The organism is Paraburkholderia lebeckiae (assembly GCF_050436225.1).
Lineage (GTDB): Bacteria > Pseudomonadota > Gammaproteobacteria > Burkholderiales > Burkholderiaceae > Paraburkholderia > Paraburkholderia tuberum.
In genome coordinates, this window is record NZ_JBNDLU010000003.1 from 460,262 (window position 1) to 516,459 (window position 56,198).

Below are 56,198 nucleotides of genomic sequence, written 5' to 3' on the forward strand. Positions count from 1 at the left end.
CGGCCGACCGCCGCGCTCGATCGCAATCTCGCGTATCTGGGCCTCGTCGAAATCCTGCATGGTTTTCCGCTCGACGGCGTCGTGCTGACCACCGGCTGCGACAAGACCACGCCCGCGTGCCTGATGGCGGCGGCTACCGTCGACATGCCGGCGATCGTGCTGTCCGGCGGTCCCATGCTCGACGGCTGGCACGACGGCAAGCGCGTCGGGTCGGGCACCGTGATCTGGCATGCACGCAATCTGCTGGCGGCCGGCGAGATCGACTACGAAGGCTTCATGGAGCTGACTACCGCGTCGTCGCCGTCGATCGGTCACTGCAACACGATGGGCACCGCGCTGTCGATGAACAGCCTCGCCGAAGCGCTCGGCATGTCGCTGCCCGGCTGCGCGAGCATTCCGGCCGCTTACCGCGAGCGCGGCCAGATGGCCTACGCGACCGGCAAGCGCATCGTCGACCTCGTGCGCGAGGACGTGCGGCCGTCGAAGATCATGACGAAAGAAGCGTTCGAAAACGCGATCGTCGTCGCATCGGCGCTTGGCGCGTCGACCAACTGCCCGCCGCATCTGATCGCGATTGCGCGGCACATGGGCGTCGAGCTGAGTCTCGAAGACTGGCAGCGCGTCGGCGAGCAGGTGCCGCTGATCGTCAACTGCATGCCCGCCGGTGAATATCTCGGCGAGAGCTTCCATCGCGCCGGCGGCGTACCGGCCGTGATGCGCGAGCTCGCGAAAGGCGGTCTCGTGCACGAGGAATGCCTGACCGTCTCGGGCCGCACGATGGGCGAAATCGCGGCCGCCGCGCCCGCGCCGGATCGCGAGGTCATCAAGACGACCGACGATCCGCTGAAGCACGGCGCGGGCTTCATGGTGCTGTCCGGCAACTTCTTCGACAGCGCGATCATGAAGATGTCGGTGGTCGGCGATGCGTTCCGCAAGACCTATCTAAGCGAGCCCGGCGCGGAAAACACCTTTGAAGCACGCGCCATCGTGTTCGACGGCCCCGAGGACTATCACGCGCGGATCAACGACCCGTCGCTTGAAATCGACGAGCGTTGCATCCTGGTGATTCGCGGCACGGGCACGGTCGGCTATCCGGGCAGCGCCGAGGTCGTCAACATGGCGCCGCCGGCGGCGCTCGTGCGCCAGGGCATCACGTCGCTGCCGACGCTCGGCGACGGCCGTCAGAGCGGCACGTCCGCGAGTCCGTCGATTCTGAACATGTCGCCGGAAGCGGCGGTGGGCGGCGGCCTTGCGCTGTTGCGCACGAACGACCGCATCCGCGTCGATCTGAATTCGCGTAGCGTCAAAGTGCTGGTCGACGAAGCGGAACTCGCGCGACGTCGCGAAACCGTGCACTTCGAGATTCCGCCCGCGCAAACGCCGTGGCAGGAGCTGTACCGCAAGACGGTCGGCCAGCTTTCGACCGGCGGCTGCCTCGAACCGGCGACGCTGTATCTGAAGGTGATTGCCGAGCGCGGCAACCCACGGCATTCGCATTGACTGCAGGTGACAAGGCCGGGCTTCGCACGCAACGCGACGCCCGGCCTTGCCCGTTTTCCCACTTATCCGAAAGAGCCCATCCCATGTCCGCAACTTTCCCCTCCAGCTTTCTTCCCGGCGATCTGAACGACGCACTGCTGATCGGCCGCGTGTGGCGCAAGACCGAGCAGCATGAAGGACCGTGCGTGGTCGTCGTGCGCGGCGGCGAGGTGTTCGACATCACCGCGGCCGTGCCGACTACCGCCGACCTGTTCGAGCGCGACGATGCCGCGCAATTTGCGCGCAGCGCGCCGGGCGTGCCGCTCGGGCCGGTCGCGCAGCTGATCGAGGCGAATCTGCCGGGCGCGAGCGCACCGGCCGTGCGCTTGCTCGCGCCGTGCGACGTGCAGGCGATCAAGGCCTGCGGCGTCACGTTCGCGGTGAGTCTGATCGAGCGCGTGATCGAGGAGCAGGCCGGCGGCGATCCGGCGAAGGCGAAGGAAGTGCGCGAGACGATCGCGTCGACGATCGGCACCGATCTGTCGAAGATCAAGCCGGGATCGGAGGCGGCGATGAAGCTGAAGGCCGAGCTCGAGCGTCGCGATGCGTGGTCGCAATACATGGAAGTCGGCATCGGTCCGGATGCCGAAGTATTTTCGAAATCGCAGCCGATGTCGGCAGTCGGCTTCGGCGCGGACGTCGGTCTGCTCGCGGCGTCGGTGTGGAACAACCCGGAGCCGGAGATCGTGCTCGCGGTGAATAGCCGCGGCGGCATCGTCGGCGCGACGCTCGGCAACGACGTGAACCTGCGCGACATCGAAGGCCGCTCGGCGCTGTTGCTCGGCAAGTGCAAGGACAACAACGGCTCGTGCGCGATCGGTCCGTTCGTGCGTCTGTTCGACGACACCTTCTCGCTCGACTCGGTGCGCGCGGCGAGCGTGTCGCTGCGCGTCGAAGGCGCCGACGACGACTTCGTGCTCGACGGCGTGAGCCACATGAGCGAGATCAGCCGCGACCCGGCCGACCTCGTCGCGCAGACCTGCGGCCGTCACCACCAGTACCCGGACGGCTTCATGCTGTTCCTCGGCACGATGTTCTCGCCGATCAAGGACCGCGACGCGCCCGGCGGCGGCTTCACCCACCACCTCGGCGATCGCGTGACGATTTCGACGCCGCAGCTCGGCGCGCTGACCAACACGGTGCGCCTGTCCACCGAAATCGAGCCGTGGACGTTCGGCGTGCGCGCGCTGTATGGCAATCTCGCGGCCCGTGGCCTGCTTGTTGCTGAATAACCGGATTGTCGCTGCAATTTTCGAAAGGAGGATCAGGACATGAGTCAGTTCGCAAACTACATCGACGGACAGTGGGTCGACGGCGCGAGCGTGTCGCGCAACGTCAATCCGTCGAATCTCGACGACGTGATCGGCGAATTCGCGCAAGCCGACGCCGAGCAGACGCATCGCGCGATCAGCGCCGCGCGCAAGGCCTTCGCGCAGTGGTCGTTGTCCACGCCGCAGCAGCGCTTCGACGTGCTCGACCAGGCGGGCAGCGCGATCCTCGCGCGCAAGGCGGAGCTCGGCAAGCTGCTCGCGCGTGAAGAGGGCAAGACGCTGCCCGAGGCGATCGGCGAAGTGGGCCGTGCCGGGCAGATCTTCAAGTTCTTCGCGGGCGAAGCGCTGCGCGTCGGCGGCGAAATAGTGCCGTCGGTGCGGCCGGGCATGACGGTCGAAATGACGCGTGAGCCGGTTGGCGTGGTCGGCCTGATTACGCCGTGGAATTTTCCGATTGCGATTCCGGCGTGGAAGATCGCGCCGGCGCTTGCGTACGGCAACACGGTCGTGATCAAGCCGGCCGATCTGGTGCCGGGCAGCACGTGGGAGCTGGTCAAGATCATCGCCGAGGCGGGCGCGCCGGCGGGGGTGATCAACCTCGTGATGGGACGCGGTTCGGTGGTTGGCGAGGCGCTCGTGTCGTCGCCGGATGTCGATGCGATCAGCTTTACCGGTTCCGTTTCGACGGGCCGCGCGATCGGTGCGAAGTGCTTCGATTCGGGCAAGAAATTCCAGCTGGAAATGGGCGGCAAGAACCCGATGGTCGTGCTCGACGACGCCGATCTCAATGTCGCGATCGAAGCGTGCATCAACGGCGCGTTCTACTCGACGGGCCAGCGTTGCACGGCATCGAGCCGGCTGATCGTGACCGCGGGGATCTATGACCGCTTCATCGACGGCATGAAGGCGCGCATGCGCGCGCTGAAGGTCGGCGATGCGCTCGCGGACGGCACGCACATCGGCCCGGTCGTCGACGACAAGCAGTTGGCACAGGACGAGCGCTATCTGGCGATCGCGCGCGAAGAGGGCGGCGCGGTGTTCGGCGGCGAGCGCGTCGAAGGCTCGGCGCGCGGCTATTTCCTCGCGCCGGCGCTGGTCACGGAGACGACCCCGGCTATGCGCATCAACCGTGAAGAGGTCTTCGGGCCGGTGGCGTCGGTCATCAAGGTCAAGGACTACCAGGAAGCGCTCGCGGTTGCCAACGGCACCGAGTTCGGGTTGTCGGCTGGCATCTGCACGACATCGCTGAAGTACGCGAGTCATTTCCGCCGCCATGTACAGGCTGGCATGGTGATGGTCAACACCGCGACGGCGGGGGTCGATTATCACGTGCCGTTTGGCGGGCGGAAGGGGTCGAGCTACGGTCCGCGCGAGCAGGGTGCCTACGCCCGCGAGTTCTATACGTCGGTGAAGACCGCGTATATCAACCCGGGTGCGGTCTGACGCAGAACTAACGACAGAGCTCCCCAAAACGGAACTGGCCCGCCATTGCATTCAATCGCGATGGCGGGCCAGTAGGGGAAGCTGCTAGAGCGCTAAGCCAGAACGCTCCGGCAGGTACAGCTACATCAACAGCAACTTTCCAACCTGCAACGCCTTACTGCGCTGCGTGACCTTGCTGCGACGAACCGCTGGTCACGCCGCCGACCGCGCTGTTTTGCGCCGCGACGCGGGCTTCGGCAGCCTGAATGTTCGACGGATATTCGTTCGGGTTCGAACGTGCCGGGTTGTAGCCGGCTTTTTCGATTTGAGCCAGCTCTTCACGGACTTGCGCGCGGGTCAGCGGCTGGTTCGATTGAGCGAAAACGGCAACCGGAGCAGCGAGGGTAGCGGCGATAACGACAGCTTGAACGAGCGATTTCATTTTTATACCTCCAGGTTTTGTCTTGTTAGGCTGCGAAACCATTGGTTTGCAGCAGTGATGACAGTCTAGGGGGACCTGAAACTAGGGTAAATACCTAATTTCCGAACTCACTGTTTCCGAAACCAAAACAATAATGAGACAGGAAGGCCGTCAAGCATCGATTTGCGAAGCGATCCGCGACAGCTAGCGCGCATGAGTCAGCCGGCTGAGATGGCCTGGATGAGCAGCAAGCCCGCGCCGGCGATGGCTATGGCGCCGCTCGCCCGGGCGACGAGTGCGCCGTCCGGCGCGAGTCGCTCGGCCGTAATGGCCGCAGTCACGGCGGCCATCAAGCGCAAATCCGTCATGCCGACGACCAGCAGAATTGCCGTGAGACCCCCGCAGCAACCGGCGCACTCGATGCCGATGCGCAGACCGTATCTCCACGCGCTCGGCGCATCGGCGGGAAGGCTGGGCGTCGTGCGGCTGCAGGCAAGGCGGCGGGCTTTCCATGTGCTGAACTGCAACGCGCCCGCGAGCAATACGACCACGCTGACCGCCAGCGGCATCGAACGCGCGAGTGCTGCCCACCGTAACTGGAGCGCCGCGAGCGACGCGCCCAGCGCGAACATGGCCACGCCGAGCGCCGTCCATACGACCGCATACGCGCCACTCACGAGCATCGTCAGCAGGGCCAGTCGCTCCGCACTTGCGCGCGAGCCGATCGCGTCGCGATAGCGCAGCAGCGTCGGCATCAACGACGGCAGCATCATCGCCGCCATCATCACGATCCACATGCCGATGAACGATGCCGCGGCGCGGGCCCACGTGCGCCCGCAGGTCGGCATCCACAGTGTCGACATCGACCAGCCGCCGGGCATCGGCAACGCGCCCATCGCCGACATCGACGCGCCGTGGGCCACTGTCGCCGCGACGCTCGCGGCGAACATCAGCACGCAGACGCCGACGAAAACGCGCTGCGATGAGCGCGCCGCGCGCCGTGTGGCAAGGCGCTGCCCGCTCGTGCGGACAGCGCGCACGAGCGGGCTCATGACGGCTCGTACTCGTCGTGACGGCGCCACCAGATGCCCGTCTCGTTGCGCCCCTTCGGCGCGCGATCGAGCCACTGGTACATGCCCCACAGCGCATCGACACCGCGCGCGTAAGTCGAGTACGTGTGATAGACGTCGCCGTCTTCGAGCACGAACGCGCTCATGCCGGGCCGGTCGCGAGAATAGGTGGCCGCGTCGGTGCCGCAGGTCGCCGCGAATTGCGCGACGGGTTCGGGCGCGGGACTCACGTCCATCGCGTGACTGTTGCGTGCGTAGTTGTACTCGATATCGCCATTGCGCTGCTGTGCCTCGGTGAACGAGACGTTGAAGTCGAAATTGAAATCGCCGCTTGCCGACGAGGCCCATGGAAACGTCCAGCCCATGCGCCGCTTGTACGCCCGCAGCTTCTCCAGCGGCGCGCGCGACACCGCCGTCAGCATCACGTCGTGATGCGCGAGATGCACGGCGAAGCCGGCGAAGCCGTCCGCGATCGACGAGCACGATGGGCAGCCCGCCTTGTAGTCGGGGCCGAACATGAAGTGGTAGACGAGCAGCTGCGAACGTCCTTTGAACAGATCGGCGAGCGACGCGCTGCCTTGGTCGGTATCGAAGCGGTAGGCCTTGTCGACCCTGACCCACGGCAGCGCCTGGCGTTGGCGCGCGAGCTCGTCGCCGTGTCGTGTGTGGGCTTTTTCCGCGTCGAGCAGCGCGCGTCGCGCGGCGAGCCACTGTTCGCGTGTTCCGATCGGATGCGTAGTCATCGTGGGTACCTCCGTGAGTCGTGCCGCGCCGCGCGAGCCCTTGTCCGACGGCGTCGGTGACGGTTGATGGTCGTGCTAGATTAGGGCTGGGCATCGATCAGGTGGGAGTGACAAGTGTGGCGGGATTCGCTTGATGCATTGACGTGCTACGCGCGGACTCGCACGCCGTGGACGCGCTGATTTCGGCGGCCGCGCGCGCGCTCGCGGCCGGCGATCCGCTTGGCGCGCTCGACCGCGTCGCGTTACGCGACGACGCGGCGGCGCTCGCGCTGCGCGGCATCGCGATGGCGCAGCTCGGCGATTTCGGGCGCGCAAAGGCGCTGGTGCGCGACGCCGCGCGCGCGTTCGGCGCGCAGCATGCGGTGGCGCGCGCGAGATGCGTGGTCGCCGAAGCGGAGATCGCGCTGGCGTCGCGCGATCTCGCGTGGCCCGCCAAAACACTCGACGCCGCGACCGCCACGCTCGACGCGTACGGCGATCGCGTCAATGCCGCGCATGCGCGGTATCTCGCGGCGCGGCGTCTGCTGCTGATCGGCCGTCTCGACGAAGCGGAGCGCAAGCTTGCCGCGCTCGATCCTCGGCCGTTTCCGCCCGCGCTGCGTGCCGCGCATGAGCTGGTGGTCGCAGGGGTCGCGCTGCGGCGTTTGCGCAGCGGCGCCGCCCGTGCCGCGCTGGCGCGGGCCGGACGCGCGGCACGCGAGGCCGGCATTCCGGCGTTGATCGCGGAAGTCGAAAGCGCGTCGGTGGCACTGGGCAAACCGGCCGCGCGCATGATCGCGCATGGCGAAGAAGAACCGATTCTGCTCGATGAAGTCGAGAAGCTGTTGACCTCGAATCGCGCTGGCGGCGCGTTGATCGTCGACGCTTGCCGCTACGCGATCCGCGATGCGAACGCGGCGGTTGCGCTCGCGAGCCGACCGGTGCTGTTTGCGCTCGCCCGCATGCTCGGCGAGGCATGGCCCGACGATGTGCCGCGCGACGCGCTCGTCGCACGGGCGTTCCGCGCCAAACGCGCCGACGAATCGCATCGCGCGCGGCTGCGCGTCGAGATCGGCCGGCTGCGCACGGCGCTCGGCACGCTCGCGAGCGTCGGCGCGACGACGCGCGGCTTCGCGCTCGCGCCGCGTCACGCGCGCGAGGTCGTCGTGCTGGCGCCGCCGGTCGAAGGCGAGCATGCGGCGCTGCTCGCGTTTCTGTCGGATGGCGAAGCGTGGTCGAGCTCCGCGCTTGCCCTCGTGCTCGGCGCGAGTCAGCGCACCGTGCAGCGCTCACTCGACTCGCTCGCCGCGGCCGGCAAGGTGCAGCCCGTGGGCGAGGGGCGCGCGCGCCGCTGGATGACGCCGCCCCTGGCCGGATTCGCGACGGCTTTGTTACTCCCTTCCCCGTTCCCTTCATGATTAGGATGGCCACCATGAACCGCTCTGCCGCCAGAATCGTCCGTGAATATGGGCCCTTTACGGGCGTCGATAAAGTGCATGGCGTCACCTACGACGGCCGACGGGTGTGGATCGCGACCGGCGAACGGCTCGACGCGTTCGATCCGGCGAGCGGCGAGACGCTGCGCTCGATCGCGGTGCCCGCCGACGCGGGCACGGCCTTCGACGGCGAACACCTGTTCCAGATCGCGCACGGCTGCATCCAGAAGATCGACCCGAAGAGCGGCCGCGTGCTGTCGACGATCGCGGCGCCCGGCGACGGCGGCCAGTCGGGGCTGACATGGGCCGAAGGTTCGCTGTGGGTCGGTCAGTATCCCGAACGAAAAATCTATCAGGTCGATCCGGACACTGGCGCGGTGCTGCGCACGATCGAATCGAATCGCTTCGTGACCGGGATAACGTGGGTCGACGGCGAGCTATGGCATGGCACGTGGGAAGGTGACGAGAGCGAGCTGCGCCATCTCGATCCGCGCAGCGGCGAGGTGCTCGAGCGCGTCGAGATGCCGGCCGGCGCGGGCATTTCCGGACTCGAATCGAACGGCGCGGATCTGTTCTTCTGTGGAGGCGGCGGCAGCGGGCTCGTTCGCGCCGTGCAGCGTCCCGTGCGAGAGAGCGACTCGCAATTGCCGGTCGATTCGACGAACGAGTGATTCGTCACGCAAGCAGCGCGTCCTCGTTACCGGCGCTGGTGTTTGGCTTACTTGTACTCGGCGATAACGTAAGTCATCGTTGGTAAAAGAAATATTACATTGCGTTACTTTAATCGCGAGACTATTTCCCTTACGCGGGCCGCCTGCAGCGACTTCTAGCAGGCCGTGGCAAAGCACTCAGCCACCGCAGGATAGCGGCCCCGTCATCTCGTTTCTTCGGCCTCGCCCACCAGTGCTCGCATCAGACCCACCGACGCGGCGCATGCGCCACCACCCGGTACTCGAAAGTCCAAACCGCAACACACTCGGATGCTGCACCGCACACGCGAAGCATTCCGACTGTGTATCAATAGTAGCGGGGCATTGAGAGAGCATTTTCGTTGCACCTGCAACAAGTCCGACGATTGGTTCTCAGCTTTATTTCCGTCTTCGTTGCTTGCCCGTGCATCGCGGCTTTTCGAAAAGATGTGATCAGAACCAAGCCAGATTCTCACTCCAATCCTTATCGCGTGCAGACATACCTTTTACACAATCTGTTCATATTATTCGCTGGTTTTACCAAGTCTTGCCCCACACAAGCGGTTGCCGATACAACTAACAAGGGTCCCCAAATGTCATCGCATCACAAAATGCGCCCAGCGCTTTGTCTAACGTCCGTTGCCGCCGCCTGTGTGCTCGCAGCTTGCGGCGGAAATTCGGATAGCCCCTCTGCCAGCAACAACGGTGGCACGACTTACTCGGGCGTGGTCGCCGCAACTGCCTTCGCCCCGGGCAACTCGAGCGGCAACCCGACCTTGAAGGCCGGCTACTACTCTGGCGCCACCGTGTTCGTCGATGCCAATGGCAACGGCGTGCTCGACAGCGGCGAAGCCTCCGCGAAGACCGACGGCAACGGCCATTTCTCGTTGACCACGACCGCGACCGGTCCGCTCGTCGCTGACATCACGACCTCGGCCACCAACACGGCATCGGCCGCCAAGGTCGCCAGCCACCTGATCCTGCGCGCTTCGCCCGACCAGATCGCCGACCAGGGCGCCACCAAAGTCGTGATCAGCCCGATGTCGAGCGAAGTGCAGCGCCTCGTCGAAGCCAACGGCAGCAAGTACGCGACCGAGAAGGCTAATCTGTCGACCCGTCTGTCCGGCCCGGCATTCAACAACGCCTCCGTAACGGTTTCCGCCGGCGACGTCCTGGCCGACGCCAACACCCTGTCCGGCGCCGAGCAGTACGCGGTGCTGTTCGAAGAAAACGCACTGACGAACCGCTACACGTACGCCACCGCGAAGCTCGATCGTGGCGACAAGTACCCCGATGCGCTGGCCGTTGCCGGTGGCGACCCCACCCTGACCGGCGTTTCCGGCATCACCGCTGGCGAAACCATCCCGACGGATACGCGTAAGGCGATCACCTTCGCACAAGCCCAGCAGGCTGCGTTCAACGTCGAAGCGATTCCGCGTTACGACAACGTCTTCGTGATCATGCTGGAGAACAGCAGCACGAACCGCGTCAAGGGTTCGGCGTATATGCCGGCGGTCAACTCGATGATCACCAACGGCAACTACTTCTCGACCTACTTCGCGACCGGCAGCCCGTCCGAGCCGAACTACACCGCCCTGGGCGGCGCCGACGACTTCGGTATCGGCGACGACAACTGGTGGGGTTGCGCCGCGACCGGCGCCAACGCCCCGACGGACAAGGCTTTCGCCGGCGGCACGGCTTCCGACGGCCAGCCCCTGCCGTCCCACGTCGCGCTGACGCCGAACGACCCGATCATCGGTACCACCGCCGGCGGCGCCACCGTGGCCGTTGGATCGCTGCTGTCCAATTACACGGCGGCCAGCAACCAGGCGTGCTCGACGGACGGCACCGGTTCAGTCGCCAACCACAACATCATGACCGCGCCGAACCTGTTCACGCAGATTTCGAGCGCGGGCCTGACGTGGCGTACCTACAGCGAATCCATGAACCCGGGTCAGGATCCGCGCGCCGACAGCCTCGGTGACACGGGTGTATCGCAGGCCTACAACCAGACGGACGGCAGCATCACCGTGACGGGCACGCCGTTCGCCATGCCCGGCTCGCTCTACAAGACCAAGCACCATCCGGGCATGGCCTATCAGAACGTGCGTAACCAGCCGGAGTTCTTCGCGAACAACCGCACGATCTTCGGTACCCAGTACTACACGAACGCGGCTGACCTGACCAACACCACGCTCTACAAGGTTCCGACCGGCTACAACGTCGACCAGTTCAGCACCGACCTGGCCAACGGCGACGTCGGCACCCTGAACTTCATCATGCCTGACCAGTGTGATGACCTGCACGGCACCGGCAGCGACGGCACCTGTAAGGACAGCACGACCGCCTCGGGTTCCGTTCCGGCTCACGCGCTGCTGACCCGCGCCGACTACTACACCAACGCCGTGGTGCAGAAGATCAAGGCCTCGCCGCTGTGGCAGAACAAGCAGCGCAACGTTGCCATCGTGGTCATGTTCGACGAGGGCAATGGCACGTCCAACGGTGCCGGCAGCTCGTGCTGCGGCTGGGACGTGGGTGGCAAGGCTACGCAGATGCAGAACGCGGACGGCAGCTGGACTCCGGTTCAGGCGAAGTACGGCAACGGCAACAAGGGCCATGGCAACTCGATCTTCGTCCTGCTGACCAACCAGCAAGACGTGGGCGCCGCGCCGAAGGGCGTCGCCGACAGCGATACGTACAGCCACTTCTCGTTCGTGCGCACGGTGCAGGACATGTTCCAGCTGGCCGACCCGGCTGTTCCGACCTCGTACGCCAACCGTTCGAAGTACACGGAGTCGTACATTGCGCAGAACATCGCCAACCTGCCTGAGTACGCTGGCAGCGCCGACACGCACTACGACGCGGTTCGTCCGATGAACCACGCCTACGTGATTCCGGCCGGCTACACGCAGAAGTTCCAGACGGGTGACGTGAGCGATCCGGCGCAAGTTGGTCCGGACGCGACCCAGAAGAACCTGTGGGCGACGAAGTAATAAAAAGCACCACACGGTAAGCACGCGCAAGCGTGCCATTCATCAAGCAGTAGCCTGCGCGGGGGAGCGGTTCGGCCGCTCCCCCGCCAGCTGTTTTATCGAACAAAGGCGGGGGAGTAGCGATGCGCAAGGTTTATGCGGGGGCGCTGTATGTCATCTTGTCGACACTGGCCGCTTGCGGGGGCGGGGGCTCGTCACAGTCTGCTTCGACGGACGCAGGCACGGGCTCCACGGGCTCCACGGGGTCGGCGCCCACGAGCAAGCTGAGCGCTGCGGCCCAGATCGGTCAGCAAATGTTCTTCGACAAGAACCTGTCCGGCGGCAAGAACCAGGCATGCGCGACCTGCCACGATCCGGCGTATGCCTACGGCCCGCCCAACAGCCTGGCGGTGCAGCTGGGTTCCGATGGCGTATCGGAAGGCCAGCGCGCGGTTCCCTCGCTGCGCTACAAGGCCGTGACGCCGGCCTACGACGACAACGCCTCGAACCCCGACGGCATCACGGCGAACGCGCCTGGCGGCGGGTTCATGTGGGACGGCCGCGGCAAGACGCTGGCCGACCAGGCGGCGCTGCCCCTGCTCAATCCCATCGAGATGAACAACGCCTCCAGGGACGCGGTGGTGCAGGCGGTGAAGAGCTCCTCGTATGCCGCACAGTTCACGGCGGTGTACGGCCAGGCCGTGTTCGGCGATACGGACACGGCGTTCCAGGACATCGGACTCGCGCTGCAGGCCTACCAGAATGAGGACCCGAGCTTTGCGCCGTATTCCAGCAAGTTCGACCTGTATGCGAACAACAAGATCGGCGGCACGTTGACGCCGGCCGAATTGCGCGGGATGAACCTTTTCAACGATACCGCTCACGGGGCCGCCTGCGTGGCCTGCCATTTCATGGGCGCCAACTTCAACGGCTCGAACGCGCTGGGGACCGACTTCACCTATCAGGCGATCGGTGCCCCGCGCAACGACACGTCGATCCCGGACAATCCGAACCCCATCGCGGCCAACCTGAACGCGAGTTACTACGACATGGGGCTGTGCGGCCCGATCAATAACGGCAGCTATGACAGCCACACGCCGCTTTCGGCCACCAGCGGCGCCGGCCCGGACCCCTTTACGGGCGTGAACAACCCGGATCCGTATTGCGGCCGCTTCAAGGTGCCGACGCTGCGCAACGTCGCCGCGCGCAACGCCTTCTTCCACAACGGCGTGTTCCACTCGCTGGAGCAGGTGGTTCGCTTCTACAACACGCGCGACACCAACCCCGAGTACTGGTATCCGTCCACGGGTGGCGATTCGACCAAGCTGACCAGCAACCCGAGCTATGCGCTGCAACCCACCTATGCAGCGGGCGCGACGGTGAACATGTTCAACGATCTGCCGGCCGCCTACCAGGGCAATATCGACGAGGAACTGCCGCTGGGGCAGGGCCAGACCGACGCGGGCGGCACCACCGCGTTGAACGGTGCGCAGCCGCGCGCCGTCCATTCGGCGCCGCAACTGTCGGATCAGGACGTGCAGGACGTGATCTGCTTCCTGAATACTTTGAGCGACGGCTACCAGCCTCCCGCGACCCAGCCCACGAGCGGTAGCTGCGTGAATTGATCTTTTTCAATACTTGAACTATCCACGATGATGCATTTTTCGAATGCGGTGCGCGGCACTGCGATTGCGGTTTCCCTGACGGCGTCGATCCTGCTGGGCGGTTGCCAGAACAAGGCCGAACCTTCCGCGGAGAACTTCACCAACACCATCACGCACTACCTGGCCGATCGGGGCCACCTGTGCGTGGCGAAATACGATTGGCCCATCCACGTGGCCGATCAGGATATCGTGGTCACGCATTCCCGCGATGCGCTGCAATTGCCGGTGATGGAAAAGCTGGGCCTCGTCAAGAGCACCGTCATGACGGTCGAGCGCACTGGCGAGGACGGGGCCAGGATCGAGGCGCCGGGACGCGAGTATGTGCTGACCGACGAAGGCAAGCAGTTCTACCTGCACAAGCCTGTGGTGGTGGCGACGCCCGGCAAGACGGTCACGCACGACGCCGATTTTTGCGTGGCCACGCTGACCCTGGACAAGGTGGTGGGCTGGGAGCCGCCCCAGACTCACGACGGGGAGACCAGGACCTCGGTGCTCTATACCTATAAGATCGACCCAGCGCCTTTTGCCAGGACTCCCGAGTTCCAGCGAGTGTTTCCCATGGTGGCGCGCGTGATCGAAGGCGCGGGCACCATGCAACTGCGCGAAGGCGTGCGCTTGACCAAGGACGGCTGGGTAGCGGAAGAATATCTCGTTCGATGATCGTTGAGTTCGCCGACGCCTTGCTCCAAGGCGATCGTTCCCGCACGTGGGCCGGTCCATGCCGCTGCGCCAGGACCCCAGGTGCACCTTACGGCGTCCCCGCTGGACTCAGCCCCGTGCTCGCAAAATAGATCGCGAGAAAATACAGCAGCACATAGAGCGCGTAGGTCTGCCCGTTGCCGGTATAGACGCGGCGTATCCGAGCCGCCGCTACGAGCGCGAAGTGCGATATGCCGCGCCAGAACATCTGCGCGACCGGCGGCACCGTGCGGCTCAGGATCGGCCGGTAGAAGTGGTAAAAATCCGGGGCGTTGCGCGCATTGCCGCGACGGCTGCGGTAGTACAGCACACCGAGCCCGAACACGATCGCCGTGACGATCAGCACGACGATCACGACCGGCGTCGGATTCCAGAACCCGTAGATGCTTTCGAGCGACATGCCGCCCCACACCAGTGTCGCCGCGAACTGCGGATCGATCGCGGCCGACACCGGTTCGAGCAACACCTTCGGAAAGAACGACAGGATCACGATACCGACCACGAACAGCAACTGCGGCACCAGCAGCATCACAGGCGCTTCGCGCACCTGCGGCCGCTGCGGCGGGCGCGGTTTGAGGAAGACGCCGTTCAGCAGGCGCAGCATGTACAGAAAGCCGGCGCAGGTCGCGATCAGCCCGCACACGGCGAGCCCGTACCAACCCTTGTCGGTCATTGCGCTCAGCAGCAGCCATTTGCCGCCGAAGCCCATCAGCGGCGGCAGGCCCGACATCGAGACGAGCGCGATCACGACCATCGCGAAGGTGAGCGGCATCTCGCGCGCGAGGCCGCCCACATCGGCGAAGTTGCGCGTGCCGGTGCGCGAGATCACGCCTGCGAGCGCGAGGAACAGGATGCCCTTCACGAACATGTGATTGGCGACCAGATACAGCGCAGTGACCCAGCCGAGATGGCTCATCAGGCCGATCGCGGTGACGATATAGCCGGTCTGGCTCATGCTCGACAGCGCGAGCATCCGTTTGAAGTCGTTCTGCCGCAACGCCATCAGCGCGCCGAACAGGGCCGTCAGCATGCCTATCCAGGTCATCGCGTGCGCGAGTTCGAGGCCGACCTCCGAGCGTATCGTCAGATAGGTGCCGATCAACAGGCCGAACATCGCGACCTTGCTGACCACCGCCGACAGCATCGCGGTCACGTCGTCTTCCGCTTCGGTGTAGGCGCCCGGCAGCCATACGTGCACGCCGATCGCGCCGGCCTTGATCAGGAAGCCGGCCGCGAGCAGCACGAACGCGCGGTTCGCCTCCGGTCCCGAGCGGATCAGCGCCGATAGCGCGATGGTGTCGTCGACCGCCGCGACGTTGGCAAAGCCCGCGAGCAGGAAGAACGCCGCCAGCAGCGAAAACAGCAGGAAGGTCAGCACGTGCGGTCCCGCGCGCCGGCACTTCGCGATCAGGAAGCACGACGACAGCGTGATGATTTCCCAGCTATAGAAGAACTCGAGCGAGGTGGATGAGCGCAGCAGCGCCGGAATCGACAGCGACAGCACGACGAGCATCGGATGGAAGCCGGCGCGCACGTCGTCGCGATAGAGACTCGCCGCTGCGATCACGAGGCTGCCCGCGAGCAGCAGCCAGGCGAACAGTCCGGCGATACCGCGCGAGCCCTCGCAGAGCAGACTGCCGATCAATCCAATCGCGATCACCGCGAGCACGCCTTTCACGCGCCCCGGCAGACGATCGGCCGCATAGAACAGCGCACCCGCCGCGAGCGGCGAGAAGATCCACGCCGACGTGACGCCCGAGAACACGGCTGCCATATAGGCCGCCGCGATCAGCAGCACGGCGACGCCGAACAGCGGCAACAGCGCGGCGATGTTCGGCCGGGCTTTGGCCTCGACGTCGGACGGAGCCAGCGCGCGCACGAACCAGTGGAACATATAACCCGCCTCGAGCAGCGAGCCGGTCAGGATCAACACGATCCAGTACGGCTTGCCGGCGGCCGTCAGGCGCATCACGAGTTCCCACTTCGCCCAGAAGCCCGGGAATGGCGGCAGTCCCGCGATCGCGACCAGGAAGAGGCCGAGCAGGCCGATCAGCAACGGGCTGCGCGACAGGATCGCGCGAGCATCGTCGCCGTGCCGCCGCAGCACGCCGATCAGCCAGAACAGCCCCGCCTTCGCGAACAGATGGTTGATGAAGAGCCCGCCGACGACGAGCGGGATCGATGCATCCGCGCCGATCTGGCGCAACAACGCGAGCGACAGCATCAACAGCGCCATCTGCCCGATCGACGAATAACCGAGCAAACGTTGCGGCTTCGTCTGCTTGATCGCGAGCAGGTTCGAGAACAGGAACGTGACGCCGCCCGAGACGGCGAGCAGCGTCAGCAGGCCGTCGAACAGCGGCAGCAATTTCAGCAGCGCGAAAAACACGCCCGCCGATACGCCGACCGATACCATCGCGCCGACGCCGCTCGGCGCGGTCTCGTAGACGTCGAGTCCCCAGCCGTTGGCCGGAAACGGCTTCAGCTCGATCACGAGACTCGCGAACACGAGCAGAATCGCGGTCGTGCCGATCGGGCCGCCGAGCTGGTCGCGCAGCGACAGCAGCTCGTCGATGTTGAGCGTGCCGCTCACGTAGTAGAGCAGCACCGTGCCGAGCAGAAAGAGCGTCGACGCGATCACGGTCGCAAAGATGTACTTGAACGCGGCGGCGAGCGCGGCGGGCGTGCGCTCGAGCCCGAACAGGCCGTATGTCGCGATCGACACGATCTCGAGAAACACGAACAGGTTGAACAGGTCGCGGGTCATCACCATGCCGTCGATGCCCATCACCAGAATCAGGTACAGCAGCAACGCCGCGTAGTTGCCGCGCAGACGGTCCCACAGATGCAATGCGCCGAGCAGCGCGACCACATTGACGCTGAACGTGAAGAAGCCTTCCCACAAGCCGAAGCGCAGATTGATCGAGACCGGCGGCAGCGCGCCCGCAGTCAGCACCTCGATCGTGTCGCCGCCGTCGAGCAGGCCGTAGAACGACACGCCGGAGACGAGCACGATGCCGCACAGCGCGATGAAAAAGCCGAGCGTGAGCCATGGCTTGCCGAGCCGGTACAGCAGCGGAATGGCGAAGCCGCCGCCGAGCCCGAGAATGAAGATGTGCAGCGGATGAAACAGCGCGGCTACCATTTCGACTCGGTGAAGGCGTCGATGGAAAGCGTCTTTTTGGCGGCATGAAGACGGATCGCGAACGACAGCATGATGGCGGTGACCGATAGCCCGATCACGATCGCCGTGACGACGAGTGCCGATGGAATCGGATCGATCGCGCGGTGCGCGGCCGCGGATTTGCTGAGCGCCGCGTCGATGATCGGCGCGGTGCCGCCCGTGACGTAACCGGTCGCGACCATCACGATGTGCAGGCCCGTGTCCATCACCGCGAAGCCGATGATGATGCGCAGGATGTTGCGGTGGGTCAGCATGCCCCACAGGCCGATCAAGGAAAGGCAGAAGCCCGTGATCAGCAGGATCTTCGAAACCGGGATGCCCGTGCTCATGCGCTCTCCTTCTCGTTCAGCTTCTGAACCGGTCGATGATGACGCTAAGCTCCGCGCCGACCTTGACTCCGAGCAGCGCGGATATTAGCGGGATCGCGCCGGCGCTGAAGAACGCGCCGAACTCGCCGCGCGGCAGAAAGCGGGCGTCGAGAAACCCGCCCGCGAGCACGAGGCCCAGAATGCCGATGCACACGTAGATCACGCCCGCGAGCGATTCGACGACGCTCAGCAGCGCGACGTTCAGCGTCGAGCGGGGCCGCGCGAGTAGCATCAGCATCACGGCGGACGCGACGATCGCGCCGCCCTGGAAACCGCCGCCCGCCGACAGATGCCCGTTGACGATCACGTACCCGCCGAAGGTGAAGATCATCGGCAGCAGCACCTGCTTGCCGGTATGTACGATCTCGCCGGCTGGGCGGCGCGCGGACGCGGATTCGTCTGCCGCAGCGTCGGAGGTCGCGTTGCTTTCCTCTTTCAGCAGCACGCCGACGCTCGCCGCGACCATGAACAGCACCGCGACTTCGCCGAGTGTGTCGAAGCCGCGAAAGGTGATCAGAATGCCGGTCACGATGTTCGGCGCGCCGAGTTCGAGCGGCCCTCTGACGACGTAGTACCAAGCGAGCGGGCGCAGCGCCTGCAACTCCGTGTAGCCGCCGACGAGCCGCCAGAACACGACCGCGAACAGCAGCACCGTCAGCAGCGCAAACGCGCGACGCATCATGATTCGGCCTCCCCCGCGGTGCGCCCGCCTTCGTCGGCGAGTGCGTCGGTGATCGTGGACGAGGTCATCGGCGTGCGGATCAGCCAGGCGGCGCGCGATAGTGCATGCGAGGACACCGGGTTGGTCACGAGCACGAAGTAGATCAGCAGGATCAGCCGGAAGGTCCAGTTCGGATGGTAGAACGCGAGTCCGATCAGCACGAGCATGTTGCCGAGGGTCGACGCCTTGGTGCCGGCCTGAATGCGTGTATACGCATCCGGCATGCGCAACAGCCCGACGCCGGCGGAGAACAGAAAGACGGCGCCCGCGAGGATGAACACGCTGCCGATCAGTTCGAACATGCGCTAGCCCTTCTGATAACCGGTTTTGCGGATCGCGTACAGAAAGATGAAGGTCGCGAGTCCGGAACCGATCGCGGCTTCGGCCATCGCGACGTCGGGCGCGGCGAGCAGCAGGAAGGCTATCGCGGCGAACAGGCTCGCGAGCCCCGAGCTCACCATCGCGGCCAGCAGATTCTTCAGGCAGACGGCCAGTACGCCGCTCACGAGGATGCTCGCGCACATCAGCAGCAGGAGCAGTTCGAGCATGGCTCACAGCCCCCTTTCGAGAAAGCGCGCAATCGCGAGCACCGCGAGAAAGCTCAGCAGTGCATAGACAAGTGCGACGTCGATATAGACGAAACGACCGGAGACTTGCGCGTACAGCGCGATCAGCGACAGCGAGACGACCGTCAGCATGTCGATCGCGACGATGCGGTCGACGAGGGTCTTGCCGATCACGAGACGGATCACGCCGAACAGGATCGCGAAGAAGATCAGCACGGCGGCGATCCGGAGCATGATCTCAGCCAAAGATTTTCTCCAGATGCTTTTCGAACGGTGCGACGAGTGCCTCGGTCGCTTCGTCGATATCGGTCGTCTTCACGTCGAGCAAGTGAATGAATAGTATGTCGTCCCGAATATCCATGACGAGCGAGCCCGGCGTGAGCGCAATCGAATTGGCGAGTGCGAGACGGCCAAGCGGTGTTTGCAGGCGCGTGCGAACCCTGACGATGCCCGGCTTGATGTCGATACGCGGCGAGTACACCAGCGCCATCACGTTCAGATTGGCGTGTACGAGCTCGACGACGAAGGTCGCGCTATACGCGGCGAAGTGATACGGTGCGCCTGGCGTTAGACGTAGTCCCTGCCATGCTTCGCTCGACGATACGAAGACACGCGCGATGACGAAGGTAATGACGAGACCGACGAGAGCGGGTTCGACGGCGAGCGATGCATTGGCGATCATCCAGATGACGAACAGGACGACCCAGAGGCCAGGCATTCCCCGAGGAACGAACGACGACACCGGTTTTCCGTTGTTCGAAGCCATGTCATCGGTTCCTGAGGAGGCCTTGCGGAAAATTCTAAGTGACAACTTATGGCAAAGCAACCGGCGCACGGTTGTCCGCTGGCGGTCGTTTTGTGTGCGTAAATCCGCGCGGCGCTTATCGGCTGCTCATCGAGTGAATTAGTGTCATTGCGATCTTTTCAATAAAATGGCGCGCGAAAAGCCGACGCCGATCGACGCGCATTTATTTTGGAAACAGACTGCGTTGCCGTGATAAGACGCGACGTTGAATCTCTGAGCGGCGCCGTACCGTTTTTAATCACCTGTGACCGATCGGAATCTGGAAGTGTTGTCGCCACTCTATGCGCTCGCTGCATAAATTGATTTTTTTAATGAATTTGCGCCGGCGACCGGATGCCGGTCGAATGTCGAGTTTCGCGCGGTCCGCGTGTGCCGCCGTGCCGCCTGTTTGAAGTTCTTCAAATGACCAATAAGGAGCAACAATGAAAGCCATGCTGGCAACCCTGACGATTGCGCTGCTGGCCGTCTCGTCCGGAAGCGCAATCGCCAAGGATTGGTCGACCGTGCGGTTCGGAGTCGACGCGAGCTACCCACCGTTCGAATCGAAAGCCGCCGATGGCAAGCTCGTCGGTTTCGATATCGATCTCGGCAATGAGATCTGCCGCCGGCTCAACGCGAAATGCGTGTGGATCGAGAATTCGTTCGACGGCATGATTCCCGCGCTGAAAGGCCGCAAATTCGACGGCGTGCTGTCGACGATGTCGATGACGCCCGCGCGCCAGGCCCAGATCGCGTTCTCGTCGAAGGTGTTCCGCATTCCGACGCGTCTGGTCGCGAAGAAGGGCTCGCCGATCGAGCCGACGCCGGAAGCGCTGAAAGGAAAGCGCATCGGCGTCGAGCAGGGCTCGATTCAGGAAACCTATGCGAAGACGTATTGGGAGCCGGCCGGCGCCGCGATCGTGCCATATCAGGATCAGGATCTGGTGTATTCGGATCTGCTTGCCGGCCGTATCGACGCGTCACTGCAAAACGCGGTGCAAGCCGATATCGGCTTTTTGCGCACCGCGCGCGGCAAGGACTTCGGATTTGCCGGCAATCCGCTTTACGACGCGAAAACGCTCGGCAGCGGCACAGCGATTGGTTTGCGTAAAGAAGATACCGATCTGCAGGAAAAGATCGATAAAGCCATTGCCGATATCCGCGCCGATGGCACTTACGACCGCATTGCGAAAAAGTATTTCGATTTCGACGTGTACGGTCAGTGAGCCGGGGCCGCGCCGCACGTGACCAGTTTCGACCTGGCACCCGCGCGGCCCGACACCTAAACTTGTGTCATGACCGTCCCTGAGCCGTGCTGTGGCAAGCCGGGATGCCCGAATCGGTTGCAACCGGCGCCTCACGCGGCGCTGCAGGTTTCCGCTTACAAAAGTAAGCAGGCAGGGGACGGCGCAATGCGGCCGCAGGCTCGCGTGCGGATCGCCTCGCGCACACGGCGCGATCCGCATCGGGGAGGCACCGACATGCACGGCTTTCAGATCACGTTCTTCACCCAGCAGGGGCGCAGCCATCATGGCAAGCCGCTTGCCGACTGGCTCGTGCGTCTCGCGAGCGAACTCGGCCTGCGCGGCGCGACCGTGATCCCGGCATGCGAAGGCATCGGCCATCATCATCGCATTCACTCCGCGCACTTCTTCGAGCTTGCCGATCAGCCGTTGTCCGTCGTGATGGCGGTGACGAGCGACGAAGCCGATCGGCTGTTCGATCGACTGCGCGCGGAGGGTTTGCATCTGTTCTACGTGAAGACGACCGCCGAGTTCGGCGTCGTCGGTGAGGCCGACGGGGCTTGAACGACCGGGCGTCGATGGCAGCCCCGCGCCTCGCTCGTCCAGGCGACGAAGTCGGCCGCCATGTCGGAGTCGGTGCGTGCTTCCAGCTTGCCGCTGCGGCACGCGTGGCGGAACACCTCGTAGTCCTTCTCGACCTGGTCCGCGTACGCGCGCGAGTAGAGGATCAGCGCTTCCGTCATCTGATCGCCGTTGCCGAGACAGGCGGCAACCTCGGTGGCAAGCCCGCCCGCTTTCGCGTGCGCCCGCGCGAGCACCCAGCCGCACATGGCCGCGTACTGGCGGGACGTTTCCTTCGCAAACAGTTCGAGCGTCGCCGAAATCTGCATGTCAGCGGGTGCCGGCGCTGCCGACGCCGTCAACGCATCCGCAACAGCATCGCGAAAGTGTCGCGCCGCACGCACGAGACGATCCTGCCGAAGGTCGCGAGCCAGCGTGAAGGCCTATGGCAAATTCGCGACCTGCCGCCCACCGTGCTTCACGTGCACGGCAAGAACACGCTATTGGGCATGGCGCATGCTTCGCTGCAAGAGGCGAGTCATCCCAGGGAGAGCGAATCATGCGGCAGGTTTCGGCAAACATGCTGATCGCGCTGTCGGCCGTTGCGTTGCTGGCGGGCGCGTCCGGCTGCAAGCGGTCGGCCGGGAACGGCGGTATCTCGACGGGCCAGGTGAGCAGCGGTGTCATGAGCAATTCGGCGAGCCCGCGCGGCACACCGGGTGATAGCGACGCGGCAAATCGTGCGAACGGCGAGGCGGGCGCGGCGGCGAGCGCAGCGCCCGCCGCGAGCGGCGCCGCGTCGGTCCACAGCACGCCGGCGAGCACGGCGTCCGCGACGCAGTAAGCGCCCCTTAGGTGCGGCGGCGCATTGGTCGCCGTTCCATGCGCGCAGGCTTCCTCTCGGTCCCGCGCATGGCGAGGCGATGAGGCGAGATGGGTGTCGTCGGCAACTCCGGCACACCGCCGGTCATCGAATCGGTTTCGCCGCGATAGAACGAGACTCGGAACCGCGCGCAGCAGGCGCCGCCTTCCTGGCAGACATGACTCATGGAAAGACGGAACAGACAGGTAGTTGCGCCGCGGCGAAGCGGTGTTCGCGTGAGCGTGTGATATGGAACGCAGGCCCGCTTCAATGCTATGCCGTGGGCTCCTCGTGCCGCACATTGACCATCCACGGCACGCCGAAGCGGTCGATCAACGTGCCGAAGCCGCTGGTCCAGATGGTCTGCTGGAATGGCATCGTGATCTGTCCGCCGTCCGCCAGCGCGTTGAAGTATTTTTCGCCGGACGTCTGGTCGGCGGCGGTGACCGACAGGCTGAAGCCCGCATGCACGGCATTGCCGCCGCGGCAATCGCCATCCGACATCAGCACGTGCGTGTTACCGATGACGAGCGTCGCGTGCAGGATCTTGTCGGCGTGTTCGGGCGCCACCGGACGAGCGGGATCGGGTGGCGCGTCTTTCGCGCGCAGCTTCAGCAACTCCTGCGCGCCGAGCGCCGAACGATAGAACTCAATGGCTTCCTCACAACGGCCATTGAAGAACAGATAGGGCTGGATTTCCATGCTGATTTCCTGAGACGGGCGAGGGTCGGGCAGACGATTCTATCAACGTGGTTTCGCGGACGGACGGCTGTCGAACCTGCGATGGATCGATCGGCCCCACGATGAAGCCACACACCTGATGTTCTACAGCGTATCCCCGCATCAGGCCTTCCCGGCATGACTCCCGCCATTGGCCGGATAAGCCTCCTGCAACGCGATCGAGCCTGTCTCCAGCAGCGATTTGAGGTTGGACATGATCTTCGGCCAGCCACCCGACACCGCCTCGATGAATTTCGACTGATCGCGCTCGATCATGTGCGTGAGCGTCAACTTGACCGCCGTTCCGCTCGGTTCGAGCTCCATCGTGCAGCGCGAATCGCCTTCGGCCTGCAACTCGGGACGAATTTGGTGCTGCCAGCGGATCACCAGACGCCGCGGCGGATCGGCCTCGACGATCTCTCCCGCGTCGAAGATCTGCCCGCCGCTCGACACGAGTTTCCAAGACGAGCCCGCCGTCCATTCGCTTTCGCAGTGCATGCCGAACCAGTACTGCTTGATGAACTCCGCGTCGGTGAGCGCCGACCACAACTGTTCCGGCGTAGTGCGGATATAGGTCACATAGACGAACGTCGATCTAGTCATTGCCTTTCTCCAGGTGTCGTTTCAGGTTCGAGAGCGCCTTCAGGCGCGGCTTTTCGAACTTGGCAATCCAGCGCTCGTAGATCTGCTGCAACGGCACCGGATTGAGGAAGTGCAACTTTTCGCGCCCGCTGCGTACGGTAACGACGAGGTTAGCCGCTTCCAGCAGGCCCAGATGCTGGGTCACGCCTTGCCGCGTCATGTCGAGGTGGTCGCACAGGTCGTTCAGGGTCTGGCCGTCGTGCGCGTGCAGCACATCCAGCAGCTTGCGCCGGCTCGGATCGGCGAGGGCTTTGAATAGCACGTCGGTGTCGTCGGGGCGCTCGGCCATGAACGGCTACAGGCAAGTAATCTGTTGCATTTACTATAGGCAAGAGATTGCTTGCATGTCAAGCAGGCGTGAGGGACACTCCGCAAGTCCTATGGGGAGACAACAAAGTCTGCAGGTTGAGTAGAGCAGCCGGTTGAATGACCATCTAAGCGCAAGGGCGAACGACCGTAGGTGGCGTGCGCCGTGTAAAGGCGGCGTTTTCCCAGTGGGTGTAAGCCCCGCCCGGCAACCGCTCCAGCCGGAAGCAACCGGAGCAGTCATGGAGATAACGAAATGGCTGAAGCCTTCGGTGTAGCGTGTCACAAATTACGGTGACAGCGCGAGTGTGCAGGCCGTAACACGTGTGAACGCCGAGCAAGCCTCGAAAAGGTCGATGCGCAGGCCGACCCGACTGCCATTACGGGGAAGGCTGATACGGCGGGGTGAATGAGCAGGCAGGACATCCAGTCGCTGCGCCGGGGTAGTGGCGACAGCATGCACACAAGGGAAGCGCACGCAACACGGGAAGCCCCCTGGCGTGGTCAGGGATGACCAACCGGACGCCCGTGAGGGACAGGCCGGGCGTCTTGGGGTGACGGAGAGGCCCGTAGTACCGCTGAAGCCGGGTAATGCCGGTGGAGGGAAGGGGCCTCAGTTCAAGACAAACGCAACACGTAGTGAGGGACCTGGAGATTGGGAAACCTATCAACTCCGATCAGTGTTCAGAAGCTGCAGATGGCGTTACACGCGAAAGCGAAGGCAGAAGCCGGGTACCGCTTCTATGCTCTGTACGACAAGATCTATCGTGAGGATGTGCTCGCGCATGCGTACGCCCAGTGCCGCTCGAACAAGGGCGCCCCGGGTGTCGATCGGCAAGACTTCACGGAGGTCGAAGCGTATGGGGTGCAGAAATGGCTTGGCGAACTGGCGCTTGCGCTCAGGCAGGAGACTTACCGGCCGGACCCTATCAGACGAGTGTTTATCCCGAAGGCCAATGGCAAGCTGAGGCCACTGGGCATCTCGACCTTGCGAGATCGGGTGTGCATGACAGCAGCGATGCTGGTGCTCGAACCGATCTTCGAAGCGGACCTCCCACCAGAGCAGTACGCTTACCGCCCGGGGCGAAATGCCCAGCAAGCGGTGATCGAGGTGGAAGAGCGGCTGCATAGAGGGCAAACGGACGTCGTAGACGCCGACCTCGCGGACTACTTCGGAAGTATTCCCCACGCCGATTTGATGTTGTCGCTCGCGCGACGCATCGTGGATCGGCGCGTGCTGCATCTGATCAGGATGTGGTTGGAGTGCTCCGTTGAAGAAACCGATCACCGGGGCCGGAAGACACGTACGACGGCGGCCAGGGACAGCAGGCGCGGCATTCCGCAAGGCTCACCCATCTCACCACTGCTGGCGAATATCTACATGCGCCGGTTTGTGTTGGCATGGAAGAAGCTCGGGCTTGAGCGAAGTCTTGGCAGTCGAATCGTGACCTACGCGGACGATCTGGTGATCCTGTGCAAGCGAGGCAAAGCTGAAGAAGCGTTGTCTCGACTGCGCGAGATCATGAACAAGCTGAAGCTGACGGTCAACGAGGAGAAGACACAACTTTGTGCGGTTCCGGAAGGGGAATTCGATTTCCTGGGTTACACGTTTGGGCGGATGTACTCAGCGACGACTGGCCAGGCCCGCATGGGCATGCGTCCGTCGAAGAAGAGTATCCGGCGCATGGTTGAGAAGGTTCATGCGCTGACCGCCGCTTCTATGACGTGGCTGGACACCACGGAGCTGGTTGGCAAGTTGAATCGCATGCTACGCGGCTGGGCGAACTACTTTAAGGTCGGGACGTTCAGACGCGCGTACCGGGCGCTCGACAGCTATACCGCTGCGCGGTTGCGCCGGTGGTTACGGAACAAGCATAAGGTCAGGCGTCGCCGGGGCGGGAGCTATCCACTCCAGCACCTCTACGGGCACTTCGGTCTCGTACGCCTGACGGGCCCTTGGCTGTAACTTGCCGTGTACGAAGGCGTGATGTCTTGTCCGAGAGCCGGATGCGGGAAATCTGCATGTCCGGTTCGATGAGCGGGGTGTGAAAACGGAGCAACGGTGAGGTTATTCGGGCACCGCCAGACGAAAGAGGCGGCAACAGACAAACCCAGCCTAAAGCCACCGCGTCACATCTCGACTCTACCGACTGTACGCGTTCACCCGTCAGCACCATAAGCCGACATTCAGAAGCATTCGCTGCGCCTAAGGCAGTTTTGCGGTGTCGCAGCCTCGCCGCCTGAAGTCCCTGCTCATCAAGTTGCCTATACACCAGTCTTGACGCTAGCTCTTGATGAAATCGAAGGTGTCTCTCGACTCGACGAGCTTGCCGGCGATACTGAGATAGTACGGACCGTCAAAAACACTGACGCGTTGAGCTGCTTGAGGTGATGCAGACATGAATGACTCTCTGGTGGGAATATGCCGTTGATTTGCTGCGGTCTGGAACGAGCCGCCCGGAAGATAGGCACGGCAATGCATTACGTGATGCTGCAACGACTGACTGATCCGCCGCGCGACCTTGGCGTCGTAGCCATCCGGTCGCGACTGAGTTCACCAGTCGTCCAACTCATGCGTACCAGTCGCCCCAGTTTTGCAACCAAAGATTGGTCGCTCATCAATGAAGTCCGACGACAGCTGCGATTTCACGCAAATGCCGGCTGGCTCTTGACGCTCGGGCGTTCGCGCATTCTCGCGTACCAGGCGAGAAGGGCTTCGCACTCTGCGGGCACCGGCAGCTTCACGATCGACGCAAAGACCAGGCCGCCAATGACGGCGATGTCGGCCATCGAGAACGCATCCCCGGCGACAAACGGCTGCTTTTTCAGGACGTCATTGAAGTACTGCATGCCCCTGAGGGCTTTGTCGCGCTGACGAAACCCCCATTCGGGGTTCTGATAAAGCTCGACTTCGGGCCCGAGCCCAGGCGTGGCGTGGTGGAAATAGACACTGATGGCGTCGAGCAATTCCAGCTCGGCGCGCTTGCTCATCATGTGGATCACGCCCTTGTCGAGCGGTGTTTTGCCGGTCAGCGTGGGTGCGCCATCGAGCGTATCGAGGTATTCGGTGATGGCGGTGCATTCGGCGATGCAGGTTCCGTCATTGAGTTCGAGGACCGGCAGCGTACCCGAGTAGTTTTTCCCTGAGATGAACTCGGGCCTTTTGTGCTCTCCCCTGTAAAGATCAACCATCACGAACTCGACGCGCGATTGCAGATTCTTTTCGGCCAAGGCGATGCGCACGCGTGTCGGATAAGGTCCCTTGGGGAAATCGTAAATCGTCATGATGGGGAGTTGGGTTACATCGGAATGAATGATGCTAGATGTCATGCTTACCTCTCCAGGTGGCTGTTACACGGGATCGGAGGATATGGGGAAGTATCCATCAACCTACCTAACGGTTGTTAGGGTCACCATAGAGGGTATAATGCGCTGTGTCAACAGTCATCCCAGTTTGCGGAGGCGGTCGTAGTGAAGAACGATTCGGGCTTGAGTTCCAGGGAACGAATCCTGGTGGCTGCTACAGAGATTGCGCAAGCACACGGCTACAGCGGGCTGAATTTTCGTGATCTTGCTGAGGCTGTCGGCATCAAGGCCGCGAGCATCTATCATCACTTCGCAAGCAAGTCCGATCTCGGAGCGGCGGTGGCGAGGCGTTATTGGGAGGACTCGGCAGCCACGCTGGATGCACTTTGGGCCGAATCCGCGAATCCGATCGACTGTCTGCGCCGCTATCCGGATACATTTCGCAAGGCACTGGAGCGTAATAGTCGCATATGCCTCTGCAGCTTCATGGCCGCCGAATCTGATGACTTGCCGGACGCGGTGACGAAAGAGGTCCAAACCTTTGCTGATGTGAATGTTGCATGGCTGAGCAAGGTGCTATCCGCCACGGCCATTGTCCGCGCCGAGGAGCGCGAGGGGCGTGCTCGCGCCATCTTCGCAGCCGTCGCTGGCGCTCAACTCATCGCCAGAAGTCGCGCGGATATCTCTGTCTATGATGGGTTAATTGAAAGCTATCGTATTGCTGGTCTTTTGCCGGCATAGCAGTAAAAAAAAGTCGGTACGACGCCTCCTTGCCTTCGAGGTGCAGGTGCCGGTGGGCCGGATTGGCGAAGCGAGCGATATCGCCACAGCGGCGCTATTTCTGGCGACTGACGTTTCGCGGTACATGTTGGACGCGGAGTCGGTGGTCGACGGCGGCATCTCGCTGCTGTAATGTCTCGGCCCAGGAGCCTCGCATTGGTGATCGCACATGTATTGCTATCCGAAGGTCGAACAGTCCGATTTGCCGCCGGCCTCGCAGCTGAGATGGTCGTACGGCCTAGCTGATTTCGCGGACGCGTTCTCGGTGGACCTGCCAGAAAGAGCCTGCCACGACGCAGAGGCTCTCGCACGACACGTCTTTGCCAGGCAGCCCGCATGGATTGGGATGCTGCTGAGATTCCGGGACATTCTCGTGCGGCCGTTCGGCTTGAAGACAGCAGTTGACCTCAAGCAGAAAGGAGGCGACAGGATAAGCCTATTTCACGTATTCGAACGATACGACGACGAGATCGTTCTCGGCGAAGATGACACGCATCTGGATTTCCGCGTGTCGGTCCTCGTGCAGCCGTCATCTCACGGTCGATCCCGCCTCATAGTGACGACGCTCGTCTTCTACAATCGTCCGCTGGGGCGAGCCTATATTACGCTCATCGCACCTTTTCATCGGGTTGTCGTACGAGCCTCGCTTCATCGGGCGCAGCTGCTAGGATGGCCCAATGCATAACGGCGATCCACTGAGCCGTCTGCGCGGCTCAGCCAGAGACTTCGACCCGCTCGCGATCCGGCAGTCATTCCGTGCCCGGTTGTCATCAACTGCTGACGGTCGATTTCTCGCACAGGGCAAAGGTTTCGCCAACACCCGATGAAGTGTGTGACCGCGCGATGCTAGCCGTGCCGACTAACTGTCAGAATTAGTTTCTCTCGCCGTTGCCATGACTACGCGCCGCGATGGCTGCATTGCGTTTCACGCGAGTGAAGCGACGAAGCGGGCGCGACGGTGGAAGAACTGTCGGTGGCACGCGGCATTGCCATCAACCTGAATGTAGGTGCAGCGCTTGCCCATTCTGTGCGCAACTTAGACGGCTTTAGCAAGATCTTGTCAGAAGCAGACAATTTGCAGCAATGTTTTCGCAGCAGGCGGTGGCACCGCCTGCAGTCGCCGTTGATATCAACCGCTTGAATTCGTAGGTATCGAAGGGCGGCACCAACGGCCGAAACGAGATGCGTAGCCGACGTTCGAACGACTGACTAATACCGTGGGCAACTGACGCCTCTTGGCAGCGCGGTGACATCCGGGTCAGTCCTCGATCTCTCTATCTCAGCCGGGTTGAAGGTGCTGGCACTCCGTTTGGAACCAATAGTCGACCAGGCGCTGTGCCGCTTGTAGATCATCCGGGTAATACGGATCATCAAACCACGGTGACGGGTCGTAGCCCGCTTTCCTCAAGGCAGCGAGTTCACTTTGGTGCTGCGCCATCGTCGGGGGCGCGTTTGTCTTGAGCGCCGCCAGGTCGCGGCACTCTGTCGGAGTGAGGTGCGGCCCGGTATACGGCATGCCACCAGCGACACAGCCGGCGAGCAAAATCACCAGAGCGGCAAGTATTGACCGTGTTCCAGGCCAATTTCTCATAGTATGTCTCCTTCCCTGCGCCGCGCCGTGAACCAACTCGTAGTGCGCACCCTTGCCGCTGCGTGTGGGCGGAAAATGCTCGCCTGCGACGCATGTCACTTCGAAGCCGGGGCCGGCGTCGCCTTCTCTCACCACCTTGTAGATGCCACACGTCTGAAGCTTCTCGCCCGCTTTGTGCCCTTCGGCCCTATCACGCTCCTTCGGTTGATTCGCCGCAGGACCAGCAAGCATCGTTCCTCCCGGCTACCGCGGAGGTTGGTCAGCGAGGCGCGCCGTGAATAGGATCGCGCGAGGTTTGCATCGGCAGAGTCTCGGTCCTCGAGAGTCGCTCTTTTCGACCCAACCGAGCCCTTCAGGAAGGCAAAGCCGCAAACACGAGCAGCGGCCCTGGCAAAAAGATGCCTGCCACGGCCAGTACCGCGCCCCAACCGTGATCCGGCGGGCCATTCATGCCAGTCGACCGGCTGACCAGTGAATTTTTGGGAGCCGGGCGGGAATATTTGAAGTACGGCGTTCGTTTAGCCTGCGGCGATTTCTCGCCAGTCAGACGAGGAGGAAAGTTATGTCTCAGATCTCGTGGGGTCTCAAAGCGGCGGCCAAGATTGTCCTCGCCGCTGGTTTCACAATCGCGCATGCCGCCGCTGACGATGCCTATGTCGTCACACCGCTCGTGTCCAACGTCGCAGGCGCTGCCCCGAAGGTCGACGGGGTACTGCAGAACGCCTGGGGTATTGCCTTTAGTCCGGCAGGAAGTCCATTCTGGATCAACGACAATGCCACAGGCTGCTCCACGCTGTATGACGGCGAGGGGACAAAGCTGACGACGCCGCAGGTGTCCATCCCGCTGCCAGGCAACGTCATACCGACCGGCGCCTGTCATCCCGTCCTTCCCAAGAGTCCACCGAATCCCACGCCCGCGGCGCCAACCGGGATTGTATGGAATCCTTCGTCGGCGTTTCTCGTGCCAGGTACCAAGATCCCGGCCGTATTCATCTTCGCAACGGAAGACGGCACGATTTCCGCTTGGGCCGGCGGGTTGAATCCGGCGAACAACGCCGTGATCGCTGTCGATAACTCGTCCAATCCCTCCGCCGCCAGCGGGGCGGTCTACAAAGGGCTCGTCTTCGGAGTGAATGCGCAAGGAGGATTCCTGTTTGCGACGAACTTCCGCTCGGGTCGGATCGATGTATTTGGGCCGAACGGTTCGGACGGCCTGTTCACGCCTGCGGCGACGGACGGTGGCTTCGCCGACCCGAACATCCCGGCTGGCTACGCCCCGTTTGGCATCGCGAACATCGATGGGGACCTTTTCGTCACCTACGCGAAGCAGGACAAACAGAAGCACGACGACGATGCAGGCCGCGGTCATGGATTCGTCGACGTATTTGACACCGACGGCCACCTGCTGCGTCGCTTTGCGAGCCGAGGGCCGCTCGACTCGCCGTGGGGTATCGCGCGCGCATCGTTTGCGTTCGGCCGCTTCAGCGGCAAGATTCTCATTGGCAACTTCGGCGATGGTCGAATCAATGTCTTCAACAACGACGGCACATTCGTCGATCAGCTGGAAAATGAGTTCGGCAATCCACTGGCTATCGACGGCCTGTGGACTCTGACACTTGGTGGCGGCCGCAATTCGAGCCCGGACACGCTGTACTTCTCGGCAGGTCCTAACAAGGAGACAAATGGACTCTTCGGTATCATCGCCCCGGCAAGCGGCTCGAAGGCACGAGCGTCCGCTCAGAACGGGCAATAGCCGGCAGCGAGCTGCTCCCCGGGCAACTCGAGAAGTGCGACATCGCCGACCATTGACGATTTAGATTGCAGTTCGAGCCGAAGACTCACAAATCAGCCGGTCGCGGAACTCACCGGACGCGACCGGCGCTTCGCTCGACGCTGATGAATCGCCGGCCCTGCTCCGGGAGGCTTCACCTTGCGCACTGTCCTCCGCCGTCTGAGCGAGCAATGCCACGATGATGCAGAGTTCATCTTCGCGGGATGGAACGGCCGGTTATTGGGCGGAGCCGTCCTCTGAGTGGCCGAGCAATGATGGGAGCGAATGGCGCTTCATGGCCGACAGCGTCAGTTCAATGAAGGTACTGTAGAGCAGCTGTTGAAATCTTCGGCGGCTGCTTTCGGGCGGCTTCTGTGAATGAGTACAGTCGGCCAGTAAGAGTCATTCGTCACGGCCGCCCCTTGGACGTTCGTGCGACCGCCACGCTCCGTGAACGGCCGATCGGCAAATGATGTGACGTCGCGTCGTCTTGAGATTTTTCCGATAGCTGGACCATGTCGACACGCGCCGGAAGTGTGCGAATGGAAGAGCGGGCAGGCGTTGATTAAATCTGGAGGGTGAGGCTGCCGCGGCCGACAGGCGAGGCGGCCACAAATAAAGGCCGGCCCAGGGTATTCAGCCGGCAGGAAATCGTTCGCAATAATGTCGCCTCATGCTCCGGATGTACAGATATGGGCAACTGATAACGGACAGTCAATGCGATCGCACTTCATATTTTCAATCCCGTTCTGGTGCAAAAAAATTCCCAGAAAGCCACGTGCATCGCGCGTTCGCCAAGCTCCCACTTTTGCCACAGGCGTAAGTTTACATGCAGCAGGGCTGCGGCTTCGATCAGGTTCAGACCCGCGCGCTCGCGTTTTTCGCGGATCGCTGGAGGTGTCGGAACATATCCGGGCAGAGTATCGACCTGACGGGTCTTCATTCGCGTCTCCCTGCTGGCATCCTGGGAACCAGAGCGGAGTGGAAATCGGGTTACCGGACGCTGTGCCGCGTCGTTCTCACGTGATGCAAGTCTGACACGTCGGTTGACGCGCGCCGTTCGGACCCGTACGTTCCACACGCCGTGCTTTGAGCGCACAACGGCAGGCGTTGACCCGCGAATCGCTTTATGGGAGTTTTCCCGCCGCCGCACTGGATGCGAAGTCCAGTATGCATCCGCGCATGGCGTTGTTCCGTAAGGTTGAACATGGGTCCAATGACTGACGAAGGACAGGGTGGCTGTGACGGCGATTCGAATGCGGACGGTGGTCCGTGTGGCGATGCGCGATGGTTCAAAGCCGATGCTATATTGCGGGGCATATCCATGCCACGGCGAAACCAGCCGACTGCGCGCATGAAAGACACGCCCGACATGACCGAGCGCTCCGACGCCGACGATGCGCGTCGCGTTCACCTGAACAACACCTTGCTTCGCGTGGCCCGAGGCGAGCAGGAGGCTTTCGCGCACTTCTATACGCTCACGGCTTCGCGCGTTTTTGCGGTGATCGTGCGCATCCTGCACAACCGTGATGAGGCCGAGGACATGTTGCAGGAGGTCTACACGAACGCGTGGCGCCGTGCTGACAGCTTCGATCCCGCGCGGGGAAGCGCCATGACGTGGCTGATCACGCTCGCGCGCAACCGTGCCATTGACCACATGCGCCGGCATCGCGAGGAGCCGCTCGACGAGCAGAAGGCGGCGGAAATCGAAGATGAGTCACCTACGCCAGCGGACGCTGCCGAATGGAGCGAGGAGCGGCGGCGGCTCGAAAGGTGTCTCGCGGCACTCGACCCGCAACAGGTCGGCGTGGTACGCGAGGCCTTCTTCACGGGCGCGACCTATGCGGAACTGGCGGAGCGTCTGCGCGTGCCGCTCGGCACCATGAAGAGCTGGATCCGGCGTAGCCTGATGCAACTGAGGACGTGTCTCGAGCGATGAATACCCCAATCCAGCCTGACGACAACCTACGCTGCGCCGAATACGCGCTCGGTGTGCTCGACACCGATTCGCGCCGGGCGCTCGAACGCGAGGCGGCACGCGACGCTGCGCTGCGCGAAACGCTGGACGCGTGGCTCGTACGCCTGACGCCGTTAGCGGAGAGTCTGCCCGCCGTCGAACCGTCCGCGCGTGTCTGGACACGCATCCAGCACGACTTGGGATTCTTGGCGGCAGCGCCCCCCGCGCGGAGCGGATGGTGGGACAGCCTGACTCTGTGGCGGTGGCTCGGCATTGGCGCGAGCATGGCCGCGCTTGTGCTGCTAGGTGTGAACTTTTTTGCGGTGCACGAGCAACGCGCAGCAGTCGTGGCGCAGAACGGCTACATGGTCGCGACGATCGCCCGCAGTGACGGCGTCGCATCGTGGACTGCGACGGTGGACTTCCAGCGCGCGAACATGGTGATCGTACCGGCGGCTACTCCGAAGATCGCAGCCGACCGTTCGACAGAGCTCTGGCTGATTCCGCCAGGTGCAAAACCAATTCCGCTAGGCGTGTTCTCGCCGGGCACACCGGTCTCGGTCCAGCTGCCGCCGCAGACGGTCTCGCGGATCGTCGCGAAAGCCGTACTTGCAGTCTCGCTCGAACCGCAGGGCGGCTCGCCGACGGGCCAGCCCACCGGCCCCGTTCTCGCGACGGGCGAACTGAATCCGACCTGACTGGCGCGGTTGCGTCACGGCGCTCAGGCGTTCGCTGACAGAGATTCGACCATGACATCCGACCTGTCCCTTGAGACCGTCAGTCTGACTCGCTGCGGTACCAGGTCCGGCTGTGGTTTCCCGTCGCCCGTCAATCGCCTGACCTTGTTGTACACGACCGCGAAGTGCTCCGGTGTGACAGTCGCGGAGGCATATCCTTGCGCGTCGTGGTCAACGTAACGAAGGCCCGGATTATTGGACCGAAGAAACGCATCGAACGCCGCGGGCGACGCGACAAGGGGTGCGAGCGGTGTGCCTCGCCATGCCTGCCTGACGTAGGCGTAGAACGAGGTGCTGCTGATTCCTGCGCAGACAAAGTCAACGGCGACGGGTTGACCGGTCGAAGGGTCGTGACCGTCGCGCAGAACCCCGCATTGAAACGCATGCAGATCGCCCGTAATTGCCACTATGTTGCGGATCGCCTGCTGGCTGAGCCAGGCGAGCAGTTCGTGCCGGTGCGCCGGATAGCCGTCCCACGAATCGCCGTTCACCACAAAGCTCGTCGAGCCGTCTTGCTTCGACGGCAAGTCGACCCACAGGCGGTTCAGCATCACTTCGTTGCCCCACACCTTCCAGGTTGCCGATGACGACTTCAGCGTTGCTTTCCACCAGCGCGTCTGCTCGGAACCAAGGATGGATGGGCTGCGACCGAGCCGGTTAGCAGCCTGCGCTTCGGAACGCTCCAGCAGCCCGCGTTCGACAAAATACCGCGAGCCCACTGCGTCGTCGCCGTGGACTGGATCGTGCCCCCGTGCACGCGCAATCCCGCTCGCGCTGACTGACTGGCTGTCGCGGTACAGTCGCTCGTCGGTCATGACCAGTTGCATCAGTGAACCGAACTGGAATGCGCGGTAAATGCGGATGTTGTCGTAAGCGGGATTGACATCGTCGAACCTGACATCGCTCCAGTCGACCGGCATGTATTCCGCCCATGCCTGCGTCGCGTTGCGACGGCGCTGGGTCTCACGCTGCTGTTCGTTGGTGTAAGTCTGGTGATCCTGCCAGCAGTCGTCAGTAAATTCGTGATCGTCCCAGATCGCGATCATCGGGAATTGACGATGGAGCGCCTGCAGGCGCGGATCGGACCGATAGGTTCGATATAGTGAGCGATAGTCGTCAAGGCTTTCGGCATATTGGCCGCCGCCTGCAAGCGGCCGGCCGTGCGGCAACGTTATGCGCGAATGCGCCGGCTCAACGGCGTCCAGGGTCGGTGTGCCGACCGTCTCGTAGATGTAGTCGCCGACATGCACGACGAAGTCGAGATCGGTTTCGGCGGCAATGAGCTTCATCGCCTCCCAGTGATTGACGCTCCAGTCCTGGCAGGTCAACCAGGCGAAGCGCACCAGGGTGTTGGCATCATTCGGCAGCGGTGCTGTACGCGTTTTCCCCATAGGACTTGAATCGCGACCCGCGACAAAGCGGTAGTAAAACGTGGTGCTGGGCCGCAATCCCGTGATTTTTGCGCGGACCGTGAAATCGAAGCTGCGCAATGCACGCAACGGCACACTGGCTACGAGTGCCGAAAAATCGCGCTGCGTGGACACCTCAACGTGTAGGGGTACAACGTCGGCGTCCGGCCGTGTCGCGGTGCACCGGGTCCAGAGGACAACGGACCGGTCTCGTGGGTCGCCACTGGCTACGCCTTGCGGAAAGACATGGCTGCCCGGTGAATCTCGAGGTTCCTGCGCGGAGCGGCACGCCGTCAGCGTGCCGCTCGCCGCGGCAATGGTGAAAAAGGCCGAAGACTTCAAAAAGTGACGGCGTTTCATCGCGATCTCCTGCCGCCCCACGACGCGTGATGTCGATCCTGTCACTCTCGGGCGATGACGGCAGCGTGGGCAGCTTGCCGGATTGCCGCGTAGCCCGCGCCCTTCTCTGCTAGCGCTCGGGACGAAGAGGATGAGGAAGCAGGCTCGACGGTTCCCACAGTTCGACGCTCATATTCGTGACGTACTGTCGCGACTGCGCGTCGAGGGCCGCCAGGGCCTCATTCTCCCGTGCGGCCTCCCAGTCGGCGAGATGCTCCCATACGCTCGTAGCCCGCACCTCCGGCGACCCGAGCAGATTGCGATTGGCGCGGATCTCCACAAGGCCCGGGGATCGCAGTAACACTTCAACCACCTTCTTCATCAGCTCAGCATAGCCCTGCGGGTCTGCGTTAGCGAGGACATCGTATTTGTGCACGATTTCAATGGTCATGATTTTTCCCAATGACGATTGCAGTTCAAGGATCGGTTACGAATCAACAGAAGCACGCCCTGCCTGAAGTGTTATGTCGCCACGCGCTCGAATAACGCACGCAGGTCGTCATCTTCCATGACAGGTGTAACTTCCAGCTTCATCAGATCGCTCCACCTGTAGGCGAATTCAGTCAGCGTCCCGGGATCCTGCGCTTCAAGCAATACGTGGCCTCCACCCAGATCCGCACGGGTCCATCTGCCGAGCAGGACGACGCCTGCAGGAGGCGCTCCCGCATTCCTGAAACGATCGATCGCCTGATCACGCGTATCGATGCCGGGTAGCCAGCTGAACGTCAACATGAACTTCATGATTGCCTCCGCAGTGTGAGTGGGCCGCTCCTCATATACGGCCGGATGCGGCAGATGGATGCAGTCAAGTCGGCTGTAATTTTCTTTTGCATCCGGAAGCCGAGACGTCCCGTATATGAATCACAGCGGCGCAATGGTGTGCTGCAAGTTCTGGAGACAGGCATGAACCGCAAAGTGTTTTTCGCAGTGCTTGCACTGACGATGGCGACGTCCGGCATGGCGGCCGCGGGCGAATCAGTGAAGGTGGGTGGGCAGATGATGTATCCGAGCAGGGATATTGTGGAGAACGCGATCAATTCCGCGGATCACACAACGCTTGTGGCGGCGGTCAAAGCGGCGGGTCTTGTCGATACGCTGAAGGGCAAAGGTCCGTTTACCGTACTGGCACCCACCAACGAAGCGTTCACGGCGTTGCCTGCCGGTACTGTCGAAACGCTCACAAAACCTGAAAACAAGGCGACCCTCACGAGCATTTTGACGTATCACGTCATTCCGGGCCGCTACGATTTCCGCAGACTTGATACGTCTATCAAGGAAGGCGGGGGAAAGGCAGAACTCAAAACAGTAAATGGGGCGATGTTGACGTTTTCGGAGAATGGTCCACATAACATCACGGTTACCGATGACTCGGGACATACGGCCAACATTTCGACTTATGACGTAATGCAGAGCAACGGCGTGATCATGGTCGTCGACAAGGTGTTGATGCCAAGGTGATCCATTTCCGGACTGCATTCGTTCCGTGACAGCGACATATTGTTCACTGTCACGGGCAACCGCCGATTCGGGTTATCTGCGGGAGGGCAGGCCGTCGGGTTGTCCTCGATTTCGGCGCAATTTTCCGGTTAGAACGATCCCGGCTGCATGAGGCCTTGCGGGCTGTCCCCAATAAATATTGGCTTTAAATCAACGAGCTGCTGTATGGCCCCCGCACCCATGGTTTTTCGCCCCGAGCGGCGACAAGCGGCGGCAAGCGGCCCTTCGACGGGGCGACGCCCCGATTGATAGCGGCGCCTGAACACGGTCGGGAGCTATCGATGCCTCGGACGGTGCTTGCCCGTAACGCCGATCACTTACCGTAGCGGTATCGTGTGCATAATGTCATCCATGCGGCCCACCAGCCCCATCTTTGAAACAAAGATCAATATGGTGTCCCCCTGAAAAAATTGCTCAGCACTTTCCGCGAACCCTCCTTGCGGAACGGGAGAGGGGGCCTACGTCGAAGAATTGAATTCGCAAAGTGCGAGACAGTGGCGTTGCAATTCAAATAGACAGATGAAAAGAATCTACACGTACAAAGGCTTCGAGATCGTGGTCGAGCTTGAACCAGTGTGGGAAGCGTCTGGCAACGTTACATTGCTGCCACCGCGTGGCTTCATCGCCGTCGTGCACATTAGAACGGCGGGAGCTACTCGGCCCATAATTGCGCCGATACGCCTGACAGCAGATAACCAGCAGCCTTTCGCGACGGAAGCCGCCGCGCTCATGGCAGGGTTCAGCGCTGGGCAGCGGGTCGTAGACGACACACTCGTCCGGTGAGTTCGCCCAATCGCGATGGATTGAAGATTGGATGAAGGTAACGGCGGAAGCGGTTTGGCTTCCGCTTAGGATCGGTTTTGTCCGCAGTATCGCGTGAGCATGACCAAGCTGATTCTCGCGAACGCTAAAACTGGGGAGTTCTCGGCGATCATGCAAGACGAAGATGTCGACGCTGACCAGATCAACAAGCGATCAATACAATCACCCCCCGTACCGCAACCACAGGGGGCGAGCGCAGAGATTCAATGCCGGGCGCTGCTCCAATCCCACCAGTCGCGATGGTAATCCAGCCGTCTAAGCAGTTTTCGGCGCATTTGCTCCCGGTGATAGTGAGCGGCGACGAACGCTGTTGCCGTCACCAGCACGAATGAACCTACGACGATTGCCACTTCTTCGCTCATGGGAACCTCCATTGCGGATCTCTCGGGTTCACTGCAGGTGCTGCCCTCCATTGATGGCGATGTTGGCGCCGGTCACGAAGCCAGCCTCGCGCGAGCACAGGTACAGCACGAGTGCGGCGACTTCGTCCGGCTGCCCGAGCCGGCCGACCGGAATCTGCGGAATGATCTTCGTCTCGCGGATGTCCTCGGGCACCGCCAGCACCATCTTCGTCGCGATATAGCCGGGCGAGATCGTGTTGACAGTGACGCCTTTTTTCGCCACCTCGAGCGCCAGCGATTTCGTGAAACCATGCATGCCGGCCTTTGCCGCCGCATAGTTGGTCTGGCCGAACCCACCCTTGGAGCCAATGATCGACGACACGTTGATGATGCGGCCCCAGCCGCGCTCGACCATGCTGTCGCACACCGGCTTCGTCATGTTGAACACCGAATCGAGGTTGGTGCGGATTACCGCGTCCCAATTGACCTTGTCCAGTTTTTTGAAGCTGGCGTCGCGCGTGATGCCGGCGTTGTTGATCAGGATGTCGACCGGTCCGACTTCCGCTCTGATCTGCGCCAGGCATTTTTCGCATGAGTCGTAGTCGGCGACGTCGACCGCATACGCGCGGAACTGTCGTCCCTCGGCTTCCATGCGTGCGAGCCACTCGTTCGCACCGGTGTTGCCCGGCGAATGGGTAACTACGACCGCATGACCGGCGTCATGCAACTTGATGCTGATCGCCTCGCCCAGTCCACCCATGCCACCCGTTACTACCGCGATCTGCTTTGCCATCGAATCGTCCTCACAAATTCAGGCGGCGTGCCCGTCTGGAGCAACACTGCCTTCAGTCAAGTCTTGGATGCATTGAAATGCCGGATCCTTATCCAAAATGAATAGAAGGAATCCTACATATAGATATGGAGCCGATAACGCGGGCATCGCTGCCCGCCTGAGTCTTAGTGCTTCGCGCTCGCGACCACGGCAGCCGCCTCGGCGGCACTACGTTTGGCGGCCTTGGACGCTGAGGCCGTGACGGCTTCGAGATTGGTCCCGGCCATCTCCACGGCCTGCTGCCCCGTCTTTTGCAGCGATTCGCACAGCGTGGTGGTGGCGCTGATCGCGGACTTCCACGCGGCGATCGCCGCTTCGGAACCCGCGGGAGCACTCTTCGCCGCTTCCTCGATGAATTCCTGCATGCGTGCGTTATACCGTTCGTACTGCGTCTGTGCGACTTGCGCGACCTCAGCCTGCGTGGTTGACGCGATGTCGAAGAGTTGACGGCCGTATGACAGTGATTTCTCCGCGAAAGGCGCGGTGAAACCGGCTTGCAGCGTCAACCACTGCTGCGGGTCGGTTGTGCCGGGCGCCTTCGTCAGGTTCTCCTGCGACTCCGCCAGCGTGGACCTGACGACCTGCAGGTTCAGGGCGACCAGTTTTTCGACGCCTTCAAGGACCTTGCCGGTCAATCCGAAGAATGCGTCGAGGCCAGCCTTCTGCGATGCGGCGATTTGCTCGGGACTCGATAGAGCCATTATTGAAATTCCTCAGGATTCAGTCCGCCGCACGGAGCCCCGATCGACCGGGTTTCGCGCGACGAATGGCGATAATGGATGGACCGAAGCGCAAGGACGCCTGCCAGGCAGCATGCGTCGCGACTACTCGGAGGGTCGTTACAGCAAGTGGCACTACACATTAAGGTCCCTCGAAAGCTACTTCGCTTAGTTTTTCTTCGGCGCGCTCGCCGCGTGGGGCAGCGGCACGCGCCGCAATTCCCTAGCGCCTTCGCGCGACGGCCTTGAGAATGGAAGCGCCTTCGCTTGTGACATGAGGACGTGGATGGCCCGAGGCGCGGCTTTCCAGTGATATAAGTTGACGCTCCAGCAGCGTGTCGAGCTCGGCGCGGCCCAGTTCGATCTGATCCGGCGCGTCCTTGATGAGCATTAGGGTGGCGAATTCATGGGGACTCAGCATATTGTCTCCTCGATTTAGTCTGTCTGCGCCGCGAGCATTAATTACCCTCTTCACGGAGAATGGCGGCAAATGTTTCCCTTGCCGAGCAAAGCGAACGTTAAGGAAAACCTGACAGAGACGTCATCATAACCGCTCAGTTTTCAATTGCAATATGCGGAGTACTTTTTTGATTTGTCTGCTTATTTAGCCTGCGGAAAGGCGACGCTTGCCATTCCCTGCCGGCGAGTGACCGTGGAAACCTTGATGGGCTGGGACCGGGCCATCTGGACGCGCACCTCGATGTCTGAATTGGCAGTCCAATCAATGGCGCCGTGCAGCGCCCCTATTCATATTTGAATATGGCGTTTATAGGGCAGTGTCTTTTTCAGACATGGCCGCTTAAAACCTTATATTGAGAAATATTTATTACATCATATGCGAGTCGCTTATTCTCAGAATTCTGACCAGCTAAAGGCTCAATAGCATTGACTTCTCCCGCTGTCGCGAAGGGAAGTCAACAGGTCATCGACAATACGTCATCCTGCAGTAGAGCCGCCCACCAGCGCATCAGCTTCGCTGAAAAATGGCGTGCCGCGCGATTCGCCGAAGCGCAGTGGGGGAGAACACGGCGACAGCGGCACGGGCCTTGCGAATCCTCACGACCGCCACAAATCCGATGCTGGTTGTCGCGCTGGGTCCGGCCTTCCAGTTGAACTCAGTCACGCCAAAGCCCATACCGACGTTCGGCGACACCCGAGGCGCCGTTTTCCCTCCGGTAGCTCTGCACGGCGATTTGTGCCGTCGAAGTTAGCGGCACCGGATACCCGGTGCAAGCGCCGGAGATAGTCCGAATGCAAAAAAAAGCCGCAGACATTGCTGCGGCCTGAACACACACGCCGCGCACAGGGCGCTGACGTTAGCTTCATCCTACACATCTGCATTCCCGAATCAATCAGGTATTTCGTCTGGATATTTGCGAGAGGCCGCGTTCCCGCATTTGCCGCATTTGCCGCGGCGCGGGCTTATGCCAATCGCTGCCGCAGGCGTTGCAGAATGGCCACGATGCCGGACGTCGGTTGGTGCCAGTTACATCTCGCGCGCCCGTAGCTGGTCTTCCTGCTGTAGCGTAAGGCGATTGACGGCCATGAAGCGTCATTCGCGCGTCGCGTCGCTCGGACCTTCAGACGTCGGCTCCGCTCAGTTAGCGGCCGGCCGTTGATGTTGTCCCATCGGCCTGAGCGAGCGGCCATTGGGACGGACTTGGTTCTACGTCGGCAATATGGCGGACTGCTGACGGTGGCGGCATCGGGCAGCCGGGCGGCAGCTTCCTGCATCAGCGAAATCACACTCTCGACCCGTTGCACCCGGTGGGCATTCGCTCGCCAAATGACTGATCATCGTCGAACTCCGGCTGTTGGAATCAAGGGGCTGATCCGCTCGACCGGAGCCTTCCCCACGGACGTGGCAAAGTAGCGCGTCGCTATCGATGTGCTGCAACGACGGGACAATTGTGCTTCGCCTCAGCGCGCAACGACGAACGATGTGTGCATGCCCATCTCATAGTGCCCCGGCCGGTTGCAAATCAGCACGTAGCGTCCTGGCGCAAGCTTCAATGACAGGCGCTTGGTCGAACCCTGCGCCAAGTCTTCCACCTCGCCCATTTTCTTGAACCGGCTTTCCGTAACCAGGCCTTTGTGAACGGGCAGATGGGCGTCGTCCACGTCTGTCCTCAGCACCACGAACTCATGTTCGGTATTGCCGTTCGCTGCGTTGATCACCTCGAACGTGACGCGTCCGGCCTTCGCTGTGCCGGGATCGAGTTGAATCGTGTTGTCCGTTAGCTTGACATGGATCGTTTCGTCCGCATGACCGCTCAGCGGCACAACGCCGAGCGCAATCGCCGCCAGCACGAACGCAGTATGGTTTCTGTCGATCATGATATTTCTCCTCGAAAGGGCCGCGTTGCCGCAAGACGCGTTGAACCACGGTGCCGGGGTCGCCGGCTCCGAAGGCTAGTGGAGCAACTGTTCTCTCGATGACCGTCGCGGGTCAGTAGGCACGTTCGCCAATATGCATGGTTAGGAACCCTCGTCATCGTCGTGGCCGCTGGAGACCACTGTTCGCGGCGCACATCGCTTCGCCTTCACGCAACGGTGCAAGCAGGCTTGCACGCATTGCGCGCGTGAATTCATCGCGGATGAAGGACCGTGCTCGCCAGTGCAGGCGAACCTCGGTAATAGAACGTGAATGGGCTTCGAAATATTCCGCCCGATGTCGCGTGGGAAGCCGCTTTCCGGCGCGCGCCGTGGCGGAGAACACAAAAGATTCGAACGATCCGAGTGGCTTCCCGGTTCACCGACGTGCTGCCTGGTTCGCCAACGCGCTACTTTCCAGTCGCGCCCCGCGGCCATCATTCGACGTGACGAAGCTCGCGGCGAAGAATCTCTCCGACGCTTGACGTCAGCCCGAGATCTCGCGTCTGGAGCCCGAAAGGGTGGCTACGAGGAGCCTGTCGGACTTCAGCGCCCGCCAAGCAACGGCCTGAACGTCGGGCATATTTCGCGAGCTACAGGACAATCAAAGAGTTGCGCATCCCGTTTTTAAATCGTCTCGGGCGTTTGTCGTTGCATCGACCGCGACCATTTGAAGGTAATGCGTTCGATATCCAGAAACCTTGTCCCGGAAGCAACTGGCCTTGGCGATATCCATTGGGTTGTCATGTACCTCTGCCAACGGTCACGAACAGGAGCGTTATGGCATGCTCCTCTATGACGCACTCTTTACATGGTGCAAGGACGATGCGCATACCTCGATGCACAGCCAAGCGAGCAGTCAGGGCACGGCTGTCTACATTGCTCCGTCCCGAAGGCGTCGACCCCGGCGCCTCGATCCTGCTTGTTGCCCGTGGACTGCGCGGCATCTGCGATGGTTTTATCGCGGTGCTGCTACCCGGATATCTGCTGGCGCTCGGCTTTGGGGAACTGGCTGTCGGGCTCATCAGCACGACCACGTTGTTCGGATCGGCCGTTGCGACGGCCCTGGTGGGTCTCGCAGGCAATCGCTTTGCACGGCGGGGCCTGTTGCTCTTCGCGGCGGTGTTGATGACGGCTACAGGTCTTTGTTTCGCAGGCCTGTCTTCACTGTGGCCGCTACTCGTCGTCGCGTTCATCGGCACGCTGAACCCGAGTTCCGGCGATGTCAGCCTGTTTCTTCCGCTCGAGCATGCAAGGCTCGCCGAATCCGCAACGCGTGACGCACGAACCGCCCTGTTTGCACGATATAGCCTCATCGGCGGACTGTCCGCTGCAGTCGGCTCCCTCGCGGCTGGCCTGCCCGATTCGATCAGCGTCCACTCGGGCGTTTCGCCACTCACGGCGATACGCGCGATGTTCACCGTCTACGCGACGGCAGGATTCGTGATCCTGCTCCTTTACCGGCGTCTGCCGGCACGCGAGTCCAGGACCGACACGCCGCGCGTGGCGCTTGGGCCTTCACGCGGAATCGTCATACGCCTTGCGATGCTCTTCAGCGTTGACGCCTTTGCGGGCGGACTTCTCGTCAACTCGCTGCTGACCTTGTGGTTGGTCCAGCGGTTCGGCCTTTCGCTCGGCGCAGCCGGCCAGTTCTTTTTCTGGGCAGGGCTGCTTGGCGCCGGCTCTCAACTGGCCGCGCCGCCGTTGTCGCGCCGGATCGGCCTGCTCAACACGATGGTGTTTACGCATATCCCCTCGAGCGTATGCCTGATTGTCGCAGCGTTTTCGCCCTCCCTCACGCTGACCCTCGCGCTGCTCCTCGCACGCAGTGCTCTTTCACAGATGGACGTGCCCACGCGCAGCGCCTACGTGATGTCGGTCGTCACGCCCGGGGAGCGTCCCGCAGCGGCGAGCTTTACCGCGGTTCCGCGAAGCCTGGCTGCAGCGCTCGCGCCCACCCTTTCAGGAGTATTGCTGGGCCTGGGGTGGCTCAGTGCTCCGCTAGTCGCGTGCGGCGCGCTGAAGATTGCCTACGATCTTTCGCTGCTCGCCGCATTTCGTCACGTCAGGCCCGACGGAGATTCGTCATGAAAGAGCGTATCGGCACGAACCGTCGCCGGGCTGCGACGTTGCTCGTCATTCTTTTGATGGTCGAAATTGGGGCACTGGTCGTCCATCACTGCGCGACCGCTGCCGGCACGCCACCCACGGTCGAACTACCGTTGACGCACGTCGCCGACATCCCGCTGCCAGGTCGCGCCACCCGGCTCGATTACGAAAGCTACGACCCTGACCGGCATCTGCTGTTCATCGCACACCTCGGCGACAGCGAAGTAATCGTCTTCGACACGCAGAACTCACGTGTTGTCGCCCGCATTGGAAACATCGCCGCCGTTCATGGCGTCCTGGTGATACCGGCACAGTCCCGCGTGTACGCGTCGGCGACCGGCACGAACGAAGTTGTTGCTATCGACGAGGCCACCCTGAAAATCACCGCACGTATGCAGGGTGGCGTTTATCCGGACGGAATGGCATATGCACCGGACACCCGGAAACTCTATGTATCGGACGAGACAGGTGGGACTGAAACTGTGATCGATACCCAGTCCAATCGCCGCACCAATGCGATCCCTTTGGGAGGCGAAGTCGGCAACACCCAGTACGATGCAACATCCCGTCACATCTTCGTCAATGTCCAGTCGCGAGGACAACTCGTCGAAATCGATCCATCGACCGACGCCATCGTCGCCCGGATCGACCTGCCGGGCGCACGCGGCAACCACGGCCTCTATATTGTTGCGCAACGACACCTCGCGTTCGTCGCGTGCGAAGGCAACCACCGACTGCTGACGCTGAACCTGCTCACCAGGCATGTCGAACAGTCATTCGACGTTGGCGGTGATCCCGATGTGCTCGCCTTCGATCCAGGTCCGGGCACGCTCTATGTTGCTGGCGAAGCAGGCATCGTGTCGATGTTTACCGTGGGTCTCTCAACCGTGTCGAAAATCGGCGAAGGTCGCATCGGGCCCAACGCGCATGTGGTTGGTGTCGATCCATCAACGCATCGCGCCTATTTCCCGCTGAAGAACGTCGACGGACGTCCGGTGCTGCGCGTCATGGCGCCCCGGCGGGTTTTGCCGTCGCTGTGAAACGATGACGGACACAGGAGCATCGACACAAAAATGCGCTCAATCCTCGCGGGACTTTTGGCTGCTACCTCAGCCCTCGCTGCTGCTCCGACGTAAGCGATCGCATGCTGGCCGACAGGACAGGATGACTTTGTATGCGTCCGACTGATACGGGATGTCCGACGCGAAATCTTACGAAGGCGATTGCGAGAAAAACGTACCATCGTCGCCCGCGACACCTGGTGACAAGCCTTCTGTTGCTCCGACCATGCCGCGGGCGCCGCATGGTGGATCGCAGTATGAATTCTAGGGAAATCCGCTCTTTCTCGGGCGAGTGGCCCACGACTGGCCGTTTCCTGGCACACTTCGGCCACTGGGTGCGACGAGGCGACTGTCCCTTCGTGTTTAGGTTGTAGGACGCTTGCCCTGATCCGCGCGCAAGCGAACTCGCGCAGGAGCCGGCGGGCAGGCGTCCTACAAGCCCCAAGGGAGGAAACCGCGGAGTGTTCCGATGTGGGCGGAACGTTTCACCGCTATGGCGATTTGTCCGGTCCGATTGAGGACGTGGTGGATGTGAACGCGGCTGAATTGGGGCCTTTGATTGGCACGATCGTGGCAGCGACACAGCGGTGGGTTGCTCTCGCGCCGAGTCGGCCAGCGCCAGACTGCCCGTTCGAAACGATAGGCGCAGGTGTCTCCTATTGGCTCTCGTTGCCGAAGAGCCGACAGTCGATGTGTGCATCCTGACACGATGATGTTCATGCGTGGGCTCGCTCAACAGGTGGTGCCCGGATAGGCCTGCTGCGCTGGAGTATGTCGATGATGATCATCGGCGAACCGCAGTGCCGGCAAACAAAGGTTGGCGGTACTGCAGCTGTGGCTACGACGTTAGCGCCGGGTTCGATATGGGCAGGCACTACGCTCAGCAACTCGCGTATCTTCGCGAGACTCTCGCGCCGCGATGGGTTCGCGAGCAGCCCGTAATGGCGGATGCGGTGCAAGCCGCCAGCTAGCACGTGCAGCAGGAACCGGCGCACGAACTCATCCGCTTCGAGCGTCATGGTCTTGTTGCGTGTGCGTCCGTCCACGCGGTAATCCTTCCAGTGGAAGGTGACGCCGTGTTCGTCGAGCGCGACCAGGCGTTGGTTGGAGATCGCGACGCGGTGCGTGTAACGCGACAGATAGGCCAACACCGCTTTCGGTCCGGCAAACGGGCGCTTGGCGTACACCACCCATTCACATGCTCGCATCGGCGCAAGCCATTCGGTGAAGGCTGTGACATCGTTGAGCCCGGCATATTCGCCGAAGAAGCGCAACTGGCCGCGGCGATAGATCGCTTCCAGTTCTTCGAGGAAGCGTCGCCGGAACAGGCGTGAGAGCACGCGCACGGGAAGGAAGAAACCTGGCTTGCATGCTACCCACCGGCTTCGATCGGGCGACAACCCACCACCGGGAACGATGCCATGCACATGGGGATGATGCGTGAGCGCGGAGCCCCAGGTATGCAGGACGAGCGTGGCGCCGATCTGTGCCCCGAGATGCTTCGGATCGGCGGCGATGGTGCGCAACGTCTCGGCTGCGATATCGAACAGCAGCCCGTAGATGACGGCCTTGTTGTAATACGCAATCGCGCTGATCGCAGCCGGCAGCGTGAAGACGACGTGGTAATACTCGACGGAGATCCGCCTCACGCGCTTCGAGCCACCGACGCGCCGCGGTAGCCTGGCACCTTGGGCAATGTCTATTGCGACACGAGTTGTAGGCAACCTCGATGTGTTCGCAGCCGGAACAGCGCAACACGTGTCCACCCAGCGCCGCGCTGCGGCACTGTTCGATCGCCGACATCACCTTCAGTTGCCCGAGGTTCAGGTGGGCGGATTGACGCCACGCTGGATCAAGAGAGCGAAAGACGTCGGCCACCTCCAGCGCGCGATGCGCCACGACGTCGACCTACGCGGGATTCAGACCATCAAGAGGGCTGACCACCTCACGCAGAATATCGGTGGCGACCTGGGCATAAAGCGCTGTGGTCTCAAGTCTATTGCCTGCAGGCAATAGACTTGACTGCAGAGGTTTACATAGCGACCCCAAACCGCCCTTCAGCTCGCCCAAAAGCAGCCATTCCAGGTAGAGACTCCAGTAGCATCCCTGAAGCATGAGGAACGATCTGCATTGATTGTTTAGGTGCGCATGAGCGCTTCGACTATTAAAATTTCAAACGTTCTATTGGCTGCGTCGCGCGCGGCGTTGTGGTGGTTATGCAACCTACCTGTAATGCTCGGGATCGGTGGCGTGCCCGCGATGCAGCGCCGATGGTCCACACCAGCGTAAGCTGCATAACGACATGCAATTGCAGGAGACACGCCATGGAAAACAGAAACAGCAGTTCGTCGGCCAATACGGAGAACGCCGTGCCGAGCCGTAGGTTCGTAGCATCGCTGGTTTATGTGTTCGAACAGGTCATGCCTAACCCGTTCGTGCTTTCAATCGGCTTGACGCTGGTGGTCTACCTTCTGGCCACATTCTTCGCGCCGTGCGCATCGCTGCCGACGATGCCCACTGCCTTGCACGGCGGCACGTTCAACATCCCCGGCCTCGCGTTGCAGATGATTCTGATCCTCGCGACCGGCTACGCCATCGCCGATGTGCTGGCCGTGCAGCGCCGGCAACGCGCCCTCGCCGCGCACATCCAGACACGGGCCGCGCCCGTGTTGAGCTGACGGAGATCCCATGTCCATCGAAGAACCCCGCGCGGCGGGCGAGCTCAATCCAGAGTTCTACCGTAGGCAGGCCGACGTCTGTCGCACGGCGGGCGACGAACTCGCCGCGCTCGCAAATCTGATCGCCGCTCGAACGCTCGACGCTTTCGCCGCGCAACCGTCCGTCGCACAAACGCGCAATCTGTGTGACGTCGCCACCGGCTATTTCATGAAAGGCGACTACGAGGCCGCTGCGCATTGGTATCGTCTCGTGCTCGATATCGATCCCAATACCGCCGTCGCCTGGTTGAACCTGGCGGCGATCCACGCCGAACAGGACGACGAACACGAGGCCGCGGCATGCCGCGAGCGCGCGTACCAGTCTCAGCGCGTGTTCATCGAACAGACGGGCGGCGAGACGCGCCGCGTGTTGATTCTTTGTAGCGGCAGCGGCACCGGCAACGTGCCGTTCGCAGCGTTGCTGCCCGGTACGGTCAATTGCCGCATTAAATACGCAATCGATCACGCCCTCGACGAAGAAGACGCTAATCTTCCGCCATTCGACATCGTGTTCAACGCGCTCGGCGATCCGGACATCGCGGAGCCGATTGCCAAGCGCCTCGCTCGGTTCGAGTCGCGCTCATCGCGGCCCGTGCTCAACCGCTCGGCCGTAGTGGCGCGCACGCGGCGGCATTGGCTGCCCGAATTGCTGCGTGGCCTAACCGACGTGGTAAGCGCGCATTGCGTGCTCGGCATCGCACCGACTGGCGCCGAAGAACCGCTCGCGCGCCGCGTCGCCGATAACGGGCTGACGTTTCCACTGTTGTTGCGGCCGGTCGCCTCGCATGGCGGCGATGGCCTCGTGCGCTGCGACGACCCCGACACACTTAACGCTCATTTACGCGTAATGGACGGCGCGCATTACCTGAGCGCGTTCCACGATACACGCGACGCGGATGGGTTTTATCGCAAGTACCGGATGATCTTTATCGACGGCGAGCCGTTCGCGTATCACCTCGCGATCTCGCCACACTGGATGGTCCACTACTTCTCGGCGGATATGGAGGCGCAGGCGTGGAAGCTCGATGAAGAGCGCCGGTTTCTCGCCGATCCGCGTGGCGCGATCGGCGACCGCGCTTTACGTGCCATCGCGAACATCGGCGAACGGCTCGCGCTCGATTACGCCGGCATCGACTTCACGATCTTGCCGGACGGCCGCGTGTTCGTCTTCGAAGCAAATGCAACGATGTTGGTGCATTACGAACGCGACGACGGTCCGCTGAAACACAAGAACGGTTACGTACAACGCATCGTGGACGCTTTCGAGCAGATGATGATTCGCCGATCCCTCTCTCATGCAGGCCCGCGTGATTTACGTCGTCAGACAGAGTCGACATGATCGGGCACCGCACCACCTTGGCCACCGTGGCGGCCCCGTCGGGCCTGCTCGCCGAACTACAATGCTGCGAGTTGCGCATAGAGCGGCAAACTGACGGGCAGTTCGGCCTACTATCCCGTCAAAGCATACGAGTCGGTGCAACGAAGATTGGCGTCTGTTCCAATGCCGGATCAACCGGCCGCCCTTCAACATGCAGGTTGCACGACGCGGGACACAAGAGATTATCGAGCGGGTCTCAAGTTGGCCGATCGAATATACGACCTGTCAAACTGACACCGAAAACATTGGCAATGGGTGCGTTCAGCAACCACCTCCTCAAGCCTATATCCGCCCGGTAACCCGTTGCAATTTTGTTGCTGCCGCGTTCGATTCACAGATTGTCAACGATCGCCACACCGATGGCGAATGACGCTTCATGGCCGACTGTACGCGTTCACCCGTCAGCACCATAAGCCGACGTTCAGAAGCATTCGCTGCGCCTAAGGCAGTTTTGCGGTGTCGCAGCCTTGTTGAGTGCAACCGGCCACAGAAGGACGGTCGACGGTATCCAATGAATGACGGTTCATCTGTTAATTTCCGCCGTTGGTCGAGGTTTTTCGGAGGTCGCTTGAGTGTCCGAGTGCGGCCAGTTGTGATCACGCTCGGCCGCTCCAGCCCCGGAGAATACTATTGCGCGAAAGAAAGCTACTGCGGCGCTCAAGCCACCTTGCGTACGCTACTCCAGGACCACAATTCGGTAGGCGACAATGCTTTCGAGAAGAGGAAACCTTGCAGTTCGTCGCAACCAATGTTTCGCAGGATCTGAGCCTGATGCTCGCTCTCGACTCCTTCGGCGACCACTCGGAGACCCAGTTCGTGGCCGAGCTCGATGATTGCCCGAATAATTGCGAGGTCGGCCGGCGCATCGAGCATGTCTTGCACGAACGCGCGGTCGATCTTGAGGCGATCAAGCGGAAATCGGTTCAGATAGCTGAGGCTTGAGTAACCGATACCGAAATCGTCGAGGGATAGCTTTACTCCAAGCTTGCGGATCGCCTGGATCGTGGTGAGATAGTTCTCCGCGTTGTCCATCAACACCGTCTCAGTGATCTCGAGTTCGAGCCGATCGGGAGCCACGCCGTACCGCTCGAGACTGTCTGCGAGCGAGCTTATCAAGTCTGGCTCGCGCAGCTGGATCGCAGACACGTTGATCGAGACACGCAGATGCATCAGCCCGCCAGCGTCCCACGCGGCGACCTGTCGGCATGCTTCGTCGATTACCCAGGCACCGATCGGAATGATGAGTCGTGTGTCTTCGGCGACCGGAATAAACTGCGCAGGCGACACCGTGCCGATCTGCGGGCTGTTCCAGCGCAAGAGCCCCTCAACGGCAACCGGTTCGCCCGTGCGGGCATCGACACACGGCTGGTACGCAAGCCGGAACTCCTGCCTGGTGATCGCCGTGCGCAGGCACGCTTCGAGCGTCAACCGGTAGCGCGCGCGTTCGGCCATATCAGGTGCGAAGAACTTGACGAGGTTACGTCCCGCAGCCTTCGCCTGGTACATCGCGGCGTCGGCGTTCTGCATCAGGGTATCGATGTCCTCGCCATCGTCCGGGAAAAGTGCCACGCCGACACTGCATGACACCGGCAACGCGGCGCCGCCTAGTTCATGCGGCTGACGAACGAGCGGCAACAGACGATCCTCGATCGCACGGGTAACATCCGCCACATTGCTGACACCATTGAGGATTACCGTGAACTCGTCGCCACCGAGGCGGCTGACGGTGTCATTGCTGCGCACGGCTTGCAGAAGGCGCCGCGCGACCGAGCGCAACAGGTTGTCGCCGATGTGATGGCCAAGCGAATCATTGATGTTCTTGAACCGGTCCAGATCAATGAAGAGCACGCCGACGCGTTGGCCGGCGTGGCGCGCATTGCCGAGTGCGACGCCAAGGCGCTTGATGAACAGCTCGCGGTTCGGCAGTTCGGTTAGCACGTCGTGTTCGGCGAGGAACTGAATGCGCGCCTCGCTCTTCTTGCGGTCCGTGATGTCGATCAACGTGCAGATATAGTGCGACAGGTTCGCCCGCCGGTCGCGCACCGCGCTCACCATTAGCCATGCCGGATAGTCGTTGCCGGCCCGCCTTCGCACTTGCGCTTCGCCATGCCACGCGCTGAGGCGATCGACAGAATCGATAACGGCCGGAAAAATGTCATCTTGCTCCTGCGTTCCAAAGAGGAAAGCAGGCTTCTTGCCCGCCACGTCGTCAGCGCAATATCCAGTCGCTCGATAGAACGATGCATTGGCAGTGACGAGCCGTCGTTGCTCATCCAGAATCAGAATCGCCTCGGATGATGCCTCGAACACCTTGCCCCACAATTCGAGGCGTTGCTCCATCAGCTTGATCTGGTTGATTGGAGTGAATGCAGTCAACACTGCGTCGCGCCCCTGGAAGTCGAGGCGTCGCGCCGATAGCATGGCCCACGTAGGTTCGCTGCCGGCCTTCCAGCGCACCTCGAATTCGTCTACGGCATCTCGGTCCGAGAGTTGCTGAAAAAACCGCGCGCGTACCTCCGAGTCGAGACCGAAGCCCCAGGGGTCTACCGTGCAGCCGTTGAGCCAGGCAAGCGCTGGCCGGTTTGCGTGCAGGATCTCATGCCCCGGGATTGACGTGACGACCATCGGCACTGGAGTCGCCTCTACAAGAGCGTATTGCGCGGCCGACGCACGCGCTGTCGCGGCAAGCTCCTTCTGCACGACGCGCTCGCGGTCAAGCTGCGCGAGCATGTCGTTGAAGCCGCTCACGAGCTGGCCGATCTCGTCCTGACTATGCCACCTGGCGCGCAGCGAGTGGTCTCCTGTGCGGCGCACGGTATCCATCACGCGCGCCAGCTGGCGCAAGGGGCGGGAAATCTGCTGCGCGACGAAGTACACCATGCTCAGGATCGCGCATAGCAGAAAGAATGCCGTTCCAAGGTGCAGCCACATTCGCTCAAAGAGGCCGCGCACGCGCTTATGCAGAAGACTTTCGAGCTGGCTGCCGGTGTTACTCCACGCGTCGCTTACGCTCGTTACCAGGCGCTGCTGTGCGGAATCGAGCCGGTTCAGCGCGGCCGCATCCGCGCCAGCGTCAACTGCGGCTCCAGCCATGCGGCGATACGTTTCGACGGCGGCGAGCATGCGTTCGACCGACGGTCCAATCGTGCCGGTCAGTGTGCCGTTCGCGGCCGAAGCTTCCGCATAGTCCGAGCGCAGCCCCTGCAATACTGCGTCGAGCTGTCCCTCCAGCACGAGGTAGCGGGTTCGCATCTCATCGTGGCTCATCGATGCGGCGTGAGGATTCGCGCCGGCATCGTGCAGATGGCGGCCGATCCGGTTGACGTCGCCGAGCAGTTCCGGGTAGCGCAGAATCGACAGTGACATTGAATAGTAGCTGTCCAGGTCCGGATCCAGAATCAGGTTCGACTGGTTACCGACCCGGGTCACCAGTGCGCGCGTCGCGTCGAGGCCGAGGTCCACCGTCGATGCGCTCGCATGCGGCGCCGAACTGGCTTCGAGTGCATCGCGGACCCGTTCGTTAATAACTGCGCTTTGCATGTTCGCGCCAAAGCGGCGCTCTGCGTCGTCGAGTCTGCTAGCAGTGCTCTTCAATTGGACCGCAGACTGCGGCTGCCCAGCCCCCGCGAGTGCGAAGTCGATAAGCGCGTCATGCACGGCCGCGACGTAGGCATTCCCGATCAGCTCCTTGTCGGAGAAGTCAATTGCGATGTACTTTTCGCGGATCAGGATGCCGCTGATGTAAAGGACTGCGCTCAAGTCGAGCAGATAAATCAGCAGCAGCTTTCGGCCGACGCGGAGACGGCCGAGAAACCGGAAGAACAGGTTGCGTTTCATGGGCGTGGTCGCTCTATCGCAAAGTTTTCGTCCCACGTGCGGCAAGCCAGGCGTTTCACTGAGTTTCTCCGTGCAGGGAACGTGGGACCTCTGGTTCAGGTCCCACGGCGGGAAGAGCCCCTGATCAAGCTATCGACCGGTTGAAGAACTTCTTTAGTCTTTGCTTAAAACGCCCCATAACGGTGCTAGAAACGCGACAACACGGTGCGAACATTTCGAAGGAGGGTGGCTTTTGGGCAGTCGTTCAATGGTGCCAGGACTTTGTCATGGCGAGCGCCTTTGGCAGGCCAGCAGTCAATATGCGAATTCTTTCGCTTCCGCGGCCAAGGGGGCGACCATTCGGACGTTGAATCCGCCATTCATTGGAAAGTCCGCTTCGGATCGCGGGCCTGGACCGCTCGCGCGGCAGGGGCTCCGATAGACGGTGGCGCAATGGAGAGGAAACCGACTCTGTCTTCATGTCGACGGGCGGGGAAATCCGCCTCGTCTTCCATCGTGAGAAGCATCGACGGCCACATGTCGCCGAGATCGGTGGGGCAGGAGGTGAGCAGAACTTCCTAGCGCCAATCGTCGAGGACGAAGTCGTTAGGGCGGCTGTAGGCAGGCTCGTTCGGCCGATGCATGGTCACCACCTGCATTTGGCTGCGGAAACCGCGTGCCATCATCTGGCGATAGGCGTGCTCGCGTCCGGTATTGACCCCAGCCAGGACCCTCGCCATCCCCGATGCGGTGGCGAGCGCGCCGGCGGCGTCGAGCAGCGCGCCGAACCGATCGGAGGCACCCGGACCCGGGCGCACCGCGCCGAATTTGATGAAGAGACAATCGGCACCGGCCTCGCTCGCCGGTCCCCAATGGCAAACCGCGAAGCCGCCCAACTGGCCCGAACGCTCCCACAACAGCAGGGCGTCGCCGAGGCCGCGCGCGGCGACGGTGCGGATCTCAGCGGAGAGATCGAGGCCGGCGAGGATCTCGTCGCTGAGCGCGCGGCTCGCTTCTTCCGCCGCCCGCCGCTCGCCGGGCGCGAGCGCCGTATAGCGCGCGTCCTGCGGCAGCGGGTCGGACGCGGCCGCCGGCGCCGCCATGATCGCGGTGAGAAAGCGCGGATAGAAGCCGAACTTCTGATAGAGCCAAACGTGCTTCGTGCTTTGGGCGAACGTGCACAGGCCGGCGTGGCGCGTGCCCCAGTGCGCGAATTGTTCCGAGACCGCTGCGACCAGCGGCTGGGCGATGCCCTTGTCCCACAGATCAGGGCGAACCGAGAGTGGGCCGAAAAAACCGACACTGCCCCAGTTGGTGGCGAAGTTGACGCCGGCGAGCGTGCCGTCGTGGTCGGCAGCGAAGGCGGCAGTATGCTCGCATCCGAAGCGGCCGTAGACGTAGTCGAAATCGGTCCAGAAATTATCGGGATCGGCGACGCCGAAGAAGGTGCCGAAGGCACGCCGCACGATGCGCTGCCCCTCCGGCAGGTCGCGCTCTTCAAGTGGACGAACGTTGTGCATGTTGGCAATCCCCCGTCCTCGGCCATGACCTGCAACGATCGTAGCATACGGTCAGGTCCTCGCGAATAGGCGGGGCGGAGGTCTGTTGAGGGCTACGAACGGCCCCGTCAGGCCGAGGTCGGCCAACAGGAGACACTCGACTCAATCCCGAGGATCGTTGACAATGCCTCGCCGATGAGATCGACAAGGAGAGCAGCGTGATTCGTTCAGGAGACGTCTTTATAATCCGGACGTCCGGCGGAGAAGCATACTTCCAGTATGTGAAGAAAGTCGCTCCGATGGGCTCGCTGATCCGCGTGTTGCCGGGTGTGTTTGCCGACGCACCTACAGATTTGGAGTCGCTCGTAGCGATTGAAACGAATTTCTGGATCTTCTTTCCTGCGGGAGCCGCTTTCTCTCGCGGCATCGTTCGAAAGATTGGCAGATATGCGATTCCGGATCATTCGAAGAACGTCCCGGTGTTCCGAGTTGGCGTCGTAGATCGGGCCGTCGGGAAAGTAGTTGACTGGTGGTTGTGGGATGGTGAGAAGGAATGGCGCATCGGTCCGATCACCGATGAGCAGCGAAAGCTCCCCATTCGAGGCTCCTGGAATGACACGATGCTGATAAAGCGGATTGAGGAGGGTTGGTTACCGGAAAACGATCCGCGGTAATTCAACTTCATGAACCGTCGGACAGGAGCCGGCCGGTCCGTTCAGCGATATCGGAGGCTCGGATAGTTGACAGCTCGAGATGCAGAACTCCGTCGAACGTGTCTCCCGGCTCGCGTGTCAGGGTCAAAAGCCCGGCGCTAAGCGCCAATGAACAAATGGCGGACACGGTGTACCGCTGAGGAAGGCCAGAAATACTTTCACAACCTGGTCAGCCATGAACCATTCATCTGAGCGCATCGGAATGTTACCCGCTCCGAAGACCAGGATCGTGCCATCAGGGCGCACCGGGGAAGGGTTGTTGTGGAACGCTCTCCATCGTTGTGAGCCGAACTCGAAGCGCTCAATCATGCAACTGACGCCACCGCCGGCTACCTGCACATAGTTACCTGCGCCGTCAGTCAATGACGCATAAGATGACTTGCCGTAGCTTCGCAGTGACTTGAGCGCACAAGTGATCTGTATGGGAGTCGGCGCGATGATTGCCGCTTTGCCCTCGATGTCGAATTTCATTAGCTAAATTTATCTCGATTCCCCTGAACGCGAATCC

At 62.1% G+C, this 56,198-nt stretch carries 53 protein-coding genes and 2 pseudogenes (1 of these 55 cut by a window edge); 25 read left to right on the forward strand and 30 right to left on the reverse strand.

From position 1 onward, the window contains the following. The 3 genes from OKW45_RS36900 to OKW45_RS36910 form a co-directional block, all read left to right on the forward strand. A protein-coding gene (locus OKW45_RS36900; RefSeq protein WP_429473699.1) for an IlvD/Edd family dehydratase crosses the window boundary here: on the forward strand, positions 1–1,500 show its 3' portion. 285 nt of this gene lie to the left of the window's left edge; 1,500 of the gene's 1,785 nt are visible here — the last part of the coding sequence; the start codon falls outside the window, past its left edge; the stop codon is at positions 1,498–1,500. Positions 1,501–1,583: 83 nt separating this feature from the next. Further along, the gene (locus tag OKW45_RS36905) at positions 1,584–2,771 is read left to right on the forward strand and encodes a fumarylacetoacetate hydrolase family protein (RefSeq protein WP_429473700.1); all 1,188 of its coding nucleotides are present in this window, start codon (positions 1,584–1,586) and stop codon (positions 2,769–2,771) included. 39 nt (positions 2,772–2,810) lie between these two features. Next, the gene (locus OKW45_RS36910) at positions 2,811–4,253 is read left to right on the forward strand and encodes an aldehyde dehydrogenase family protein (RefSeq protein WP_429473701.1); all 1,443 of its coding nucleotides are present in this window, start codon (positions 2,811–2,813) and stop codon (positions 4,251–4,253) included. A 154-nt stretch (positions 4,254–4,407) separates the two neighbouring features. Here OKW45_RS36910 and OKW45_RS36915 read toward each other — a convergent pair whose 3' ends face one another. From OKW45_RS36915 to OKW45_RS36925, 3 genes are all read right to left on the reverse strand, one after another. After that, a complete protein-coding gene (locus OKW45_RS36915) occupies positions 4,408–4,674 on the reverse strand; it encodes a DUF4148 domain-containing protein (protein WP_018422720.1) in 267 nt (88 codons plus the stop codon). A 197-nt stretch (positions 4,675–4,871) separates the two neighbouring features. Beyond that, entirely contained in the window at positions 4,872–5,705 is an 834-nt protein-coding gene (locus OKW45_RS36920; protein ID WP_429473702.1) for a DUF2182 domain-containing protein, read from the reverse strand. Further along, positions 5,702–6,466 (reverse strand): DUF899 domain-containing protein, encoded by a 765-nt coding sequence (locus OKW45_RS36925; RefSeq protein ID WP_429473703.1) that lies wholly within the window; start codon positions 6,464–6,466, stop codon positions 5,702–5,704. The genes OKW45_RS36920 and OKW45_RS36925 overlap by 4 nt, the downstream gene beginning before the upstream one ends. A gap of 167 nt (positions 6,467–6,633) precedes the next feature. On the opposite strand from OKW45_RS36925, the gene OKW45_RS36930 reads away from it, so the two are divergent. The 5 genes from OKW45_RS36930 to OKW45_RS36950 all read left to right on the forward strand — a co-directional run bounded on the left by OKW45_RS36930 (position 6,634) and on the right by OKW45_RS36950 (position 13,866). Further along, positions 6,634–7,863 (forward strand): helix-turn-helix domain-containing protein, encoded by a 1,230-nt coding sequence (locus tag OKW45_RS36930; protein ID WP_429473704.1) that lies wholly within the window; start codon positions 6,634–6,636, stop codon positions 7,861–7,863. Between the two features lie 14 nt (positions 7,864–7,877). Further along, entirely contained in the window at positions 7,878–8,552 is a 675-nt protein-coding gene (locus OKW45_RS36935; protein WP_429473705.1) for a Vgb family protein, read from the forward strand. A 611-nt stretch (positions 8,553–9,163) separates the two neighbouring features. Beyond that, on the forward strand, positions 9,164–11,563 hold the full coding sequence (locus OKW45_RS36940) for an alkaline phosphatase family protein (RefSeq protein ID WP_429473706.1): 2,400 nt from the start codon (positions 9,164–9,166) through the stop codon (positions 11,561–11,563). A 122-nt stretch (positions 11,564–11,685) separates the two neighbouring features. Continuing rightward, the gene (locus tag OKW45_RS36945) at positions 11,686–13,167 is read left to right on the forward strand and encodes a cytochrome-c peroxidase (protein WP_018422726.1); all 1,482 of its coding nucleotides are present in this window, start codon (positions 11,686–11,688) and stop codon (positions 13,165–13,167) included. A 27-nt stretch (positions 13,168–13,194) separates the two neighbouring features. After that, entirely contained in the window at positions 13,195–13,866 is a 672-nt protein-coding gene (locus OKW45_RS36950; RefSeq protein ID WP_429473707.1) for an SEN1982 family lipoprotein, read from the forward strand. Positions 13,867–13,954: 88 nt separating this feature from the next. Here OKW45_RS36950 and OKW45_RS36955 read toward each other — a convergent pair whose 3' ends face one another. The 8 genes from OKW45_RS36955 to OKW45_RS36990 form a co-directional block, all read right to left on the reverse strand. Further along, positions 13,955–17,050, reverse strand: a complete 3,096-nt coding sequence (locus tag OKW45_RS36955; RefSeq protein ID WP_429473708.1) for a complex I subunit 5 family protein — start codon at positions 17,048–17,050, stop codon at positions 13,955–13,957. Further along, positions 17,044–17,418 (reverse strand): sodium:proton antiporter, encoded by a 375-nt coding sequence (locus OKW45_RS36960; protein WP_018422729.1) that lies wholly within the window; start codon positions 17,416–17,418, stop codon positions 17,044–17,046. The genes OKW45_RS36955 and OKW45_RS36960 overlap by 7 nt, the downstream gene beginning before the upstream one ends. A gap of 16 nt (positions 17,419–17,434) precedes the next feature. Beyond that, complete coding sequence (locus OKW45_RS36965) at positions 17,435–18,139, reverse strand: Na(+)/H(+) antiporter subunit B (protein WP_429473709.1); 705 nt, start codon at positions 18,137–18,139, stop codon at positions 17,435–17,437. Continuing rightward, entirely contained in the window at positions 18,136–18,480 is a 345-nt protein-coding gene (mnhG, locus tag OKW45_RS36970) for a monovalent cation/H(+) antiporter subunit G (protein ID WP_429473710.1), read from the reverse strand. Before mnhG ends, OKW45_RS36965 begins: the two co-directional genes overlap by 4 nt. A gap of 3 nt (positions 18,481–18,483) precedes the next feature. After that, complete coding sequence (locus OKW45_RS36975; RefSeq protein WP_018422732.1) at positions 18,484–18,726, reverse strand: hydrogenase subunit MbhD domain-containing protein; 243 nt, start codon at positions 18,724–18,726, stop codon at positions 18,484–18,486. A 3-nt stretch (positions 18,727–18,729) separates the two neighbouring features. Further along, the gene (locus OKW45_RS36980; protein ID WP_018422733.1) at positions 18,730–18,990 is read right to left on the reverse strand and encodes an MrpF/PhaF family protein; all 261 of its coding nucleotides are present in this window, start codon (positions 18,988–18,990) and stop codon (positions 18,730–18,732) included. Next, a complete protein-coding gene (locus OKW45_RS36985; RefSeq protein ID WP_429473711.1) occupies positions 18,983–19,510 on the reverse strand; it encodes a Na+/H+ antiporter subunit E in 528 nt (175 codons plus the stop codon). Before OKW45_RS36985 ends, OKW45_RS36980 begins: the two co-directional genes overlap by 8 nt. A 277-nt stretch (positions 19,511–19,787) precedes the next feature. Continuing rightward, on the reverse strand, positions 19,788–19,982 hold the full coding sequence (locus OKW45_RS36990) for a hypothetical protein (protein ID WP_429473712.1): 195 nt from the start codon (positions 19,980–19,982) through the stop codon (positions 19,788–19,790). Here OKW45_RS36990 and OKW45_RS36995 point away from each other — a divergent pair. Together OKW45_RS36995 and OKW45_RS37000 are read left to right on the forward strand one after the other, a co-directional pair. Then, positions 19,972–20,754: an ABC transporter substrate-binding protein gene (locus tag OKW45_RS36995; RefSeq protein WP_018422735.1), complete on the forward strand. Its 783-nt coding sequence runs from the start codon at positions 19,972–19,974 to the stop codon at positions 20,752–20,754. The two genes, OKW45_RS36990 and OKW45_RS36995, sit on opposite strands and share 11 nt — an antisense overlap. A 255-nt stretch (positions 20,755–21,009) precedes the next feature. Further along, a complete protein-coding gene (locus tag OKW45_RS37000; protein ID WP_429474032.1) occupies positions 21,010–21,336 on the forward strand; it encodes a DUF190 domain-containing protein in 327 nt (108 codons plus the stop codon). A gap of 47 nt (positions 21,337–21,383) precedes the next feature. Here OKW45_RS37000 and OKW45_RS37005 read toward each other — a convergent pair. Continuing rightward, positions 21,384–21,665: pseudogene (locus tag OKW45_RS37005) on the reverse strand (DUF2252 family protein); the annotation flags it as partial. 227 nt (positions 21,666–21,892) lie between these two features. On the opposite strand from OKW45_RS37005, the gene OKW45_RS37010 reads away from it, so the two are divergent. Then, entirely contained in the window at positions 21,893–22,177 is a 285-nt protein-coding gene (locus tag OKW45_RS37010) for a hypothetical protein (RefSeq protein WP_429473713.1), read from the forward strand. A gap of 291 nt (positions 22,178–22,468) precedes the next feature. Here OKW45_RS37010 and OKW45_RS37015 read toward each other — a convergent pair whose 3' ends face one another. From OKW45_RS37015 to OKW45_RS37025, 3 genes are all read right to left on the reverse strand, one after another. After that, a complete protein-coding gene (locus OKW45_RS37015) occupies positions 22,469–22,897 on the reverse strand; it encodes a VOC family protein (RefSeq protein WP_429473714.1) in 429 nt (142 codons plus the stop codon). 141 nt (positions 22,898–23,038) lie between these two features. Next, complete coding sequence (locus OKW45_RS37020; RefSeq protein ID WP_018422740.1) at positions 23,039–23,518, reverse strand: SRPBCC family protein; 480 nt, start codon at positions 23,516–23,518, stop codon at positions 23,039–23,041. After that, a complete protein-coding gene (locus OKW45_RS37025) occupies positions 23,511–23,846 on the reverse strand; it encodes an ArsR/SmtB family transcription factor (protein WP_429473715.1) in 336 nt (111 codons plus the stop codon). The genes OKW45_RS37020 and OKW45_RS37025 overlap by 8 nt, the downstream gene beginning before the upstream one ends. A gap of 714 nt (positions 23,847–24,560) precedes the next feature. Here OKW45_RS37025 and ltrA point away from each other — a divergent pair. Next, positions 24,561–25,829 (forward strand): group II intron reverse transcriptase/maturase, encoded by a 1,269-nt coding sequence (gene ltrA / locus OKW45_RS37030; protein ID WP_429473716.1) that lies wholly within the window; start codon positions 24,561–24,563, stop codon positions 25,827–25,829. A 680-nt stretch (positions 25,830–26,509) separates the two neighbouring features. Here ltrA and OKW45_RS37035 read toward each other — a convergent pair. Further along, positions 26,510–27,148 carry a glutathione S-transferase gene (locus OKW45_RS37035; protein ID WP_429474033.1) on the reverse strand — a complete coding sequence of 213 codons (639 nt, stop codon included), beginning with the start codon at positions 27,146–27,148 and terminating at the stop codon, positions 26,510–26,512. A gap of 186 nt (positions 27,149–27,334) precedes the next feature. Here OKW45_RS37035 and OKW45_RS37040 point away from each other — a divergent pair, with 186 nt between their 5' ends. From OKW45_RS37040 to OKW45_RS37055, 4 genes are all read left to right on the forward strand, one after another. Continuing rightward, positions 27,335–27,910, forward strand: a complete 576-nt coding sequence (locus OKW45_RS37040) for a TetR/AcrR family transcriptional regulator (protein WP_429473717.1) — start codon at positions 27,335–27,337, stop codon at positions 27,908–27,910. Continuing rightward, complete coding sequence (locus OKW45_RS37045) at positions 27,873–28,082, forward strand: SDR family oxidoreductase (protein WP_429473718.1); 210 nt, start codon at positions 27,873–27,875, stop codon at positions 28,080–28,082. Before OKW45_RS37040 ends, OKW45_RS37045 begins: the two co-directional genes overlap by 38 nt. 36 nt (positions 28,083–28,118) lie before the next feature. Next, positions 28,119–28,634 (forward strand): DUF2867 domain-containing protein, encoded by a 516-nt coding sequence (locus OKW45_RS37050; protein ID WP_018422745.1) that lies wholly within the window; start codon positions 28,119–28,121, stop codon positions 28,632–28,634. Between the two features lie 273 nt (positions 28,635–28,907). Continuing rightward, positions 28,908–29,090: a hypothetical protein gene (locus OKW45_RS37055; RefSeq protein ID WP_429473719.1), complete on the forward strand. Its 183-nt coding sequence runs from the start codon at positions 28,908–28,910 to the stop codon at positions 29,088–29,090. A gap of 138 nt (positions 29,091–29,228) precedes the next feature. On the opposite strand, the gene OKW45_RS37060 is transcribed toward OKW45_RS37055, so the two are convergent. Further along, positions 29,229–29,540 (reverse strand): DUF4148 domain-containing protein, encoded by a 312-nt coding sequence (locus OKW45_RS37060; RefSeq protein ID WP_018422746.1) that lies wholly within the window; start codon positions 29,538–29,540, stop codon positions 29,229–29,231. A gap of 562 nt (positions 29,541–30,102) precedes the next feature. Between OKW45_RS37060 and OKW45_RS37065 the strand changes: the two genes are divergently transcribed. Beyond that, entirely contained in the window at positions 30,103–31,293 is a 1,191-nt protein-coding gene (locus tag OKW45_RS37065) for a TIGR03118 family protein (protein ID WP_018422747.1), read from the forward strand. A 748-nt stretch (positions 31,294–32,041) separates the two neighbouring features. On the opposite strand, the gene OKW45_RS37070 is transcribed toward OKW45_RS37065, so the two are convergent. After that, positions 32,042–32,254, reverse strand: a complete 213-nt coding sequence (locus OKW45_RS37070; RefSeq protein WP_429473720.1) for a helix-turn-helix domain-containing protein — start codon at positions 32,252–32,254, stop codon at positions 32,042–32,044. 411 nt (positions 32,255–32,665) lie between these two features. On the opposite strand from OKW45_RS37070, the gene OKW45_RS37075 reads away from it, so the two are divergent. Next, positions 32,666–33,250, forward strand: coding sequence for a sigma-70 family RNA polymerase sigma factor (locus OKW45_RS37075; protein WP_018422749.1), 585 nt, complete (start codon positions 32,666–32,668; stop codon positions 33,248–33,250). Next, positions 33,247–33,966, forward strand: coding sequence for an anti-sigma factor (locus OKW45_RS37080; RefSeq protein ID WP_429473721.1), 720 nt, complete (start codon positions 33,247–33,249; stop codon positions 33,964–33,966). The genes OKW45_RS37075 and OKW45_RS37080 overlap by 4 nt, the downstream gene beginning before the upstream one ends. A gap of 23 nt (positions 33,967–33,989) precedes the next feature. Here OKW45_RS37080 and OKW45_RS37085 read toward each other — a convergent pair whose 3' ends face one another. The 3 genes from OKW45_RS37085 to OKW45_RS37095 form a co-directional block, all read right to left on the reverse strand. Continuing rightward, positions 33,990–35,774: an alkaline phosphatase D family protein gene (locus tag OKW45_RS37085; RefSeq protein WP_429473722.1), complete on the reverse strand. Its 1,785-nt coding sequence runs from the start codon at positions 35,772–35,774 to the stop codon at positions 33,990–33,992. Between the two features lie 109 nt (positions 35,775–35,883). Then, entirely contained in the window at positions 35,884–36,204 is a 321-nt protein-coding gene (locus tag OKW45_RS37090; protein WP_018422752.1) for an antibiotic biosynthesis monooxygenase family protein, read from the reverse strand. Positions 36,205–36,275: 71 nt separating this feature from the next. Beyond that, a complete protein-coding gene (locus OKW45_RS37095) occupies positions 36,276–36,554 on the reverse strand; it encodes a DUF3303 domain-containing protein (RefSeq protein WP_018422753.1) in 279 nt (92 codons plus the stop codon). Between the two features lie 162 nt (positions 36,555–36,716). Between OKW45_RS37095 and OKW45_RS37100 the strand changes: the two genes are divergently transcribed. Beyond that, complete coding sequence (locus OKW45_RS37100) at positions 36,717–37,271, forward strand: fasciclin domain-containing protein (protein WP_018422754.1); 555 nt, start codon at positions 36,717–36,719, stop codon at positions 37,269–37,271. A 1,064-nt stretch (positions 37,272–38,335) separates the two neighbouring features. Here the strand turns inward: OKW45_RS37100 and OKW45_RS37105 are convergent. From OKW45_RS37105 to OKW45_RS37125, 5 genes are all read right to left on the reverse strand, one after another. Beyond that, the gene (locus tag OKW45_RS37105; RefSeq protein WP_162634005.1) at positions 38,336–38,494 is read right to left on the reverse strand and encodes a hypothetical protein; all 159 of its coding nucleotides are present in this window, start codon (positions 38,492–38,494) and stop codon (positions 38,336–38,338) included. 28 nt (positions 38,495–38,522) lie between these two features. Then, positions 38,523–39,266, reverse strand: coding sequence for an acetoacetyl-CoA reductase (gene phbB / locus OKW45_RS37110; RefSeq protein ID WP_429473723.1), 744 nt, complete (start codon positions 39,264–39,266; stop codon positions 38,523–38,525). 164 nt (positions 39,267–39,430) lie between these two features. Further along, positions 39,431–40,006: a phasin family protein gene (locus OKW45_RS37115; protein ID WP_429473724.1), complete on the reverse strand. Its 576-nt coding sequence runs from the start codon at positions 40,004–40,006 to the stop codon at positions 39,431–39,433. 241 nt (positions 40,007–40,247) lie between these two features. Beyond that, entirely contained in the window at positions 40,248–40,445 is a 198-nt protein-coding gene (locus tag OKW45_RS37120; RefSeq protein ID WP_026226204.1) for a hypothetical protein, read from the reverse strand. Positions 40,446–41,944: 1,499 nt separating this feature from the next. Beyond that, positions 41,945–42,361, reverse strand: coding sequence for a hypothetical protein (locus OKW45_RS37125; RefSeq protein WP_429473725.1), 417 nt, complete (start codon positions 42,359–42,361; stop codon positions 41,945–41,947). Positions 42,362–43,222: 861 nt separating this feature from the next. Between OKW45_RS37125 and OKW45_RS37130 the strand changes: the two genes are divergently transcribed. Together OKW45_RS37130 and OKW45_RS37135 are read left to right on the forward strand one after the other, a co-directional pair. Beyond that, positions 43,223–44,488, forward strand: a complete 1,266-nt coding sequence (locus tag OKW45_RS37130; RefSeq protein WP_429474034.1) for an MFS transporter — start codon at positions 43,223–43,225, stop codon at positions 44,486–44,488. After that, positions 44,485–45,546, forward strand: coding sequence for a YncE family protein (locus tag OKW45_RS37135; RefSeq protein ID WP_429473726.1), 1,062 nt, complete (start codon positions 44,485–44,487; stop codon positions 45,544–45,546). The genes OKW45_RS37130 and OKW45_RS37135 overlap by 4 nt, the downstream gene beginning before the upstream one ends. Before the next feature lie 737 nt (positions 45,547–46,283). Here OKW45_RS37135 and OKW45_RS37140 read toward each other — a convergent pair. Then, positions 46,284–47,466, reverse strand: a pseudogene (locus OKW45_RS37140) (IS91 family transposase). A gap of 425 nt (positions 47,467–47,891) precedes the next feature. Here OKW45_RS37140 and OKW45_RS37145 point away from each other — a divergent pair. Then, positions 47,892–48,245, forward strand: coding sequence for a TIGR00366 family protein (locus tag OKW45_RS37145; protein WP_429473727.1), 354 nt, complete (start codon positions 47,892–47,894; stop codon positions 48,243–48,245). Between the two features lie 10 nt (positions 48,246–48,255). Then, positions 48,256–49,623: a tetratricopeptide repeat protein gene (locus OKW45_RS37150; RefSeq protein ID WP_429473728.1), complete on the forward strand. Its 1,368-nt coding sequence runs from the start codon at positions 48,256–48,258 to the stop codon at positions 49,621–49,623. 696 nt (positions 49,624–50,319) lie between these two features. Here OKW45_RS37150 and OKW45_RS37155 read toward each other — a convergent pair. Together OKW45_RS37155 and OKW45_RS37160 are read right to left on the reverse strand one after the other, a co-directional pair. Continuing rightward, positions 50,320–53,499, reverse strand: coding sequence for a bifunctional diguanylate cyclase/phosphodiesterase (locus OKW45_RS37155; RefSeq protein WP_429473729.1), 3,180 nt, complete (start codon positions 53,497–53,499; stop codon positions 50,320–50,322). 557 nt (positions 53,500–54,056) lie between these two features. Further along, complete coding sequence (locus tag OKW45_RS37160) at positions 54,057–54,998, reverse strand: GNAT family N-acetyltransferase (RefSeq protein ID WP_018422769.1); 942 nt, start codon at positions 54,996–54,998, stop codon at positions 54,057–54,059. A gap of 197 nt (positions 54,999–55,195) precedes the next feature. Between OKW45_RS37160 and OKW45_RS37165 the strand changes: the two genes are divergently transcribed. Beyond that, the gene (locus OKW45_RS37165) at positions 55,196–55,651 is read left to right on the forward strand and encodes a hypothetical protein (protein WP_429473730.1); all 456 of its coding nucleotides are present in this window, start codon (positions 55,196–55,198) and stop codon (positions 55,649–55,651) included. A 123-nt stretch (positions 55,652–55,774) separates the two neighbouring features. Here OKW45_RS37165 and OKW45_RS37170 read toward each other — a convergent pair whose 3' ends face one another. Beyond that, on the reverse strand, positions 55,775–56,161 hold the full coding sequence (locus OKW45_RS37170) for a hypothetical protein (protein ID WP_429473731.1): 387 nt from the start codon (positions 56,159–56,161) through the stop codon (positions 55,775–55,777). Between the last annotated feature and the right edge of the window lie 37 nt (positions 56,162–56,198).

Excerpts from the sequence above, each read along its gene's own strand:
- OKW45_RS36905 (WP_429473700.1), top strand. The coding sequence starts at position 1,584 with ATGTCCGCAACTTTCCCCTCCAGCTTTCTTCCCGGCGATCTGAACGAC.
- OKW45_RS36910 (WP_429473701.1), top strand. The coding sequence starts at position 2,811 with ATGAGTCAGTTCGCAAACTACATCGACGGACAGTGGGTCGACGGCGCG.
- OKW45_RS36915 (WP_018422720.1), bottom strand. The coding sequence starts at position 4,674 with ATGAAATCGCTCGTTCAAGCTGTCGTTATCGCCGCTACCCTCGCTGCT.
- OKW45_RS36920 (WP_429473702.1), bottom strand. The coding sequence starts at position 5,705 with ATGAGCCCGCTCGTGCGCGCTGTCCGCACGAGCGGGCAGCGCCTTGCC.
- OKW45_RS36925 (WP_429473703.1), bottom strand. The coding sequence starts at position 6,466 with ATGACTACGCATCCGATCGGAACACGCGAACAGTGGCTCGCCGCGCGA.
- OKW45_RS36935 (WP_429473705.1), top strand. The coding sequence starts at position 7,878 with ATGAACCGCTCTGCCGCCAGAATCGTCCGTGAATATGGGCCCTTTACG.
- OKW45_RS36940 (WP_429473706.1), top strand. The coding sequence starts at position 9,164 with ATGTCATCGCATCACAAAATGCGCCCAGCGCTTTGTCTAACGTCCGTT.
- OKW45_RS36945 (WP_018422726.1), top strand. The coding sequence starts at position 11,686 with ATGCGCAAGGTTTATGCGGGGGCGCTGTATGTCATCTTGTCGACACTG.
- OKW45_RS36950 (WP_429473707.1), top strand. The coding sequence starts at position 13,195 with ATGATGCATTTTTCGAATGCGGTGCGCGGCACTGCGATTGCGGTTTCC.
- OKW45_RS36955 (WP_429473708.1), bottom strand. The coding sequence starts at position 17,050 with ATGGTAGCCGCGCTGTTTCATCCGCTGCACATCTTCATTCTCGGGCTC.
- OKW45_RS36960 (WP_018422729.1), bottom strand. The coding sequence starts at position 17,418 with ATGAGCACGGGCATCCCGGTTTCGAAGATCCTGCTGATCACGGGCTTC.
- OKW45_RS36965 (WP_429473709.1), bottom strand. The coding sequence starts at position 18,139 with ATGATGCGTCGCGCGTTTGCGCTGCTGACGGTGCTGCTGTTCGCGGTC.
- mnhG (WP_429473710.1), bottom strand. The coding sequence starts at position 18,480 with ATGTTCGAACTGATCGGCAGCGTGTTCATCCTCGCGGGCGCCGTCTTT.
- OKW45_RS36975 (WP_018422732.1), bottom strand. The coding sequence starts at position 18,726 with ATGCTCGAACTGCTCCTGCTGCTGATGTGCGCGAGCATCCTCGTGAGC.
- OKW45_RS36985 (WP_429473711.1), bottom strand. The coding sequence starts at position 19,510 with ATGGCTTCGAACAACGGAAAACCGGTGTCGTCGTTCGTTCCTCGGGGA.
- OKW45_RS36995 (WP_018422735.1), top strand. The coding sequence starts at position 19,972 with ATGAAAGCCATGCTGGCAACCCTGACGATTGCGCTGCTGGCCGTCTCG.
- OKW45_RS36990 (WP_429473712.1), bottom strand. The coding sequence starts at position 19,982 with ATGGCTTTCATTGTTGCTCCTTATTGGTCATTTGAAGAACTTCAAACA.
- OKW45_RS37000 (WP_429474032.1), top strand. The coding sequence starts at position 21,010 with ATGCACGGCTTTCAGATCACGTTCTTCACCCAGCAGGGGCGCAGCCAT.
- OKW45_RS37010 (WP_429473713.1), top strand. The coding sequence starts at position 21,893 with ATGCGGCAGGTTTCGGCAAACATGCTGATCGCGCTGTCGGCCGTTGCG.
- OKW45_RS37015 (WP_429473714.1), bottom strand. The coding sequence starts at position 22,897 with ATGGAAATCCAGCCCTATCTGTTCTTCAATGGCCGTTGTGAGGAAGCC.
- OKW45_RS37020 (WP_018422740.1), bottom strand. The coding sequence starts at position 23,518 with ATGACTAGATCGACGTTCGTCTATGTGACCTATATCCGCACTACGCCG.
- OKW45_RS37025 (WP_429473715.1), bottom strand. The coding sequence starts at position 23,846 with ATGGCCGAGCGCCCCGACGACACCGACGTGCTATTCAAAGCCCTCGCC.
- ltrA (WP_429473716.1), top strand. The coding sequence starts at position 24,561 with ATGGCGTTACACGCGAAAGCGAAGGCAGAAGCCGGGTACCGCTTCTAT.
- OKW45_RS37035 (WP_429474033.1), bottom strand. The coding sequence starts at position 27,148 with ATGACGATTTACGATTTCCCCAAGGGACCTTATCCGACACGCGTGCGC.
- OKW45_RS37050 (WP_018422745.1), top strand. The coding sequence starts at position 28,119 with ATGTATTGCTATCCGAAGGTCGAACAGTCCGATTTGCCGCCGGCCTCG.
- OKW45_RS37060 (WP_018422746.1), bottom strand. The coding sequence starts at position 29,540 with ATGAGAAATTGGCCTGGAACACGGTCAATACTTGCCGCTCTGGTGATT.
- OKW45_RS37065 (WP_018422747.1), top strand. The coding sequence starts at position 30,103 with ATGTCTCAGATCTCGTGGGGTCTCAAAGCGGCGGCCAAGATTGTCCTC.
- OKW45_RS37070 (WP_429473720.1), bottom strand. The coding sequence starts at position 32,254 with ATGAAGACCCGTCAGGTCGATACTCTGCCCGGATATGTTCCGACACCT.
- OKW45_RS37075 (WP_018422749.1), top strand. The coding sequence starts at position 32,666 with ATGAAAGACACGCCCGACATGACCGAGCGCTCCGACGCCGACGATGCG.
- OKW45_RS37080 (WP_429473721.1), top strand. The coding sequence starts at position 33,247 with ATGAATACCCCAATCCAGCCTGACGACAACCTACGCTGCGCCGAATAC.
- OKW45_RS37085 (WP_429473722.1), bottom strand. The coding sequence starts at position 35,774 with ATGAAACGCCGTCACTTTTTGAAGTCTTCGGCCTTTTTCACCATTGCC.
- OKW45_RS37090 (WP_018422752.1), bottom strand. The coding sequence starts at position 36,204 with ATGACCATTGAAATCGTGCACAAATACGATGTCCTCGCTAACGCAGAC.
- OKW45_RS37095 (WP_018422753.1), bottom strand. The coding sequence starts at position 36,554 with ATGAAGTTCATGTTGACGTTCAGCTGGCTACCCGGCATCGATACGCGT.
- OKW45_RS37100 (WP_018422754.1), top strand. The coding sequence starts at position 36,717 with ATGAACCGCAAAGTGTTTTTCGCAGTGCTTGCACTGACGATGGCGACG.
- OKW45_RS37105 (WP_162634005.1), bottom strand. The coding sequence starts at position 38,494 with ATGAGCGAAGAAGTGGCAATCGTCGTAGGTTCATTCGTGCTGGTGACG.
- phbB (WP_429473723.1), bottom strand. The coding sequence starts at position 39,266 with ATGGCAAAGCAGATCGCGGTAGTAACGGGTGGCATGGGTGGACTGGGC.
- OKW45_RS37115 (WP_429473724.1), bottom strand. The coding sequence starts at position 40,006 with ATGGCTCTATCGAGTCCCGAGCAAATCGCCGCATCGCAGAAGGCTGGC.
- OKW45_RS37120 (WP_026226204.1), bottom strand. The coding sequence starts at position 40,445 with ATGCTGAGTCCCCATGAATTCGCCACCCTAATGCTCATCAAGGACGCG.
- OKW45_RS37125 (WP_429473725.1), bottom strand. The coding sequence starts at position 42,361 with ATGATCGACAGAAACCATACTGCGTTCGTGCTGGCGGCGATTGCGCTC.
- OKW45_RS37130 (WP_429474034.1), top strand. The coding sequence starts at position 43,223 with ATGCGCATACCTCGATGCACAGCCAAGCGAGCAGTCAGGGCACGGCTG.
- OKW45_RS37135 (WP_429473726.1), top strand. The coding sequence starts at position 44,485 with ATGAAAGAGCGTATCGGCACGAACCGTCGCCGGGCTGCGACGTTGCTC.
- OKW45_RS37145 (WP_429473727.1), top strand. The coding sequence starts at position 47,892 with ATGGAAAACAGAAACAGCAGTTCGTCGGCCAATACGGAGAACGCCGTG.
- OKW45_RS37150 (WP_429473728.1), top strand. The coding sequence starts at position 48,256 with ATGTCCATCGAAGAACCCCGCGCGGCGGGCGAGCTCAATCCAGAGTTC.
- OKW45_RS37155 (WP_429473729.1), bottom strand. The coding sequence starts at position 53,499 with ATGAAACGCAACCTGTTCTTCCGGTTTCTCGGCCGTCTCCGCGTCGGC.
- OKW45_RS37160 (WP_018422769.1), bottom strand. The coding sequence starts at position 54,998 with ATGCACAACGTTCGTCCACTTGAAGAGCGCGACCTGCCGGAGGGGCAG.
- OKW45_RS37170 (WP_429473731.1), bottom strand. The coding sequence starts at position 56,161 with ATGAAATTCGACATCGAGGGCAAAGCGGCAATCATCGCGCCGACTCCC.